At 64.2% G+C, this 57671-nt stretch carries 51 protein-coding genes, 1 tRNA gene and 1 riboswitch (1 of these 53 running past the window's edge); of the genes, 26 read left to right on the plus strand and 26 right to left on the minus strand.

Going from position 1 to position 57671, the window contains the following annotated elements; genetic code table 11:
• Positions 1–946 (plus strand): ABC transporter substrate-binding protein (locus HMPREF3157_RS10720; RefSeq protein WP_246816502.1); only part of this gene is annotated, 946 nt, incomplete at its 5' end.
• A gap of 98 nt (positions 947–1044) precedes the next feature.
• Here the strand turns inward: HMPREF3157_RS10720 and HMPREF3157_RS03485 are convergent.
• From HMPREF3157_RS03485 to HMPREF3157_RS03495, 3 genes are read right to left on the minus strand one after another with little or no spacing between them, the layout of a single operon-like run.
• Positions 1045–1692, minus strand: coding sequence for a hypothetical protein (locus HMPREF3157_RS03485; RefSeq protein WP_070435524.1), 648 nt, complete (start codon positions 1690–1692; stop codon positions 1045–1047).
• Positions 1689–1982 (minus strand): DUF6457 domain-containing protein, encoded by a 294-nt coding sequence (locus HMPREF3157_RS03490; RefSeq protein ID WP_070435525.1) that lies wholly within the window; start codon positions 1980–1982, stop codon positions 1689–1691. Before HMPREF3157_RS03490 ends, HMPREF3157_RS03485 begins: the two co-directional genes overlap by 4 nt.
• 38 nt (positions 1983–2020) lie before the next feature.
• On the minus strand, positions 2021–3343 hold the full coding sequence (locus HMPREF3157_RS03495; RefSeq protein WP_141740602.1) for a molybdopterin molybdotransferase MoeA: 1323 nt from the start codon (positions 3341–3343) through the stop codon (positions 2021–2023).
• A 146-nt stretch (positions 3344–3489) separates the two neighbouring features.
• Between HMPREF3157_RS03495 and HMPREF3157_RS03500 the strand changes: the two genes are divergently transcribed.
• The 4 genes from HMPREF3157_RS03500 to HMPREF3157_RS03515 all read left to right on the plus strand — a co-directional run bounded on the left by HMPREF3157_RS03500 (position 3490) and on the right by HMPREF3157_RS03515 (position 8095).
• Complete coding sequence (locus HMPREF3157_RS03500; RefSeq protein ID WP_016663875.1) at positions 3490–4800, plus strand: ABC transporter substrate-binding protein; 1311 nt, start codon at positions 3490–3492, stop codon at positions 4798–4800.
• Between the two features lie 79 nt (positions 4801–4879).
• Positions 4880–5866 carry a carbohydrate ABC transporter permease gene (locus HMPREF3157_RS03505; RefSeq protein WP_070435527.1) on the plus strand — a complete coding sequence of 329 codons (987 nt, stop codon included), beginning with the start codon at positions 4880–4882 and terminating at the stop codon, positions 5864–5866.
• Complete coding sequence (locus HMPREF3157_RS03510) at positions 5863–6780, plus strand: carbohydrate ABC transporter permease (protein ID WP_016663873.1); 918 nt, start codon at positions 5863–5865, stop codon at positions 6778–6780. Before HMPREF3157_RS03505 ends, HMPREF3157_RS03510 begins: the two co-directional genes overlap by 4 nt.
• 22 nt (positions 6781–6802) lie before the next feature.
• Positions 6803–8095, plus strand: a complete 1293-nt coding sequence (locus tag HMPREF3157_RS03515) for a class I SAM-dependent methyltransferase (RefSeq protein WP_070435528.1) — start codon at positions 6803–6805, stop codon at positions 8093–8095.
• Positions 8096–8105: 10 nt separating this feature from the next.
• Here the strand turns inward: HMPREF3157_RS03515 and HMPREF3157_RS03520 are convergent, their stop codons facing one another.
• Genes HMPREF3157_RS03520 through HMPREF3157_RS03530 form a run of 3 tightly spaced genes read right to left on the minus strand, consistent with a single transcriptional unit; the run spans position 8106 to position 11982 of the window.
• A complete protein-coding gene (locus tag HMPREF3157_RS03520; protein ID WP_070435529.1) occupies positions 8106–9506 on the minus strand; it encodes a mannitol dehydrogenase family protein in 1401 nt (466 codons plus the stop codon).
• Positions 9506–10948, minus strand: coding sequence for a glucuronate isomerase (gene uxaC / locus HMPREF3157_RS03525; protein ID WP_371440678.1), 1443 nt, complete (start codon positions 10946–10948; stop codon positions 9506–9508). Before uxaC ends, HMPREF3157_RS03520 begins: the two co-directional genes overlap by 1 nt.
• Positions 10945–11982: a LacI family DNA-binding transcriptional regulator gene (locus HMPREF3157_RS03530; protein WP_070435531.1), complete on the minus strand. Its 1038-nt coding sequence runs from the start codon at positions 11980–11982 to the stop codon at positions 10945–10947. Before HMPREF3157_RS03530 ends, uxaC begins: the two co-directional genes overlap by 4 nt.
• Positions 11983–12134: 152 nt before the next feature.
• On the opposite strand from HMPREF3157_RS03530, the gene HMPREF3157_RS03535 reads away from it, so the two are divergent.
• From HMPREF3157_RS03535 to HMPREF3157_RS03565, 7 genes are read left to right on the plus strand one after another with little or no spacing between them, the layout of a single operon-like run.
• Entirely contained in the window at positions 12135–14648 is a 2514-nt protein-coding gene (locus tag HMPREF3157_RS03535) for a glycoside hydrolase family 31 protein (protein WP_034371945.1), read from the plus strand.
• A gap of 33 nt (positions 14649–14681) precedes the next feature.
• The gene (locus HMPREF3157_RS03540) at positions 14682–15707 is read left to right on the plus strand and encodes a TRAP transporter substrate-binding protein (protein ID WP_052126804.1); all 1026 of its coding nucleotides are present in this window, start codon (positions 14682–14684) and stop codon (positions 15705–15707) included.
• Positions 15708–15712: 5 nt separating this feature from the next.
• Entirely contained in the window at positions 15713–16285 is a 573-nt protein-coding gene (locus HMPREF3157_RS03545; RefSeq protein WP_034371942.1) for a TRAP transporter small permease, read from the plus strand.
• Positions 16282–17583 (plus strand): TRAP transporter large permease, encoded by a 1302-nt coding sequence (locus tag HMPREF3157_RS03550; protein WP_034371939.1) that lies wholly within the window; start codon positions 16282–16284, stop codon positions 17581–17583. The genes HMPREF3157_RS03545 and HMPREF3157_RS03550 overlap by 4 nt, the downstream gene beginning before the upstream one ends.
• A gap of 42 nt (positions 17584–17625) precedes the next feature.
• A complete protein-coding gene (locus HMPREF3157_RS03555; RefSeq protein ID WP_034371936.1) occupies positions 17626–18708 on the plus strand; it encodes a TRAP transporter substrate-binding protein in 1083 nt (360 codons plus the stop codon).
• Positions 18705–19340 carry a TRAP transporter small permease gene (locus tag HMPREF3157_RS03560; protein ID WP_096883309.1) on the plus strand — a complete coding sequence of 212 codons (636 nt, stop codon included), beginning with the start codon at positions 18705–18707 and terminating at the stop codon, positions 19338–19340. The genes HMPREF3157_RS03555 and HMPREF3157_RS03560 overlap by 4 nt, the downstream gene beginning before the upstream one ends.
• Before the next feature lie 3 nt (positions 19341–19343).
• Entirely contained in the window at positions 19344–20654 is a 1311-nt protein-coding gene (locus HMPREF3157_RS03565) for a TRAP transporter large permease (RefSeq protein WP_016663862.1), read from the plus strand.
• A 16-nt stretch (positions 20655–20670) separates the two neighbouring features.
• Here HMPREF3157_RS03565 and larB read toward each other — a convergent pair whose 3' ends face one another.
• Genes larB through HMPREF3157_RS03580 form a run of 3 tightly spaced genes read right to left on the minus strand, consistent with a single transcriptional unit; the run spans position 20671 to position 23587 of the window.
• A complete protein-coding gene (gene larB, locus HMPREF3157_RS03570; protein WP_016663861.1) occupies positions 20671–21390 on the minus strand; it encodes a nickel pincer cofactor biosynthesis protein LarB in 720 nt (239 codons plus the stop codon).
• Positions 21387–22256 carry an ATP-dependent sacrificial sulfur transferase LarE gene (gene larE, locus HMPREF3157_RS03575; RefSeq protein ID WP_016663860.1) on the minus strand — a complete coding sequence of 290 codons (870 nt, stop codon included), beginning with the start codon at positions 22254–22256 and terminating at the stop codon, positions 21387–21389. The genes larB and larE overlap by 4 nt, the downstream gene beginning before the upstream one ends.
• On the minus strand, positions 22253–23587 hold the full coding sequence (locus tag HMPREF3157_RS03580; protein WP_016663859.1) for a lactate racemase domain-containing protein: 1335 nt from the start codon (positions 23585–23587) through the stop codon (positions 22253–22255). Before HMPREF3157_RS03580 ends, larE begins: the two co-directional genes overlap by 4 nt.
• 26 nt (positions 23588–23613) lie before the next feature.
• Between HMPREF3157_RS03580 and larC (HMPREF3157_RS10880) the strand changes: the two genes are divergently transcribed.
• Both larC (HMPREF3157_RS10880) and larC (HMPREF3157_RS10200) read left to right on the plus strand, forming a co-directional pair.
• A complete protein-coding gene (larC, locus tag HMPREF3157_RS10880) occupies positions 23614–24555 on the plus strand; it encodes a nickel pincer cofactor biosynthesis protein LarC (protein ID WP_016663858.1) in 942 nt (313 codons plus the stop codon).
• Entirely contained in the window at positions 24548–25006 is a 459-nt protein-coding gene (gene larC, locus HMPREF3157_RS10200) for a nickel pincer cofactor biosynthesis protein LarC2 (protein ID WP_016663857.1), read from the plus strand. The genes larC (HMPREF3157_RS10880) and larC (HMPREF3157_RS10200) overlap by 8 nt, the downstream gene beginning before the upstream one ends.
• Here larC (HMPREF3157_RS10200) and msrA read toward each other — a convergent pair.
• The 6 genes from msrA to HMPREF3157_RS03615 all read right to left on the minus strand — a co-directional run bounded on the left by msrA (position 25003) and on the right by HMPREF3157_RS03615 (position 30104).
• Positions 25003–25683, minus strand: coding sequence for a peptide-methionine (S)-S-oxide reductase MsrA (msrA, locus tag HMPREF3157_RS03590; RefSeq protein WP_016663856.1), 681 nt, complete (start codon positions 25681–25683; stop codon positions 25003–25005). The two genes, larC (HMPREF3157_RS10200) and msrA, sit on opposite strands and share 4 nt — an antisense overlap.
• Positions 25684–25739: 56 nt before the next feature.
• Positions 25740–27326, minus strand: a complete 1587-nt coding sequence (locus HMPREF3157_RS03595) for an aspartate:alanine exchanger family transporter (protein ID WP_070435532.1) — start codon at positions 27324–27326, stop codon at positions 25740–25742.
• Positions 27327–27385: 59 nt separating this feature from the next.
• Positions 27386–27595, minus strand: a complete 210-nt coding sequence (locus HMPREF3157_RS03600; protein ID WP_034371919.1) for a hypothetical protein — start codon at positions 27593–27595, stop codon at positions 27386–27388.
• A complete protein-coding gene (locus HMPREF3157_RS03605) occupies positions 27592–27786 on the minus strand; it encodes a TlpA family protein disulfide reductase (protein ID WP_034371916.1) in 195 nt (64 codons plus the stop codon). The genes HMPREF3157_RS03600 and HMPREF3157_RS03605 overlap by 4 nt, the downstream gene beginning before the upstream one ends.
• A 186-nt stretch (positions 27787–27972) precedes the next feature.
• Positions 27973–29454, minus strand: coding sequence for a multicopper oxidase family protein (locus HMPREF3157_RS03610; RefSeq protein ID WP_034371912.1), 1482 nt, complete (start codon positions 29452–29454; stop codon positions 27973–27975).
• A gap of 71 nt (positions 29455–29525) precedes the next feature.
• Positions 29526–30104 (minus strand): CueP family metal-binding protein, encoded by a 579-nt coding sequence (locus HMPREF3157_RS03615; protein ID WP_034371909.1) that lies wholly within the window; start codon positions 30102–30104, stop codon positions 29526–29528.
• A 403-nt stretch (positions 30105–30507) separates the two neighbouring features.
• On the opposite strand from HMPREF3157_RS03615, the gene HMPREF3157_RS03620 reads away from it, so the two are divergent.
• The 5 genes from HMPREF3157_RS03620 to HMPREF3157_RS03640 all read left to right on the plus strand — a co-directional run bounded on the left by HMPREF3157_RS03620 (position 30508) and on the right by HMPREF3157_RS03640 (position 37497).
• Positions 30508–31230 (plus strand): response regulator transcription factor, encoded by a 723-nt coding sequence (locus tag HMPREF3157_RS03620; RefSeq protein ID WP_016663850.1) that lies wholly within the window; start codon positions 30508–30510, stop codon positions 31228–31230.
• The gene (locus HMPREF3157_RS03625; RefSeq protein ID WP_070435533.1) at positions 31227–32354 is read left to right on the plus strand and encodes a sensor histidine kinase; all 1128 of its coding nucleotides are present in this window, start codon (positions 31227–31229) and stop codon (positions 32352–32354) included. The genes HMPREF3157_RS03620 and HMPREF3157_RS03625 overlap by 4 nt, the downstream gene beginning before the upstream one ends.
• Positions 32355–32468: 114 nt before the next feature.
• The gene (locus HMPREF3157_RS10205) at positions 32469–32678 is read left to right on the plus strand and encodes a hypothetical protein (RefSeq protein ID WP_016663848.1); all 210 of its coding nucleotides are present in this window, start codon (positions 32469–32471) and stop codon (positions 32676–32678) included.
• A gap of 50 nt (positions 32679–32728) precedes the next feature.
• Positions 32729–34963: a copper-translocating P-type ATPase gene (locus HMPREF3157_RS03635; protein ID WP_083288035.1), complete on the plus strand. Its 2235-nt coding sequence runs from the start codon at positions 32729–32731 to the stop codon at positions 34961–34963.
• Between the two features lie 773 nt (positions 34964–35736).
• Positions 35737–37497, plus strand: a complete 1761-nt coding sequence (locus HMPREF3157_RS03640) for a DUF2079 domain-containing protein (RefSeq protein WP_168161678.1) — start codon at positions 35737–35739, stop codon at positions 37495–37497.
• Positions 37498–37500: 3 nt separating this feature from the next.
• Here the strand turns inward: HMPREF3157_RS03640 and HMPREF3157_RS03645 are convergent, their stop codons facing one another.
• From HMPREF3157_RS03645 to thiM, 6 genes are all read right to left on the minus strand, one after another.
• Entirely contained in the window at positions 37501–38838 is a 1338-nt protein-coding gene (locus tag HMPREF3157_RS03645; RefSeq protein WP_070435536.1) for an alpha/beta hydrolase, read from the minus strand.
• 9 nt (positions 38839–38847) lie between these two features.
• Positions 38848–40917, minus strand: a complete 2070-nt coding sequence (locus HMPREF3157_RS03650; RefSeq protein ID WP_070435537.1) for a prolyl oligopeptidase family serine peptidase — start codon at positions 40915–40917, stop codon at positions 38848–38850.
• Positions 40918–40975: 58 nt separating this feature from the next.
• On the minus strand, positions 40976–41674 hold the full coding sequence (locus tag HMPREF3157_RS03655) for a TenA family protein (protein WP_168161679.1): 699 nt from the start codon (positions 41672–41674) through the stop codon (positions 40976–40978).
• A 2-nt stretch (positions 41675–41676) separates the two neighbouring features.
• Positions 41677–42519, minus strand: coding sequence for a bifunctional hydroxymethylpyrimidine kinase/phosphomethylpyrimidine kinase (thiD, locus tag HMPREF3157_RS03660; RefSeq protein WP_070435538.1), 843 nt, complete (start codon positions 42517–42519; stop codon positions 41677–41679).
• 49 nt (positions 42520–42568) lie between these two features.
• Positions 42569–43264, minus strand: a complete 696-nt coding sequence (gene thiE, locus HMPREF3157_RS03665) for a thiamine phosphate synthase (RefSeq protein WP_083288038.1) — start codon at positions 43262–43264, stop codon at positions 42569–42571.
• Positions 43261–44139 (minus strand): hydroxyethylthiazole kinase, encoded by an 879-nt coding sequence (gene thiM / locus HMPREF3157_RS03670; protein ID WP_168161680.1) that lies wholly within the window; start codon positions 44137–44139, stop codon positions 43261–43263. The genes thiE and thiM overlap by 4 nt, the downstream gene beginning before the upstream one ends.
• A riboswitch (TPP riboswitch) is annotated at positions 44122–44234 on the minus strand. Its footprint overlaps the gene before it by 18 nt.
• 109 nt (positions 44235–44343) lie before the next feature.
• Between thiM and HMPREF3157_RS03675 the strand changes: the two genes are divergently transcribed.
• Positions 44344–45339 carry a hypothetical protein gene (locus HMPREF3157_RS03675; RefSeq protein WP_016663839.1) on the plus strand — a complete coding sequence of 332 codons (996 nt, stop codon included), beginning with the start codon at positions 44344–44346 and terminating at the stop codon, positions 45337–45339.
• Between the two features lie 79 nt (positions 45340–45418).
• Here the strand turns inward: HMPREF3157_RS03675 and HMPREF3157_RS03680 are convergent, their stop codons facing one another.
• The 4 genes from HMPREF3157_RS03680 to HMPREF3157_RS03695 all read right to left on the minus strand — a co-directional run bounded on the left by HMPREF3157_RS03680 (position 45419) and on the right by HMPREF3157_RS03695 (position 48756).
• The gene (locus HMPREF3157_RS03680) at positions 45419–46342 is read right to left on the minus strand and encodes a Bax inhibitor-1/YccA family protein (RefSeq protein WP_016663838.1); all 924 of its coding nucleotides are present in this window, start codon (positions 46340–46342) and stop codon (positions 45419–45421) included.
• Between the two features lie 77 nt (positions 46343–46419).
• Positions 46420–47799: an MFS transporter gene (locus tag HMPREF3157_RS03685; RefSeq protein ID WP_016663837.1), complete on the minus strand. Its 1380-nt coding sequence runs from the start codon at positions 47797–47799 to the stop codon at positions 46420–46422.
• A 63-nt stretch (positions 47800–47862) separates the two neighbouring features.
• Positions 47863–48570 carry a YggS family pyridoxal phosphate-dependent enzyme gene (locus HMPREF3157_RS03690; RefSeq protein WP_016663836.1) on the minus strand — a complete coding sequence of 236 codons (708 nt, stop codon included), beginning with the start codon at positions 48568–48570 and terminating at the stop codon, positions 47863–47865.
• Positions 48571–48683: 113 nt separating this feature from the next.
• A tRNA-Leu gene (locus tag HMPREF3157_RS03695) sits at positions 48684–48756 on the minus strand.
• 43 nt (positions 48757–48799) lie between these two features.
• Here HMPREF3157_RS03695 and HMPREF3157_RS03700 point away from each other — a divergent pair.
• Positions 48800–51022: a helicase-associated domain-containing protein gene (locus HMPREF3157_RS03700; protein WP_070435539.1), complete on the plus strand. Its 2223-nt coding sequence runs from the start codon at positions 48800–48802 to the stop codon at positions 51020–51022.
• A gap of 91 nt (positions 51023–51113) precedes the next feature.
• Here HMPREF3157_RS03700 and gndA read toward each other — a convergent pair whose 3' ends face one another.
• Positions 51114–52574, minus strand: a complete 1461-nt coding sequence (gene gndA, locus HMPREF3157_RS03705) for an NADP-dependent phosphogluconate dehydrogenase (protein ID WP_070435540.1) — start codon at positions 52572–52574, stop codon at positions 51114–51116.
• Positions 52575–52738: 164 nt separating this feature from the next.
• Between gndA and HMPREF3157_RS03710 the strand changes: the two genes are divergently transcribed.
• The 5 genes from HMPREF3157_RS03710 to HMPREF3157_RS03730 form a co-directional block, all read left to right on the plus strand.
• Positions 52739–53587: a hypothetical protein gene (locus HMPREF3157_RS03710; protein ID WP_016663833.1), complete on the plus strand. Its 849-nt coding sequence runs from the start codon at positions 52739–52741 to the stop codon at positions 53585–53587.
• On the plus strand, positions 53580–55253 hold the full coding sequence (locus HMPREF3157_RS03715) for a DNA repair helicase XPB (RefSeq protein ID WP_016663832.1): 1674 nt from the start codon (positions 53580–53582) through the stop codon (positions 55251–55253). Before HMPREF3157_RS03710 ends, HMPREF3157_RS03715 begins: the two co-directional genes overlap by 8 nt.
• A 114-nt stretch (positions 55254–55367) precedes the next feature.
• On the plus strand, positions 55368–55925 hold the full coding sequence (locus HMPREF3157_RS10735; protein ID WP_016663831.1) for a LapA family protein: 558 nt from the start codon (positions 55368–55370) through the stop codon (positions 55923–55925).
• Positions 55926–55998: 73 nt separating this feature from the next.
• On the plus strand, positions 55999–56718 hold the full coding sequence (locus tag HMPREF3157_RS03725) for a response regulator transcription factor (RefSeq protein WP_016663830.1): 720 nt from the start codon (positions 55999–56001) through the stop codon (positions 56716–56718).
• Between the two features lie 2 nt (positions 56719–56720).
• A protein-coding gene (locus tag HMPREF3157_RS03730; protein ID WP_101686645.1) for a HAMP domain-containing sensor histidine kinase crosses the window boundary here: on the plus strand, positions 56721–57671 show its 5' portion. 561 nt of this gene lie beyond the right edge of the window; only the first 951 of its 1512 coding nucleotides appear in the window; it begins with the start codon at positions 56721–56723; the stop codon falls past the right edge of the window.

Genomic DNA, 57671 nt, shown 5'->3' on the forward strand with positions numbered 1-57671 from the left:
CAAGTGGTGGGGCCGCGCTCCGAAGCTTGAAACGATCATCTTCAAGGTGACGACCCAGCAGAACATGGCGCAGGCGTTCGTGAATGGCGAGCTCGACATGATCGAAATCGCTGACGGAGATACCTACGGCCAGGCAAAAGGCCGCAAGAATGCCGTGATCCAGAAGTCAAACGGTCTTTCGTGGTCGCACCTCACGCTTAACGTGGGCGGCGCCGAGGGCGCGCTCGGTGATGCGAAGGTTCGCGAGGCGATCTTCCGCGGCATCGATCGCAACGCCGTGGCGCGTGCGGTGATGGAGCCCCTCGAATCGCCCGTGATTCTCGTGGACAACTTCATTTACATGCCCGGTCAGGAGGGCTACGAGGATTCCTTCGGTGACCTCAAGTTCGACCCAGAAACAGCGCAGAAGCTTCTTGAGGAAGCTGGCTACAAGAAGAACGGCGATGTTTATGAGAAGGACGGCAAGCCCCTCGCCTTCTCGATCCTCATTCCGGCCGAGGCGAAGTCGAACGAGGATCGAGCTCGCCAGATCATGACGAACCTCAACGCGGTGGGCTTCAAGGTTGATCTGAAGACCGTTCCGAGCGACAAGTACTTCGATGACTACGTCGTTCCTGGCCGTTTTGCGGCTGTGACCTTTGGGTGGCGCGGCACGCTTTTCGCTGAGCAGTCGGGCACGAACGTGTTCCTCGAAGGATCGGGCCAGAACTTCACGGGCTTTGCTCCCGCAGAACTCACCGACCTCAACAAGAAGCTTCACTCGGAGCTCGATGAGGGGAAGCGCAAGGAGATCGCGAACGAGTTCTCGAAGGTTCAGGCAGGCGCATACACGGTGCTTCCGTTCTATGCGACGCCCACGATCATTGGCCTCACCGAGGGCTTCGTGAACGTTGGCGCTGCGCAGTTCGAGACGACGGACTGGACGGCCGTGGGCAAGAAGGCCTGATCGGTTTTCTGGCTACGGGCCGGGTTTCGCTCTCCACGAATTTTCGAGGAGGGCGAGGCCCGGCCCGTTTCGTATGCGCGCAATCGAGGGGGCCGACGCTAGAGGGCCCCGGTCAACACCCCGAGGATGAGGAACGCGGCTGGGATCGCGAGGGGGATGATCCTCAGTTTGGACTGAAGAACCGCGGTTTCCGAGCGGGCGTCGGAATCCTTGGCGTGCTTGACTTGCCACGCTTCCCACGCGTGCACGAGTACACGTGACGGCGAGCGTTCTTGGTCGTTTCGAAGGCGTTCGGCGGGGCCGACGTGCCCGCGTTCGGCGTAGCGATCGCGACCCGAGATGCGCACGTGGGCGTCGGCGGGCTTGTCACGGCCGATGCCGGGGGCGTTCCACGCGGTGACGGTGCGGGTGGTACCGCTTTCGGTGCGCGCGCGGATCGACACCATGGCGCCGAGGCCGATGTGGTCGATCGCGGCGTAGGGGGCGCTGTATTCGTGCAGGACGTTGCGCACGACCACGCCGCCTGGGTAGACGAGCGTCGCGGGTGAGAAGAGGATGAGCCACACGAGGGAGGCGGCAAGGCCGAGCCACGGGCCGAACTGGAGCACGGTGTCCCAGCGGTTCTTGAGGATCGCATCGCCGAGGAGGAAGGCGATGATCGCCCACGTGATCGCGGGGATCCACAGCGCGCTTGCAGGGCGCAGCGTGAGTGGTTTTTCGCCCGTCGTGTCGAAGCCGACTGTCACTTGTCGCCTTCGACGGGATCGCCGATGTAGGCACGCACGAAACGCTTGACCTGGTCGTGAGCATCGGCCCAACTTTCGGCTTTGCCCGAACCCACGAGGTAGCCCACAACCATGGAGGCGAAGGGACCCGCAGGGCGCACGACGGTGTGGGCGGCGACACCGGTGAGGGAGAGAATGAGGTCGCGGTCGGCCTCGGTGAAGGGAGGTTCGAATCCCGCGTCGTTCGCGGAGGCGTCGATGAAGCGCTGGAGCGCCTCGATCATGCGAGGGTCATCGGCCTTGGGGCTCATGCTGTCTCTCCTTTGCGTAGGCTTTCGCCCATTATTCCTTATCGGGCACGAAGGCTCCCGCCGAGCGAGATGACGCGTGCACGCTCTTTTTCCAGGATGAGAAGGGCGTTGGCCTCGGCAAATGGGCGCAGACGCCTGCCCTCACATTCGGTCGCGATAAGGCGCCCCTCGTCGATTGTGAGGTGGGCGGGTTTCACGGTCGCACCGTCCTTGAGGGGCTTTGCTTCGCGGCGCACGTTTCCCTCTGGGAGGGTGATGGGGCGCGAGGGCGAGCCGAGAAGCGGCGCGACGAACAGGTGGAACGCGGTGAATGCGCCAACGGGAGTTCCCGGAAGATGCACCATGGGGATCGCGGCGGAGCCTTCGTCGGCCTCGATGCTGAGGCGGCCCACACCTTGCGGCCCGCCAGGGCGCATCGCGAGATGCTCAAACCTCGAGCAGTCGAGCCCCTGCGTCTCCCCGAAGCCCTCGCCGAATGCGGCCTTGACGACGTCGCGGGCCCCGGAGCCCACGCCGCCGGTCGTCACAATGAGGTCGTGGCGTGGCGCGATCGAGCGCGCAAGTCCGATCAATTCCGCAGGGTCATCCCCCACGTGATGGATGCTCGCCTCTGCGCCGAGTCGTGCACATGCCGCCTGAAGCATCGGTCCGTTTGACTCGAGTACCGCGCCGCGGCGCGCACCGGCATCGCCTCGCAGATCCGTCACGAGTTCGTCGCCCGTCATGATGACCGCGACTCTGCGTGGCTTCGTGAGCCGCGCGTGTGTCACTCCCACCGAAAGCGCAATACCAATGAGCTCGGGAGTCACGAAGTCGCCTCTGCGGGCAAGGAGATCACCGGCGGGAATCTCTTCCCCGATCTCGCGTACGTGGCGGCCAGGAACGAGGGCTTTTGCGCGTTCAGCCTCGGGGATCATGAGCGCGATCCGCGCGGGAGCCTCGGCGGCAGTTGGATTAGCGTCAGTGAACTCGACCGGAATCACCGTGTCGAGGTCATCGGGCAGCAGGCCGCCCGTCATGATGCGCGCGGCAGTTCCCGGGCGGCGTTTTCCGACGACTGCCCTGCCAGCAGAGATGTCGCACGTGACCTCGAGTTGAGCGGAGCAAGCGTCGGCCGCTCCCTCTCCCAACCCGAGTTCGCGCGTACTCACGGCAAACCCATCCATTGCGCTCATGCGGAACTGCGGGGCGGGGATACGGGCGGTCAGGGGTTCGGCGAGCCTCCTGCCAAGCGCCCCCGCGAGCGGGGCGTCTTCGGTATGGTCGGGCGCAAGGGCGGCGAGTGCAGTCACTCGCGCGCGCCATTCGTCGAGGCTCACGTGCATATCGACATCTTTCGTGGCAGCGGGATCATTGCTCACCAACGTACACGCTCGCGAACGCGCCAGTGGTGGTTGACCGATACGTGATGCATGCCTCACGTGCCCTACAATGGGAGCACACCCGGAGTAACGTTGCCCGGGCCCGGATGCAACGCTGCTTTCGGATAAGAGTGGAAGGATCCCCAATGTTTAACCCCAGCCGTCGTTCAGTCCTCGCGGCCACCGCAGCTGGTGCTGCTGTCGCCGGTCTCGCTGCGTGTTCCAATGACAATTCGAAAGCCGGCGGCGCGAGCGGCGCCAAGGGCAATTTTGACGAGCGCGGTCCGATCACCTTCGCGACCGGTAAAGACACCTCCGGCAAGCTCAAGGAATTCCTCGAGAAGTGGAACAAGGACCACGCCGATGAAAAGGTGACGCTCGTCGAGCTTCCCGAATCGGCTGATGAGCAGCGCTCGCAGTTCATCAATAACGCACAGGCGAAGTCCGATGCCTACACCGTGCTCGGCCTCGACGTCGTGTGGACGGCCGAGTTCGCTGCCCAGCAGTGGGTGGTCGAGCTTCCCGAGGATAAGTTCAAGCTCGATAAGCTCATTCCCTCGACCGTGGATACGGCTAAGTATTTCGACAAGCTCTACGCCGTGCCCTACACGACGAACGCCGAGCTCCTCTTCTACCGCAAGGACCTCCTCCAGGCGGCTGGCTCGAACGAGCCGCCCAAGAGCTTCGAGGAGATGTACCAGATGATCGAAGCGATCCGCGGAACCGAAGAGGGCAAGGACACCCTCGGTTTCGGCTCGCAGTACTCGAAGTACGAAGGCATCACGGTGCAGCTCACGGGCCTCGCGAAGTCCGCGGGCAAAGACCTGTTCGACAAGGAAGGCAAGCCCCAGGCAAACTCCAATGAGGCGAAGGCTGGCCTCAAGGCGGTCAAGGACGGCTTCGACAAGAAGTTCATCCCCGAAGAGGCCCTCACCTACAAGGAAGAGGAAAGCCGCCAGGCCTTCCAGGACGGTCGCCTTGCCTTCCTCCAGAACTGGCCGTACGTGTGGGATCTCGCGAATGCTGAAGATGGCTCGTCGAAGATCAACGGCAAGTTCGACGTCTGCCCAGTCCCGGGGATCGGCAGCGCAGAGGGCTCAGCGGCACTCGGTGGTTTGAACTACGCGATTTCGGCGTTCGGCAAGAATATGGGCACCGCAATCGACTTCATCGCCTTCATGGTCGAGGAAGCTCAGCAGAAGGAATGGACTCTCGCGACCTCGCAGGCTCCGGCCAACGCCGCGGTGTACGAGGATGCCGACGTTCTCGAGAAATACCCGTTCTTCACGACGCTCAAGGAAGCGATTGACAAGGGCACGTCGCGCCCGCAAGCCGTCAAGTACGGCGATGTCACGCAGGCGATCCAAGAGGCCACCTACAGCGTCCTCTCGGGCGAGAAGGAGGTCGACGCTTCGCTCGACGAACTCCAGAAGACCCTCGAGGAACTTCAGGCCTAAACGCTATGAATCGGGCCCGCGGCGCTCATCACAGTGCCGCGGGCCCGATCCGCTTTCAACCCTTTGAAGGGAACGCTGCATGTCTCGCTCCGACATCTCGAAAGGCGAAGGTCGCCTCGCCTATCTACTCCTCTTGCCCACGCTTGTCCTTCTGGCGGTCGTCGTGGGCTTCCCTCTCGTGCTCTCCGTGTGGCAGTCCTTCTTCGTCGCCAACGGTGGGATTGACCCCGAGACGGGCTTCATCCAACAGGGCGATACCTTCGTGGGCTTCAAGAACTACATGGACGCCTTCACGTCAGTCGGCGCGGGCGCCGGGTTCTGGAATGCCTTTTGGAACACCACGCTCTTCACGATTATTGGCGTCAGCATCGAGACCGTTCTCGGCGTTGCCATGGCCCTCATCATGGCCCGTGCGATGCGTGCCACGGGCCTCATCCGCGCGTCGATTCTTGTCCCGTGGGCCATTCCGACGGTTGTCTCGGCCCTCATGTGGCAGCTCATTTTTGACGCGAACGGCATTGCGAACAAGCTGATCCAGCACCAGGTGCTGTGGACCACCGAGGGGTGGCAAGCGAAGGCCGCGGTGCTCATCGCTGATATTTGGAAGACCGCCCCGTACATTGGTCTGTTGACCCTCGCGGGGCTCCAGACTATCGACGAGCAGATTTACGAGGCGGCGAAGGTCGATGGCGCGAATCGCTGGCAAGCCTTCTGGCGCATTACGCTTCCCATGATCCGCCCCGTGCTCGTCGTGGCCGTTTTGTTCCGCATGCTCGACGCCATGCGCATGTTCGATCTGCCGTACGTGATGCTCGGCCGGCTTAAGTCTGGCCAGACCCTCTCGATGCTTGCGCAAGATGCCGCAACCAAGACCAACTACGGCATGGCATCCTCGTATTCGATTGTGCTGTTCTGCTACATCTGCCTCGTAGCCTTTGTCTTCATCAAGGTGCTTGGGGCCGATGTACTCGGGGACAGCGCCAAGAAGAAACCGAAGAAGAACAAGAAGCGGCCGAGCCTGGTTGCCAGTAAAAACACCACCGTGACCGAGGGGAGCATGCCGTGAGCACCGCCGCCACCCACACTGCATCCGAAAACGAGACGCCGCGCACGCCCGTCACGCCCAAGAAGCACAAGGGCAACACTGGCGCCAAGATTATCGTCGGTCTCGGTGTCGCGTTCATCCTCGTGTACTGCCTCGCGCCGTTCTACTGGATGCTCGTGAGCTCCTTGCGACTCCCGAGCATGGGCCGCTCGACCGATCTGATCCCGAATCCGATCTCGATCGAGAACTACAAGGCCGTATTCGATCCCTCCAACAACTTCGCACGAGCACTTCTCAACTCGCTTGTTGTCGCGGGCGGCACCACCCTCCTCGTGCTGTTGCTCGGGACGGCGGGCGCATACGCGCTTGCGCGCCTCGACTTCTGGGGCAAAGTCCTCGTGATGTTCGCGATCGTCGCGACGTCGATGTTCCCCGTGATCACGCTCGTTGTTCCCCTCTTGAAGCTGTTTAGTGGCGGTTACGATTGGGCGCCGATCAACTGGATCAACACCTACCAGGCGATGATCCTGCCAACGATTAGTTTCGCGCTCCCCCTTGCCGTGTGGAACCTCAACGCGTTCTTCCGTCAGCTTCCCGTGGAGCTCGAACAGGCGGCGATGGTCGATGGCACCACCCGTATCGGCGCGTTCGTGAGGGTCATCCTCCCGCTCGCGACACCGGGCATCTTCACGACGGCGATCATCACCTTCATCGCCGCGTGGAACGAGTTTCTCATCGCTCTCACGATGGTCAACGACCCCGCGATGCAGACCGCGAACGTCGCAATCTCGAAGTTCACGGGCATTTCGCAGTTCGACACTCCCTACGGCACGAAGATGGCGGCGGGCGTGATCGTGACGGTTCCTCTCATCATCATGGTGCTCGTGTTCCAGCGCCGCATCGTTGGTGGTTTGAGCGCGGGCTCGCTCAAGTAGCCCGTCGCGTAGCCTTGAGGGCATGAGTTCTTACGGTCTTTCGCAGCTCCTCACGCCCGAGGGCATGGCCCTCCTCGACTCGCTTCCCGAGTATTCCGAGGAGGGCTCTCTTGCGCTCTCGCAGCGATTGCGCGGCGAAGGCCACTCCCCCGAACTCATCGCGGCGGCCCTCACCCAGTCACGTCTTCGCGCGAAGGCCCGCGACAAGTTTGGCGATTTCGCCTCGAGCATGCTGTTCACTGCGCACGGGCTGGAGCAGGCCACGCGCCTCGAGGTGGCGGCTCATCACGCGGCGCGGTTTCGCGACGCGGGCGTGCAGAGCGTGGCGGATCTTGGCTGCGGGCTTGGTGGGGACACGATCGCAAAGGCGGCCCTCGGCCTCGAAGTTCTGGGCGTGGACTGCGATGAGGAAACGGCGGCACTCGCAACGGTGAACGTGCGACCCTTTCCGAATGCGCGCATCACGCTTGGTCGGGCCGAGGACGTCGATTTTTCACACCTCGACGGCGCGTGGTTCGACCCCGCACGCCGTCAGAGCCGCCGCGGCCGCACGACGCGCATTCACGACCCCGAGGAGGCCACGCCGCCGCTCTCCTTCGTTCGCGCGGTAGCCGATGAGGTTGGCGCGGTGGGTGCAAAACTCGCCCCCGCGATCGATCACGAGCACCTCGTGCCGGGCACGGAGACGCAGTGGGTCAGTTGGCGCGGCCAGGTTCTCGAGGCGTGCATGTACTTCGGCCCGCTCGCCAGACGCGTCGGCGAGGGTGCGCTCGCGGTACCGAGCGAGGCAACCGTCGGACCCGCCGGCGCCCTCGCCGAGGGCGCCGTGATCGCGCGCTCAGCCCTCGTGCTCGGTTCCGACGCTCGCTCAGCCCAACTCGTGCCCGATTCGAGTGACGAGACCGAGCTGCGCAACCCTCCCGTGGGCTCGATTTGCGCGTACCTGTGGGAGCCCGATGGCGCGGTGATTCGCGCGGGCCTTCTGGGGACGCTCGCGCGAAAGCTTGGCGCGCACACGATTGACGACTCGATTGCCTACCTGAGCAGCGATGATGCCTCGCAAGCGGCTCTCGATTCGTCTCTCGCGCGCGCATTCCGAGTGCGTGAGGTCATACCGTTCACGGTCAAGAAGATCGCGGCGCGGCTGCGCGAGCTCGAGGTGGGCACGCTTGAAGTGAAGAAGCGCGGCATGGATATCGATCCGGCAAGGCTCAGGAGCGAACTCAAGCTTGATCGGCGCGCACCGCGCGCGGCGACGCTTATCGCCACGCGGGCCGGTGGCAGCCGCGTCGCGATTATCGCCGAGGCCTGCTAGTGCGCAGAGCCTAGACTGCCGCGAGCACGCGCTCCACAAAGTTCGGGTACTCAAGTAGCTCCGGCTCGAGCAGTGCGATGAGGGCACGCTCGATGCCGCCCTCCCCCGCATTCGCCGCGGCCTGATCGATCGCGCTTTGCTGCGCATCGGGCGAGGCTACGCCATCACGCTGGCGGCGAATCCACCCGGCGATTGCGGGCACGGCCCCTGCGGCTTCACGCCCCGCCGCGAGCTCCTTGAGGGTGATGGGGAGGATGCGGATGCGCAGTTTCGCGAGCGAGTCATTGCCGATCTGCGACAGCAGATGCTTGATGTTGGGGTTCTCGAACCGCTCGAGGAGCGCCTCTCGGTAGGCGGGGGCCTCGACCTCGCCCGGGAGATACCGCGAGGCCTCGTCCCACAGCGTCTCAACCTCGGCGCGGACCTCGCGATCGCCGATAGCCTCGGCGACGGTCTCGTAGCCGCGATTCACGGCGGCGTTCGCGAGCAGCGTGTGCGCACCGTTGAGGAGCCACAGCTTGCGGTTTTCGTAAGGTTCAAGGTCATCCGTGAAAATCGCACCGGCCTTCTCCCAGGCGGGACGGTCGCCCACGAACTCGCCCTCGATAATCCACGAGGCAAAAGGCTCGGTGACGACCGGAGAGGCGTCCTCGAGGCCCGTGAGCTCCTGCGCCGTTGCCCGATCGGCGTCTGTCGCCTTCGGGGTGATCCGGTCGATCGAGGTGGAGGTCACCGACACGTTGTCCTTGATCCACGTCGCGGCCTCGGCGCCAAGGCACGCCGCGTATTCATTGATCACGCCGCGCGTGAGCGGGCCGTTGCCGGGGAGGTTGTCGCACGGCACGATCGTGATCGCGCCGGCTCCCGAGCGGCGGCGCGCGTCGAGGCCGAGCACGAGACGCGCGAGGGCGGTCTCGAGCTGGGGCAGGCGGGCGTCGGACTCCCCTTCGCCGGCCGTGCCCGCGGCATACTCCTCAAGCGCTTTCAGATCTGCCGCGACCGCGTCGTTGGCGCGGTCGAGCGCACCCTTCGCGTCGGTGCCGTACCCGGCCTCGGTGACGGTGAGGGTCACGAGCGAGACGTCGGGCGAGCGTAGGTCTGCGCACAAACCTTCGAGGTCGTTCGCCGCGTGCGCCTCGGAAATGACCGACATGACCTGCGCATCATCGCCTTCGGCCCCGCGCACGATGAGCGTGTACAGGCAGTCCTGGGCCGAGAGTTCCTCTGCGGCGCGGGGGCTACGGCCCGTGTAGGCGGAGAATCCCCATTCGCCGTCGTCATCCACCTCGCTCGTGTACCACGCCTGATGGGCGCGGAAGAACGCTCCGAGGCCCAAGTGGACAATACGCACGGGGCGCGGCTCGAGGCCGCCCTTGGCAGTGAGATCGGCGTCGCGGCTGAGAACAGTCATCACTTCTCTCCCTTCGAAAGCATCGATTCGAGTTTGAAGACTCGCGCGGGCTGGTCAACTGTGAGCTCGCGGATGATCCGTAGCGCGCTCGACTTGGGAAGGCGCCCCTCCATGACGTAGCGCGCGAGGAAAGCCGCGTCGCAGCGGCGCGCCATGTCGTGGCGCGTAGGAATGGAGAGGAACGCGCGCGTATCGTCGATGAAACCGGAACCCCGCGTGAATCCCGCGGTTTCGGTGATCGCGGAACGGAAGCGAATGATCGCGTCGGGCGCATCGATGAACCACCAGGGGGCGCCGATGAACACGCTCGGATAAAAGCCCGCGAGCGGGGCAACTTCGCGTGAATACATCGTTTCGTCGATACCGAAAAGCACGAGGTGGAAGCCCTCCTCAAGCCCCACCTTTTCGAGAAGCGGGCGAATGTTGCGCGTGTATTCGATCTGCTCGGGAATGTCGTGGCCGGTGTCGGGACCGAACCGCTCGAACGTCGCCGTCGAATGGTTGCGGAACACGCTTGGGTGCAGCGTCATGACGAGGCCGTCTTCGACACTCATCTGGGCGCAGCGCACGAGCATCGCGCCCGTAAAGTCGCGCTTCTCGGCCTCGCTTGCCGTCCCATCGACCGCTTTCACGAGGAGCGCTTCCAGCGCGTCGTCGTCGAGGTCGATCGTGTACGGGGTCGGCACTCCGTGGTCGGCCGAGATCGCGCCGGCCTTGATGAAGCGTTCGCGCGAGGCCTTGAGGGCGCGCAGGTAGTCCGCGAGCGAGCGCGGATCGCCGCCCACGCTGTCCGCGAGCGCCGTTGCGGCCTCGGTAAAGCCCGGCTTGTTCGGGTCGAGGAAGCGGTCGGGGCGCCATGTGGGAACGACGCGGCCGTAGAGCTCGCCGGCCTCGTGAAGGCGCGCGAGTTCTGCGTGGGCCTCGAGGTCATCGAGCGGGTCGTCGGTCGTCGCGAGGAAGGCGATCTTGAAGCGCGCGAAAAGGGCACGCGGGCGGAACTCTTCAGTCGCCAGTTTCTCGGCGATCTGGTCGTAGAGCCGATCGGCACTTTGCGCGCTAGGTTCCTCGTCGATGCCAAAGAGCGACACGAATTCGTCCGTGAGCCAGTATCCGCTCGCGGTTCCCTCGAGGACGTGCCAGTTGGTGCAGAGAATCCGCCAGGCCTCGCGCGGATCAACAGGATCGGCGGTGCCCACACCCACGGTCGCGAGGTCCACGCCGTTCGCGTGGAGCATGCGGAACACGTAGTGGTCGAAGGTGAGGAACAGGGTGGTGGGGTCCGCGAACGGCTCGTTGTCGAGCAGGAGCCGCGGGTCCACGTGCCCGTGCGGGGAAAGGATTGGAAGGTCCTTCACCTCGGCATAGATTTCGCGTGCGAGGGCGCGCGTTTCGGGGTCGGCGGGAAAGAGTCGGTCGGGGTTGAGGTCGAGCGTCACTGTCACTTTCTCCCTTTCGGTTGGGGTGCGGGGCCGACGGAGCCTCGCATGAGTAGCTGCGTGGGGTATTTTTCGGTTCCACGGTCGCGCTCGCCGCTGAGCGCGGCGTGCACGTGGCGGATGGCCGCGGCGCCCATGTCGTCGAGCGGCGCGGCGATTGTGGTGAGCGGTGGGCAGGTGAAGTCGGAGCCGAAAATGTCGTCGATGCCGGTGATCGAGAAGTCCTCGGGGATGCGAAGGCCAGCGTCTCGTGCGGCGGTGAGCAGGCCAATCGCCATGATGTCGTTATAGGCGATCACGGCGCTCGCGCCCGTATCCCGCACCGCGTCGAGAGCGCGCTGCCCCGCTTCGCGGGTGGGGCGGTTCGGGCCGATCGTGAGGGCCTCGATCTGCTCGTCACGGGCAGCGGCTTCGATGGCCGTCCACCGCTTCGCGTTCGTCCACGAGCTCTCGGGGCCTCCGAGGTAGCAAAGGCGGTCGTGACCCTCTGCGGCGAGGGTTCGCACGAGTTCTCGCAGGGCCGGCTCGTGATCCGCAAGGACCGAAAAGGCCGACGGTGACTCGCGATTGATCGTGACCACGGGATTGAGAGCCGCGATCGTTGCAATCGCGTCGTCGTCCAAACGGGAGCTGGCGAGAACGAAACCGTCAACAGAAGGCGCGAGGGAGCGGGCCCGGGAGGCTTCCTTCACGTGGTCTTCGCGGAACTCGGACGTGACGAGTACGTAGCCGTGCTTTTCTGCCTCGCGTTCGGCGCCGCGAACCATCTCGAATGACACGGGGTTCGTAATGTCGGCAACGAGCAGTGCGATGGTTCCGGTGCGGCCCGTGGGAAGGGCACGAGCGGCCGGGTTTGCGCGGTAGCCAAGCGTTGCCGCTGCCTCCTTGACGCGCTCTTCGGTGGCTTTGCTGACGCGGCCGGGTTTGTGAAGGGCACGCGAAGCGGTAGAGGCGCTCACTCCCACGTGCTTCGCGATGTCGTAGATCGTGACGCGACGCGCGGGTGTGCGGCGCGGTGGTGCGGGGTGTTCGTTCGGCATTTCTGGCTCTCGACGACGTCGTTGTCCTGTGCAGTCACGTCGAGACTACCCCCGAGGCCAGAGCGACGGCAACCGGTTGCACAACGCCGCGATATGTGCAACCCTGATCGAGTCAGGAATCAACGATGCCGCCGCGACTAGGGATCCCGAAGATGCGATACGCCACCACGCTCCTTTCCAGTACACAGGAAGGAGCCACCGTCACCCTCCATACGGATGCCGCCCCCATCCGTCTGCTTGCCGTCACACCCGAGATTCTTCGCATCCGCGCGGGCTTTACCGATGACGGCGCATTCCGCGAGGCGTCCTACAGCCTCGTCACCACGGCCTGGCGCGATGAACTCGACGACTACATGGGCGCCAAACGCACCCGGCTCGAACCCTCTCCCCTCACCCTCGAGAACGACCCCGATTCTCCCACCGTGACCGTGCGAGGGGAGCGCTTGAGGATCGAGATCGACCGGGAGCCCTTCCGCCTCCGGGTTTACGATTCCGACGGCACCCTCCTCCACGCCGATCTCATCGATCGCGGGTACCGACTGGACCGCAATCAGCGGCGCATCCACACGAGCGAAATTGCCGCGGGCGACCACTTCTACGGTTTCGGCGAAAAAACCGGCGAGTTCAACAAGGCGAAGTCGTTCATGACGATGCGCGCCCAGGACTGCCTCGGCTACGACGCTGAGAGGGCCGATTCCCTCTATAAGCACATCCCGTTCTACATCAAGGCGAACGAGGTGAGCGGGGCGGCCGTCGGATACTTCTACCACAACACGTTCGCGTGCGATTTCGACATGGGCCGCTCCCACTCGAACTACTGGCCCGCCCATTCGACCTACCGGACCGACGGCGGAGATATTGATCTTTTCCTCATTGCCGGCCCGAGCGTCCGCGAGGTCGTGACTCGCTACACGCTTTTGACGGGAACCTCGGCGATGCTTCCCGCCGCCGCCCTCGGCTACCTCGGCAGCTCGATGTACTACCCCGAGCTGCCTAAGGATGCAGACGACGCGATCCTCAACTTCTACGATCACGCGCGGCGTGAAAACATCCCGATGGACGGCTTTCAGCTCTCCTCGGGCTTTTGCCAGCAGGAAACCGACGAGGGACTCAAGCGCTGCGTACTCACGTGGAACACGGAACGCTTCAAGGACCCGGCCGCGTTTTTCGCCGAGTCGAAGCGGCGCGGCATCGTCGTCTCCCCGAACGTCAAGCCCGGCGTGCTGAACGTCCACCCGCGCATGCCCGAGCTGATCGAGGACGGTGTGTTCGTGCGCGCCTCCGAGTCGGATGAGCCGGCACCCGCGCGCTGGTGGGGCGGCCCCGGCCACCTCGTTGACTTCACGAACCCCAAGGCCCGCGAGCGCTGGGAAAAAGACCTCACCGAGAACATGCTCGACTTCGGCACGGCGTCAATTTGGAACGATAACTGCGAGTATGACTCGATCGTTGACGAGGATGCCCGCTGCGATTTTGACGGCTACGGTGCTCCCCTCGCCGAGGCACGCTCGATCATGGCAAACATCATGTGCTCGCTGACCGCCGACGCGATCGGAAAAGCCCACCCGAACGCGCGCCCCTTCATCGTGTGCCGCGCGGGCTACGCGGGAATCCAGCGATTCGCGCAAACGTGGTCGGGCGATAACCACACGTGCTGGGAAACTCTCAAGGGCAACATCGCGACAATGCTCGGCATGAGCCTGTCGGGCGTTGCTAACCAGGGCGGCGACATCGGTGGCTTCCACGGCCCCGCGCCCGAGGGGGAACTGTTCGTGCGGTGGGTTCAAAACGGCATCTTCCAGCCACGCTTCTCGATCCACTCCGTCAACAGCGACAACACGGTGACTGAACCGTGGATGTACCCGAGCCTCACGCCTCTCGTGCGAGAGGCGATCCAACTGCGCTACCGCCTGTTCCCGTACCTGTACTCGCTCATGGAGCGCGCGCACCGCACGGGACTTCCAATCGCGGAACCGCTCGTGAGCGCCTTCCAGCACGATCCCGCGGTGTGGGACGAGAGCGTGAACTACATGCTCGGCGATTCGCTGTTCATCGCGAACGTCGTCGACAAGGGCGCCGACACGAAAACCGTCACGTTCCCTGCGAACGAAACGTTCTACGACCTTGCCACCCGCGAACGCTACGAAGGTGGGGGCAGCTACGACATCCCCGTCACGCTCGCCTCGATCCCCACGTTCGTGCGCGAAGGTGGCATCGTCCCGCTCGCAAGCGAGGACCACATGAGCGTGTCGACCGAGACGGTAGACGCCCTCACTCTCGTCACCGCGCCGGGACGCGACGGCCAGTTCACGCTCTACGAAGACGACGGCGTGAGCATGGATTACACGCGCGGACGTTATTCTTCGACAACAGTGACCATGACCGCCGGTGACCGAGCCGTCTATACCTTCACCCACGAAGGAGACCTCGATACCCGCATCACGACGCTCGAACTCCAGGCCATCTCCCATGGCCAGGCGCCCTTCTGGGTGAGCATCGACGGCGAGCAGATCCCGCACGCCCTGCACCCGAGCGACTTCGACTCGCAGGCCACTGTGTGGCTCTACGATCTCGAAACGTCCACCGTCCGCATTAAAACCCCATGGGATTCGAGCGAGCACACGATCGTGGTCTCGTTCGAACAATTCGACATGATCGGCATGTAAATCCCCTCCCCTCGACCGTTGCAAGGAGGCAACATGACTCGTCGCATGACACGACGATCGGCGCTCGGCCTCGGGGCCGCCGCGCTGTCCGCTGCTGCGCTCGCCGGATGCTCATCCGGAAAGTTCACGAAGGACGGCAAGGTCAAACTGCGCTTGGCCCACACGCTGGGCGACAAACACCCCACCTCGAAGGCCCTCGAAATTTTCGTCGACGAGGTCAATAAACGCTCGAACGGAGACATCGGCATCGAGGTGTTCGGCAACGGCGTACTCGGAAGCGAGACCGAGATGATCGAGCAGCTCAGCCGCGGTGTCGTCGACATTGTGCGCTGCGCAGCGCCCTCGATCGCCCCGTACTCCTCCGGATACAACGCCTTTGGCTTGCCGTTCCTCTTCGATGACGAAGAGCACTATTACCGCGCGATGGACTCGGGCGATATGCGCACCTTCTTCGATTCGAGCACGGAGGACGGCTTTCGCACGCTCACCTACTACACCTCGGGCGCGCGGTCCTTCTACACGGTCGACAAGGCGATCGAAACGCCCGACGACCTGCGCGGCTTCAAGATCCGCGTGCAGAACTTCCGTTCCCAGACCGAACTCATCAGCAAGCTCGGCGGCACACCGCTCATCCTCCCGTTCGGCGAAATCTACACGGGCCTCCAAACGGGCCTCGTGGACGGCGCCGAATCGAATGAGACCGCCCTCACCGACTCCGCGCACGGCGAGGTCGCGAAGGTCTTTACCTACACCGAGCACACCATGATTCCCGACGTCCTCTCGTTCAGTGAGGCAACGTGGAAGCTCCTCGATGCGGACCACCAAAAGGTCCTCAGCGAAGCGGCGGTTGCCTCCACCGAGCAGCACAAGACCATTTGGAGTGAGGCGATCACCACGGCCATCACGGACGCTGAGGCCATGGGAGTCACATTCGTGAAGGACGTGGACCGCGAGCCGTTCCGCGAGCTTACCTCGGGCATCGTTCCCGAGTTTGTTGACAAGTACGACGGCGTGAGCACCGTGCTCGACGCCATTGAGCACGCACGCAAGGGGGCGTAAAGGCCATGTACGACACCATGCTCAAGCTCAAGAAGGGCATCACTCTCGCCCTGTTCGTGATCGCCGGCGTTCTACTCGCCGCCATGGCGCTCCTCGTGATCATTCAGGTGTTCACGCGCTACGTTCTTTCCGATCCGGCCGATTGGACCGAGGAACTCGTCACCGTTTCGCTCATGTGGGCCTGCTTCCTGTGCGGCGCATACGCGTTCGTCAACCGCAAGCACATGGCTCTCGTATTCTTCCGTGACCGCCTCCCCGAGGCTGGAAAGCGCATCGTCATGATCCTCGTCGACGCACTCGCGCTCGCCTTTGCGGCGATCGTGATCGTGTGGGGCGGCACGCAGCTCACGCTCGTCTCCCTCGATGCGCCATCCGCGATCCTCCAGATCCCCCGTGGCCTCTCCTATGGCGCGGCCCCCGTCGGCGGGCTCTTCATGGTGCTTGCCCAGATCATCAACCTCTGGGAGGACTTCACGGGTGAAACCCTGCCCGACACCGACCTTGGCGCCGACGACGAGACGCTCGTGGCCGAAGCCGCCGCAGATATCCCCACCGAGACTAAGGAGGCCCGCGCATGAGCACCATGGCGGTCACCCTGCTCCTGTTTGGTACCTTCTTCCTCCTGCTCGCGGTTGGCGTGCCCATCGCCATTGGCATTTCCGTTGCCGCGTTCGCGAGCATCCTCATGATTCTGCCGCCTGACCAGGCCATCTTCGTCGTCATGCAGAAGATGAACACGGGCCTCGAGTCGTTCACGCTGCTCGCAATCCCACTGTTCATTCTTGCGGGCAACATCATGAACAACGGCGGTATCGCCAAGCGCCTCATCGCGCTCGCAGAACTCGTCACGGGCCGTGTTCCCGGCTCGCTCGTGCACACGAACATCGTGGGCAACATGCTGTTCGGTGCCCTTTCCGGTTCGGCGGTCGCCGCGGCAGCCGCAATCGGCGGCACCATGAGCAAGCAGCAGCGCGAGCGCGGCTACGACCCCGCGTTCACCGCAGCAGCGAATATCGCGTCGGCACCCTCGGGCCTACTCATTCCTCCGACCACGGCGTTCATCGTGTACTCGATGATTGCGGGAGGCACCTCAATCGCGGCGCTGTTCATGGCCGGTGCGGTGCCGGGCATCCTCATGGGCCTGACCGTGATCGCGGTTGCGCTCGTGTATGCGATCCGCAAGAAGTACCCGACCTCGGGACACGTGAGCGCCGCGCAGGCCGGTAAAACCATCCTCGAGGCGATCCCGGCGCTTCTGCTCATCGTCATCGTCGTCGGTGGCATCGTCGCGGGTATCTTCACCGCGACTGAAGGTGCGGGCATCGCCGTCGCGTACTGCCTCATCCTCTCGCTCCTGTACCGCAGTCTCACGTGGAGCGACATCAAGGCGGTCATGGCCCGCACGATCGGCACGACCGGCGTGATCCTTCTGCTGATCGCCGCGAGCTCGGCGATGAGTTGGGTCATGGCCTACACGGGCATGCCGCAGGCGATCAGCGATCTTCTCCTCGGCGTTTCCGATAACCCGATCGTGATCCTCCTGCTGATCAACATCGTCCTCATCGTCGTTGGCACGTTCATGGACATCACGCCCGCGATCTTGATCTTCACGCCGATCTTCCTCCCCATCGCGGAAGGCATCGGCATGGACCCGGTCCACTTCGGCGTGGTACTCGTGTTCAACATGTGCATCGGCACGATGACCCCGCCCGTCGGCTCGGTGCTCTTCATCGGCACGAGCCTCGCGGGCACGACGATCGAGAAGGTTATCCCGAGACTCCTGCCGTACCTCGCGGCACTATTCCTCATGCTGCTCGTCGTCACGTTCGTGCCCACGCTATCCCTGTGGCTCCCGGGCGCGATGGGGCTTCTATAGCTGCTAGCTAACGAGCAGCGTGTGAAATCAAAGGAGATTTATATGGCTTCAATGCACCCTTTTACAGGGATGGATGGACGTCACCGTCGCCCCTTCCTCGCCGTTTCTCGGCGGTCTGTTCTCGGTTTTGCAGCAGCAGCCGGCGCGGCCAGCATGCTTGCGGCGTGCGGAGGAGCGGAGGGAAAGGTAAGCGCGGAACACGTGCTTTCTATTTCCCTCAATCAAACGGAAACCCACCCGAGCTACCTCGCTCTTACTAAGTTCGGGGAACTTCTCGAAAAGGGCACAAGCGGTCGATGGGGCGCGCGCGTCTACGCCAACGAAAGCCTCGGGGCGCAGCAAGAAGTGATCCAGCTCGTCGCTGATGGCGCTGTAGACATGGCTGTCATCTCTAGCCCGCAAATGGAGAACCTCTCGCTGCGCTTCCGCCCGCTTAACCTCCCGGGTATTTTCATCGACAGCGACCACCAGGCAGCCGTTCTGAAGGATAAGTCGATCGTGGGGGAGCTTTTCGAGTCGCTTGTGGAGTCAAAGAACATCCGTGTCCTTGGCGGTTTCACACAGGGATCACGCCACCTGTACACGAATACTCCCGTCGCTTCCCCCGACGACCTCAAAGGCAAGAAGATCCGCGTACAGGAGTCCGACGTTTTCATCGCGCTCATTCGCGCGATGGGAGCCTCTCCCACACCCATGGCCTACGGCGAGGTATACACCGCACTCCAGGCAGGGGTACTCGATGGTGCGGAAAACAACGAGATCAGCTACGTAACGCAGCGCCACTACGAGGTCGCGAAGTACTTCACGCTCACGAACCATCTCGTGGGTCTCGACTACGTCGTCGCCGGCGAGAACACACTGGCGAAGATGAGCGCAGATGATCGCGGTGTATTCCTCGACTGTTTCACCAAGGCGCAGGACTACTTCGTCAGGCTATGGAAAACGGAGACTGAAAAAGCGATCGAGACGATGAAGGAGGCGGGTGCCACTATTCAGGAGACTGATCCGTCCGTGTTCGGCCCCGCGATCGATTCGGTTGCGGAGCAGTTCCTCGCAACTGCCGAGGATGAGGAGCTGTACACGAAGGTGCGCGAGCACGAAGCAGCGAAAGGAATCGCACGATGAGCATGTCAGTCGTTCCTTCTCGTGACACGACATCGATGTCAACGCTGCGCCACGGCATTATCGAGGTGCTCAAGTGGATCAGCATCGCCATTTTCGCGGTGCTCGTCCTTGTGGTGTTGTGGCAGGTGATCGCGCGCCAAGTTCTCGGTCAGCCTTCGACATGGTCCACGACGGTCGCTCAGTACATGCTCGTGTGGCTCACCTTGTTCTCGATGGCGTTCGTGTTTGCGGAGCGCGGGCACGTGGCCGTCGATATCGTGTCTCGCCTCGCACCGCCTGCCGTGCAAAAGATTCTCGCGGTTCTGGTCGAGGTCGCGATCGGGCTCTTCGCGGGACTCGGCCTCGTGTGGGGCGGCATCCGCGGCGTAGGGCTGACGTGGACCCAGACGATTCCAGGATTGCCGGTCACGATCGGCCACATGTACCTCGCGCTTCCCGTGTGCGGCGTGATCGTCGTTGTCGTGGCCATCATGGACCTCATTGACGCGTCAAAGTACGGTGTGCTCGCATCGCTCGAGCCCCAGGCTTCCGACGGCATCCCCGCCCCTGCGATTCCTCGGCAGAGCGCAGATGCGGGCCCCCATTCAGCGCACCGAAGCGTCGGTGGCTCGATCGACACAACGGAGGTGTGAGCCGTGGATCCCGCAATGCTCGCCGGTTCGATTCTCGTTCTTGGCATCGCTTTTCTCATTCTCATCGGCGCTCCTATCGCCGTCGCTATCGGATTGCCGTCGGTGATTGCGCTGATCGCTGTGCTCGATGCCGACTCCGCTGTGTTCGTTGCGGCGCAGCGAATGTTTACGGGTTCGAGTTCGTTCACGTTGCTCGCAATCCCGTTCTTCGTTCTCGCCGGCAACCTTATGAATAGTGGCGGCATTGCCACGCGCCTGATCGATGCGGCAAAAGTTCTCGTGGGCCGTTTGCCGGGCTCCCTCGCACACACGAATGTGGTCGCGAATGCGCTTTTCGGTTCGGTTTCGGGGGCCGCCGTGGCGTCGGCAGCTGCCGTTGGTACGACGATGAATCCTCGTCAGCGCCGCGAAGGGTATGACCCGGCTTTCGCTGCGGCCGTCAATGTGGCCTCTGCACCGTCGGGCATGCTCATCCCGCCGTCGAACACTCTGATCGTGTACTCCCTCGTGTCCTCGACATCAGTCGCCGCGCTATTTGTTGCGGGCTACGGCCCCGGGATCGTGTGGGTGCTCGCGTGCGTCGCAGTCATTCTTCTTGCCGCGCGGCGACGCACCGAATTGCGCGGCGCCCAAGAACGCGTTCCTTTTGCGGTGGCCTGTATGACGCTTGTGAGGGCCCTGCCGGCGATTCTGATGATCGTGATTGTCGTGGGCGGTTTGCTTGCCGGCATTTTCACGGCAACAGAGTCTGCGGTGATCGCGGTCGCTTACTGTTTCGTGCTCGGCCTCATTTACCGGGAGCTACACCTCAAAGACCTGCCGGGAATCCTTGCGGCCTCGGCCCGCACGACAGCAGTGGTCATGTTGCTCGTTTCGGTTTCCTCTGCGCTCGGCTGGGCGCTCAGCTACGCGACGATCCCCGAGACGGTCGCGCACGCACTGCTATCCCTAGCCGATTCGAAGATTGTCATCTTGCTCATCATGATGACAGTTCTGCTTATCGTCGGTACTTTCATGGATCCTACTCCCGCGATCCTGATCTTCACGCCGATCTTCCTGCCTATCGCTGAAAAGCTTGGCGTGGATCCGATCCACTTCGGTCTCATGATCACGTACAACCTGTGCATCGGCACGATCACGCCGCCCGTAGGCAATGTGCTGTTCGTGGGTTCGAAAGTGGGTGGGGTGCGCGTAGAACCCGTCATCAAGGCGCTCGTGCCGTTCTTTATCGCGCTCATGATCGGGCTTTTGCTCGTCATGTTCATCCCGCAGATCACGTTGTTCCTGCCGGGCGTGTTCGGAGTTCTCACCTAGCGAGTGCGCGCACTCACTACTCGGTATCGCGGGGCGCCCACCGTGCAATTTGCGCGGCGAGGTGCCCCGCGCCGTATCCGTTGTCGATGTTGACGACCCCGATGCCGGGCGCACACGCTGAAAGCATCGTGAGGGCTGCGCTGATGCCTCCTGCGGCAACGCCGTAGCCCACGGACGTGGGCAGCGCGACGACGGGGCACGCGACCTGGCCGGCGATCACGGTGGGAAGTGCTCCGTCCATGCCCGCAACGGCGATGATGCACGCCGATTCACGCAGCTCAGGCAAGCGTTCAAGGAGCCGGTGTAGGCCCGCGATCCCAATATCGGGAATGAGCCGCGTGGGCCGGCCCAGGTAGCGTGCGGTCAGCTCCGCCTCGCGCGCGACGGGGAGGTCACTCGTGCCGGCGCATGCGATGGTCACGAGCCCGCCGGTGGGGGTCGGTTCCGACGCCGGCCACGCCCCTATCGACGCTTCTTCGTCAAAGAAGAAGCCCGGCAATTCTTCGCCGAGTTCGGCGGCTTTATCGGTGTCGAGGCGGGTGAACAGGGTGGCAAGCGTGGGCGCCGTACCCGTGTCGCGTGCACGCTGCCGGATCGCGCGGGCAATGCGCACGAGCTGATCGGTGCTTTTCGCGTCGCACAGAATCGCCTCGGGTGCGCCGCGCCGGCTAGCGCGGTCAAAATCGAGGTTAGCGATGCTGGCGAGGGAGGCGTCGGCCCCCTTGTGCGCGCTCATAGCGTTCCCTTCGCGTTCATGATGCTGAGGGTAAACGCGCCCGACTGGAGACCGTCGAGGTCGAGACTCACGTAGGCGAATCCTGCTGCTTTACCGGCGGCGACCAGGGCGGCCCGCACCTCCGGTTCCACGGCGCGGGCGAGCTCGTTTCGCGGCAATTCGAGGCGGGCGACGCGGCCGTGGTGGCGCGCGCGGCAATCGCTGAAGCCGAGGTCGAAAACGGCATCCTCGAGGTCCTCGACCTGGCGGAGTTTTGCGGGTGTGACCTCCTCGCCGTGCGGGATACGCGAGGCGAGGCACGGCGCGGCTGGTTTCTCAGCAACGGGGACGCCGAGGGCACGCGCAATTTCTCGCACGTCGCTTTTGGTGAGGCCGGCGCTCGCGAGGGGCCTGAGCACCGCATGGTTCGTTGCGGCGCTGGCGCCTGGACGGTCGGGCCGTTTAGCGTCGTCGGCGTTTTCGCCGTAGGCCACGGCGTCGAGGCGAAGCTCATCAAGGAGCTCGCTATCGATCCGCGTGAACAGTTCGTCCTTGCAGAAGAAGCACCGGTCCACGCCGTTCGCCACGTACTCGGGGCGCTCTCCCTCGTGCGTCTCTATCTCGTGAACGCGCACGCCGATCGTTTTTGCGACCTCGTGCGCGATCCGGCGCTCGCGCCGCGCAAGCGAGGGCGAGACGCCGAGGAGTGCCACGACTCGATCGGGCCCGAGGGCGCGCAGTGCGAGCGCGGCGAGGGTCGCGGAGTCGACTCCCCCGGAATAGGCGATACCGACGCGCTCATGCTGGGCGAGCTCGCCCATGGCAGCGTCGGCCCGCGCGGCGAGGTCTCCGGTCAGCTGAGGCACGCTTGTGAGCGGTGTGCTCACAGCGGCTGCCGTTCGCTCGCGAGGCGGTGCAGAACTTCACCCGCGTGGTCCACGACGAGGGTGTCGGGATCATTACGCAGCGCCTCAAGGTCGAGAGAGGCGGGATCCACGTACTCAACGTTGTATTCCGCGCACACGTCGGGAGAAATCTGCGTGGCAAACGCGCGGCGCACGCGGTTCTTCTCCTCGCCGGTCTCGGGGTCGTACGTGCCAAGGCCCGTGACGTGCGTCGAGTGGGCGAGTTCGCCCCACGGGTGGTTCTTGAAGCGGTCCCACTGCTTCGTGAAGTACTCGATGTTGTGGTAGCCGATGTCGCGAAGGCCCGGATGCATGGCGGCAACCTCGGTGATGTGCGGGGCGTAGATGATGACCTGGCCACCGTCGGCACACACCGGCTCGAGCTTGTAGAAGCCCTTCGCGCCCGTCCAGATGTCCTCGTACATCTCCGGCATGATCGCGACGATCCGCTTGTAGGGCGCCTCAACGTAGCGGATGTGCGTGTGAGCCGAAATCTGCGCGCACGCGGCCCAGGCGCTCTCGGGGCTGCCGAAGCTCATCGCGTGGAGGTCACTGCTCGCCGAGCGCACGACCATCGCGAGGCAGTATTTGGTCGTCTCGATGCGTGCACTTGCCGCGTCGATGAGCTCTCGCACGGGCGTGATGCCAAGCGCACCGATGATGCGGCTCGCCGTGATGAGCGCCCCCACCCAGTGCGAGATGTCGATGACGTCGTGCACGGAGCAGCCGGGGAAGAAGTACTTATTGCCGCCAGAGAATCCCACGACTTCGTGGGGGAACACGGGGCCGACGATAAGGTTGACGTCCGCTTCGACGACGTGGCGATTGATGTTCACGCGCATGGGAACATCCGTGAGAAGCCCGCCCGTGAGCTCGGCGATCGTGTCGGCACCGATCTCACCGAGGTCGGCGATCTCCTCGTCGTTGTCCCATTCGTGGTTGCGGATCTCGAACGCGGGGTACGCGTCTTTAAGCTTTCCAGGCTCGGCGCCGAGCATCCGCTCGATGCTCTCTTCGCTCATCGCGGCGTGCGTGCCGAGCGCAATGAGCACCGTGATGTGCGAAGCGCGGTTCGTGAGCGCGTTGTGAACGGCGGGCATCACGCGAGGAAGCGGCACGGAGCGGGTGCCGTCGGGAATGATCACGCACACGCGCTTGCCATCGAGATCGGCTGTCGCGAGTTGCTCGGCGACAAATCTCGAAATCTGCTCGTCGGTGAGCGTCTCGTCGGGGCCGCCGATGCGAGCGGCGGCGCTCACCAAAGATGCGGGAATGGGCTTCACGTGATCAACTCGTTCGCTCATATTGCCCATTATCGCGCGGATTACAATCGGTTGCCATGGGACATAGCGACGACCTCCACATTGATTCCCCCTCCGGCTCGATCGCATGGATCGACGCAACCGCAGGCATCGCGGGCGACATGCTGCTTGGAGCCCTCATCGATGCGGGAGCGGACCTCGAGCGCGTCCAATCCGTGCTCGATGCCCTCATCCCCGGCTCCGTAAAGCTCACGAAACGAACCGTTGACCGCTGCGGGCAGCGAAGCCTCAAAGTAGACGTCGAACTGCTCGTCGAAAACCCGCCGCACCGCACGTGGACCTCGATCCGCGACATGCTCGAGAGTGCACGAGGGGCAGTCCACGAACGCACGATCGACCTCGGTCTGCGCGTCTTTGGCATGCTCGCCAAAGCGGAGGGCCGCGCTCACGGCATCGATCCCGAGGATGTCCACTTCCACGAGGTCGGCGCACTCGATTCGATCGCCGACGTCATCGGCGCATGCGAGGCGTGGCGCCAACTCGGGATCGGTGAGGCAACGGGCAGCACGATCGCCGTCGGCTCGGGCCGCATCCGCGCCGCTCACGGTGATATTCCGGTGCCGGTTCCCGCAACGGCTTACCTCGCCGAGGGGTGGCCGACGGTCGCCGGCGACCTTTTGCCTCCCCGCCCGCACGGTCACGACCACGGCCATGCCCACTCGCACCCTCATGCGCACGATCACGAGCACGGTCACCAGCACGATCACGAACACCCGCTGCCCGAGCACGCCGCGGGCGGCCCACACGCGGCGGCCGCGCCCCCGTCAGGCGTCGCCCCAGGCATCGGCGAACTCGCAACCCCCACGGGCGTTGCCCTCATGCGCGGCCTCGCGACGAGCTACGGCCCCATGCCGGGCATGGTGACGCGCGCCGTCGGCATCGGCGCCGGCACAAAAGACACGCCGGGACGCCCCAACGTCGTGCGCATCTTTCTCGGGGAAAGCTATCCGCATGCGTGACGCCCACGAGACGCCCACGCGAGTCATCCAGCTCGAAGCCAACGTCGACGACGCCGATCCCCGCCTGTGGCCCGGCATCATCGACTCGATGCTCGAGGCCGGCGCGCTCGACTGCTGGCTCACGCCCATCATCATGAAGCACGGCCGCCCCGCCGTGACCGTTCACGCGCTCGCCCGCGAGGGTGAGGAGATTCGCCTCGCCGACCTCCTCCTCGACCTCACCGGCTCACTCGGCGTGCGGTACGCCCCGCTCGACCGGCGCATTCGTACGCGCAGGTTTGAGAAAGTCGAGATTGAGGGCGTGGAGGTGGCCGTCAAGGTGTCGGTGCGGTCCGACGGTTCCGTGGCCACCGTCGGACCTGAATTTCGTGATGTGCAGACCCTCGCCCGCCAACTTGGCGTCACCGAGCGTGAAGCGTTGCGGCGCGCCCGGGAGGCCATCGACTCTTAAACGGCGCCCTCGAGGGAACACGCGACGCCGTTAAAGCCGTGATTGCAGTAGCCGGCTGGGTTTTTCGCGAGGTACTGCTGGTGCTCGGGCTCGGCGTAGTAGTAGGTGCCGGCACCCGCCTCGCTCAGCGGCGCTACCACGGTGGAGATGGTGCCGCGATCGGCGGCGGTGAGTGCTTCCTGGTACGCATCGAGGGAGGAGCGAACGATGCGCTCTTGCGCCGGATCAGTCCAGAAGATTGCGCTTCGGTACTGCGTTCCGATGTCGTTGCCCTGGCGGTTTTCGGTCGTCGGGTCGTGCTGCTGCCAGAACTCGGTGAGCACACGCAGGAGCGCATGCTCATCCTCGTAGATCACCTTCACGGCTTCGGCGTGACCGGTCTTTGCCGAACACACCTCTTCGTAGGTGGGGTGGGGCGTGTATCCACCGGCATACACGGCCGCGGTCGTCCACACGCCCGGGATCTGCCACATGATGCGTTCGATACCCCAGAAGCAGCCACCGGCGAGGAGCAGTTCGCCAGATCCTTCCGGCGCCCCCTCACCAAGCATGTCGGTGCCGAGTACGAGGTGGTCACGCGAGAGCGGAAAGGGGTAGTCATCGCGACCTGCGAGCGCGTCCTCGGGTTTCACCATGATCTTTTTGTGCGCGTTCATGATCTCGAGAAATGGAATCATGGGATGAACCTACGCGCCGGGGCTGGAGGGGTCGTGTGCGAAGGCGCAAAAATACCTTAGAGGAGCACGATCACTTGAGCAAACAGAATCTTGGCGATCATCCCAGCGGCGAACATTGCCGAATAGCCAGGGTCGGTTCGCTCGTCGTTCACGAACGATTTCACGTGATTGAGCAACACCGGTTGGCCCACGTAACCTGCGACGGCACCCGCGGTTCGGGCCGCGCTGAGACCGAGTGCGGCCCCCACTCCCCACAGGGCGAGCAGTGCAATGCCGAGGGTCAGCAAGGTCGCGATCCCCACGAGGACACCCGTCACGGAGAACGCGGTTCCGGCGAAGGCATGGCCGCTTTTGAGTCCGACGGATGCCAGGAACATAAAGAGACCAAATTGCCTAATGGTGAGGTTTGCACTCGTGGGTAGAGTCCACACGATCGGGCCTGTGCGACCCATATATCCGAGAATGAGCCCTACGACGAGCGGGCCCGCCGCACTCCCAAGCGCAAGCTTTGCCCCGCCGATAGAGAGCGACACGAAGCCCACGATGATGCCGAGGGCAACTCCGAGCCCGAGGCTCAAGAAATCAACCTCGGTGATGCGAGTTTCGGAGTCACCGAAAAACTCCGTGAGTTCTTTGCGTCGATCGTGCGGCATGACGACGCGCACCCGGTCGCCGAGCTGAAGGGTCATTTCGGCGTGGGCGAGCATATCCGTATCGCCGCGGCGCACGCGAGTGATGATCGAGTCGAAACGCGTGGGCACGTGAAGATCGGCAACCGTGCGACCAGCGAGCTGCGGGTTCGAGACGATGAACCGGCGGAAGTTGACCTTCGTACGGTCGTTCGCGAGGTGGGTATCGCTTTCGCGCCCGAGGAGCGTTGCGGCCTCGTGGACTGCGGCGGGTACGCCGACCATGAGGACCCGGTCCCCCGCGTGCAAAGATTCCGAAGGGTGAGCAACGCGAATCTCGTCGCCGCGCTGCAGGTAAGAAATCCGGAGGTCGCCGCCGGCCTTGCCCGGCAGTGAGGCAATTCCGGGGATCTTGCTGATCTTCATCGTGCGCTCGACCTCGACGGTGATGTCGAGAAGGTCCGTTGCGGACACTGACGACGGATCGTTTTTCCCGCTCATTTTCGAGCGCGTGATCGGCGGAATGATGAGCATGCCGAGAACGACGGCTAGCGGATACGCGATCGCGAAGCCCACCGCGGGAGCGGTCTCCCCCGGCACGATCGCACTCGCGCTACTGAGCGCCGGCGTCGCCGCTCCGGAACCGGCGAACATACCGGCTGCCATCGGACCGCCAAAACCGAAAAGGTAACCCGCCGCAATCGACAGTGCCGCTTGGACCCCGAGGAGCAGCACCCCACCCACGAGCAGTGACCCTTGTGCCCTGAGCTGCCTGAAGAACGATGCGCCTGAGGCGATACCGATCGTGTACACGAAGAGCGCCAAGCCGAGCGACTCCACGAGTTCGAGGTCGCTACCGAGACGCGGGTCGAGGGCACCGATCGCGAGACCGACAAACAGTGCGCCGGCCGGCCCAAATTTAAGGGGGCCGAAAGGGATTGCGCCGACCAGGGTGCCGAGTGCCATCGTCACGATGAGGGTCAGCAGCGGGGAGCTCACGAGCAGGTCGATCATATTTCCCACAATAGGCACTGGTGGCCGTGTGCGCCCGCTCTTGCCCTTCTCCCCCACCCTCAAGGTGTAGACAACCACGTTATCCAGCCTGATTCGGTGGTGTCTTTGCGGTTTTCTTCACCTTCGGTTGCGCACATGCGTGCACGTGCACGGTCCGACGGTTGCCTGGGTAGCGTCGCGGAGCCGGATGCGCTCATGACGCGCCAGGGGGCCGCGGCGTCGGCGAACTGCTGGCCGATCGCCAACTGCGCCATCACATCAACGATCATGATGCTGGTGCCTCCTCGGCCAGCGGCAGCGCGACATCAAGGATGTCATCGGCGGTGACCTCCCTCAGGAACACCGCAGCCGGGCGGTGGCTTCGGTCCAGGACAATGATGGTCGGGATGACCGAGGTCGACACCCCACCCAGGGCCGCAGCAATACGAAACGGCGGATCGTAGATCGAGGGATAGGTCACCGCGATGGCGGCTCTGCGGGGGGGGGTGCTCGGTATGGATTAGATCTCCTTATTCCGGGGCGGTGGGGAAGAAGACGGTGTTCTGGTCATCCCGGAAGACCACAACACCGAGGAAAGTCATCGTGCTACCAGGCGGGTGGTCTGTAGCGACTCTGCCCACCTCGGCATTCAACCCTGCTGTGGGGGTTACTCGTAGCGAAGCGAGCTGAACATCCCGGTTTCCATGTGATAGGCGTTATGGCAGTGAAATGCCCACTCACCGGAGTTGTCAGCGATCAGGTCGGCGATCATGGTTTCACCGTGGCGAAGAAGGACGGTGTCCTTCCGTAGCCCGCCGTTGCCGGGCAGCGCCCACGTGTGGCCGTGGATGTGCATGGGATGGGGCATCATGGTCCTGTTGCGCATGACCATCCGCAGGCGCTGGCCCTCCTGCACGGTCGCGGGGGAGGATTGGCCGTCGGTGAGAATACTCCATTCATACGGCATCATCTGCCCGCCCAGGTCGATACCGACTTCTCGGTCTGGTGTGCCCTCGGGCAGGAGTGCACGGTCTGCTGGCTTCAGGGAGGACAGAAGCAGTCCGGTGGACGACAACTCGGGGAAATCGACATCCGGGCGGGGGGCCTGGCCGCCGGCGGTGCGGATGACGGCGAAGGCGCGGTCGTCCTTACCCACCGCCAAAGCCGTGAGCGGGAAGATGCCGTCGCCGAGGATGACCTCGACGTCGACACGCTCGCCCATCGACAGGTAGATCGATTCGGTCTCCCAGGGCTGGACAGGGAAGCCGTCGGTGTGGGTGACGGTCATGCGGTGACCACCGAGGGCCACCTTGAAGATGGTGTCACCGCCGGAGTTGATAAACCGCAGGCGGGCCTTGTCGCCCGGGCGAGCCTCGAAGGTCCGGTGAGCACGGGGGATACGTCCGTTGATGAGGTAGTGCGGATACATCACATCGCCGACATCCCCGCCCAGTACCCGGTCCGGGGTACCGTGCATCATCTGGCCGTGACCTCCCATTCCCATCCTCCCGTTATGGTCGCCCGAACCCATTCCGGTGAGCTTGTCGAGTTCATCGTCGGGAGTGCCCTGAATGCCATCGACCCAGTCATCGAGCACGATGGTCCACTCGACGTCCTGGTCCTCAGCGTCTTGCGGGTCACGGATGATCAGTGGGGCGTGGAGGCCGCGATCAAGCTGCAGGCCGGTGTGGGAATGGTAGAAGTAGGTGCCACCGTGAGGGACTTCAAAAACATAGGAGAAAGACTCGCCAGGTTCAATGGGGTCCTGGGTCATGCCGGGCACACCGTCGGCTGCGTTGTGGAGCGCGATGCCATGCCAGTGGATGGAGGTGCTCTCAGGCAGTTCATTGGTGATATCGACCTGGAGGACGTCGCCGGTGGTGGCCTCAATGGCCGCATCCCCAGTGTCAGAGACGTATCCCCACGTCTTGGCTTCGATGCCGCCGATATCCAGGGAGAGGGGCCGGGCGGTCAGTGTCCGGCGCACCGTCGGCTCACCGAGCGCAGTGGGGGTGGGAGTGGGGCGAAGGGAGGGACCTGGTGCCGAGGCGGCGGGTCCAGGGTCGCTGGTGCAGGCGGTCACGGTCCCGGTGCCGGCAAGGACGAGCCCGCCGAGCAGAACCTGTCGTCGGGAAAACGCGTTCGTCATAATTTAACCGTCCTTGGTACAAGATTTCAGTGACATCGGAGACAAGCGCAGGTGAGGACCCTGCTGAGCCATCACGTCAGGCGCAGGTCTGTGACACAGGTGGCACCGTCGTCGGTGGTGGAAAACTCCGCGGTGCCGGTACGCCCCTGGTAGCTGACCTCAATCAGGCCGGTGACATCATCGGGAAGCCAGAAGCCAATAAACCCGTTGTCGAAGGTGGTTGTCGTCTCGTCCACCAGCACCTCACCGGTCGCCTCATCGGTGATCGTGACCTGGATATCCTCATTGGCGAGTTCCCCCTGGCAGGTCGTGAGGCTGTGGTAGAAGCAGTCGTGGGTGGAGGTGAGATAGGGTGCGATCGAGACATACGTCTGATTGTCGGGAAGATCGACCACGACCTCCTGGTCATCGCTCGAGAGCAGCAGTTCATCGGCACGCACCGAGGCGATCAGATCCGTGGGACGCTCATTGACCTTCTGCCGGTCGAGATGATCAATGATCTCCACCGCGTCCATGTCGGCCAGGCCATGGGTAGTCAGGAATGTATCCTGGGACACCGTCTCGTTGGCGGTGGGTTCCGGGTCGGCGGCCGAACACCCCGCGAGGACGAGGGCAAGGGCGACGGTTGCGATCGCTGCTCGTTTTTTCACGTCAATCTCCTTGGATCGTGGTAAGACCGTGAGAAGACACCGCCTCAAGGCCGATGCCATACCTTCATCTTGCACGGATGCCTGACGAACTAGAAATCAAAAACCCTGTTCACAGCCTTATAACAGGGCGAAAAGGGGGTGAATTCGGTGGGCTGGGTCACCACCGAGACACCACCCCACAGCCGTGGGCGATGTCCTTCTACCCACCCCGGGTATGCGATGCAGGCAGTGAAATCCCTGGTGGCGCCTGCTGAACCGACCAGGGGAGGCGATGCCGCCGGCCCGGGGTGGGGCACAGGGGTGACGGCGGTCGAAGGGTGATGTTTGAAGATTCGATGAAGATTCCCCGCCGGGCACTGAGCGAGGGTGGCATTCCCTCCTGGCCGGAGCGATGCTGGGGTCTATGGCTGACCGCACACCGACCACCGCCACGCCCCCGAGGCGGGTGCTGGTCGTCGATGATGAACAACCCCTGGCTCAGATGGTGGCCTCCTACCTCATCCGGGCCGGTTTCGATACCCGCCAGGCGCACACCGGCACCCAGGCGGTGGACGAGGCCCGTCGCTTTTCCCCCGATGTTGTGGTGCTGGATCTGGGGCTGCCCGAACTCGACGGTCTGGAGGTGTGTCGACGGATCCGCACCTTCTCGGACTGCTACATCCTCATGCTCACCGCGCGTGGCAGCGAGGACGACAAGATCAGCGGTTTGACCCTGGGGGCGGATGACTACATCACCAAACCTTTTAGTATCCGGGAACTGGTGACCCGGGTGCATGCGGTGCTGCGCCGCCCGCGCACCAGCACCACCCCACCGCAGGTGACCACCCCCTTGATCGTTGGTGACCTCTTCCTTGACCCTGTCGCCCATCGGGTGCAGGTGGGGGAGACGACCGTGGAGCTCACCCGCACGGAGTTCGAGCTGCTGGTTGCCCTGGCCCTGCGCCCCGGCCAGGTGCTGACCCGCCGCGACCTGGTCACCGAGGTCTGGGACACCACGTGGGTCGGTGATGAACGCATCGTCGATGTCCATATCGGCAACTTGCGTCGCAAGCTCGGCACCGACACCCGGGGCCGGGGGTTTATCGACACCGTGCGTGGCGTGGGCTACCGGGTGGGGCAGCCATGAATCACGGGCCCGGCCTGACCTTCCGCTTCCTGACCGCCCAGGTGCTGATCGTGGTGATTAGCCTGCTGGTGGCCGTGACCGTGGCCACGATGGTGGGCCCGACCCTGTTCCATGATCATATGTTGATGACCGGCCCGGAGGACCCCTCGCTGGAGCTGTTCCATGCCGAGCAGGCCTACCGGGACGCCAACCTGATCACCCTGGCCGTCGCCCTGCCCACCGCCTTGATCAGCGCCCTGCTGGCCAGCCTGTGGTTATCGCGTCGCCTGCGCACCCCCCTGCAGGATCTCACCCGCGCCGCTACCAGCCTGACGGCCGGCAACTCCCGTATCCGCGTGCCCGCCGGAGAAGCAGGCCCCGAGGTCGCCACCCTGGCGCATGCCTTCAACACCATGGCCGACCGGCTGGAACACACCGAACAGGTCCGCCGCCAGATGCTCTCTGATCTGGCCCACGAAATGGGCACCCCCTTATCGGTGCTCACGGTCTACCTCGATGGTCTCCAGGACGGGGTCGTGGACTGGAATAATGCCACCCACACGATCATGGCTGACCAACTCACCCGCCTGACCCGGTTGATGGAAGACATCGACGATGTCTCCCGGGCCCAGGAACACCGGATCGATTTGGACCTGGCGGAGGAAGGGCTCGGGGATCTGCTCCATACCGCTGCTGCTGCCGCGGGGGAAGCTTATGCTGACAAAGGCGTCGATTTACAGGTCGAGACCATTACGGACACCGCCCGGGTGCTCGTGGACCGGCAACGCTTCGGCCAGGTGATGAGCAATCTCCTGTCGAACGCGCTACGGCACACCCCGGCCGGCGGGCATGTCCGGATCAGCGTCCACCAGCAGGGGGCGTCCACCGCGCTCATCCACGTCGCCGATGACGGCGAGGGCATCCCACCTGACCAGCTCGGACACATCTTCGAACGCTTCTATCGGGGGGATGCCGCCCGCAGCCGGGACGACGGCGGGGCCGGTATCGGTCTGACCATCTCCAAGGCATTGATCGAGGCCCACGGCGGCACTCTCACCGCCACCTCCCCCGGACCCGGTCGCGGAGCGGTGTTTGCCCTCCGCCTCCCGCTGTCCCCTCCCGACAGTGAGGAGGCTGCGCGGTGACCACACCCTGTCCCGCGTGAGGGCCGTTCCCTCCCCCCCTTGAAAATATACCCCGGGGGGGTATACGCTCGAGAGCAGTATCGCCGCATCCCACCGACCCGTAGGAGCGTTCCCATGATCACCTCCCCGCCCCGCTTCTTGCCGATGGCCTCCCACGGCTGCAGCTGTTGCGGACCTGCCTCACGTGCCGACACCGCCTCCATCTCTGCCGCCAGCGACTCGTCAGCAGGGGGGTCCTCCCCTAGCTACCAGGTCACCGGTGTCGTACCTCCGGAGATGGTTCGCCGGGCCATCGAGGAGGCCGGCTACACCGTCTTATCCTGATCAGTTTTACCCATCATCTCGACCCGACCGGGTTGAGCGGAAGGAACGTCATGAGCACTCCCCACCATTCCAGCGATCACCATGGTGATCACCCCGCTCCGGAAGCAGACCACACCTACCACCCGGATCATGCCAGCCACGAACACCACGCAAATGCCGACACCCACGACCAGGCGATGCCCCACGATCACCCGCACTCCGCCCTGGACGAAGACCACCACGTTCATGGTCACGGCGAACACGCCGGACACAGCACCGCAATGTTTCGGGACCGCTTCTGGTGGTCGCTGCTTCTGTCCATTCCCGTCGTTATTTTCAGCCCCATGGTCGCCCGCCTGCTCGGCTACCACCTCCCGGCATTCCCCGGATCCACCTGGATCACCCCGGTGCTGGGCACGATCATCTTCATCTACGGCGGAACGCCTTTCCTCAAGGGCGGATGGAAAGAACTGAAATCCCGCCAACCCGGGATGATGCTCCTGATCGCCATGGCCATCACCGTGGCGTTTGTCGCCTCCTGGGGCACCACTCTCGGGCTGGGCGGTTTTGACCTGGACTTCTGGTGGGAGCTGGCCCTGCTGGTGACCATCATGCTGCTGGGCCACTGGCTGGAGATGCGCGCTCTCGGGGCCGCGTCCTCCGCACTTGACGCGCTGGCTGCCCTGCTGCCGGATGAGGCCGAGAAAGTCATCGACGGGACCACCCGCACCGTGGCCATCTCCGAGCTGGTCGTCGACGACGTCGTGCTGGTGAGGGCCGGTGCCCGGGTGCCGGCCGACGGAACCATCCTCGACGGAGCCGCCGAATTCGATGAGGCGATGATCACCGGCGAATCCCGTCCCGTCTTCCGCGACACCGGTGACAAGGTGGTCGCCGGTACCGTGGCCACCGACAACACCGTCCGCATCCGGGTGGAGGCTACCGGCGGAGACACCGCCCTGGCCGGGATCCAACGCATGGTTGCCGACGCCCAGGAGTCCTCCTCCCGGGCCCAGGCCCTGGCGGATCGGGCGGCGGCGTTGTTGTTCTGGTTCGCGCTGATCTCCGCTCTGATCACCGCGGTGGTGTGGACCATCATCGGCAGCCCGGACGATGCCGTGGTGCGCACGGTCACGGTGCTGGTCATCGCCTGTCCGCACGCCCTGGGCCTGGCGATTCCGCTGGTCATTGCGATCTCCAGCGAGCGGGCCGCGAAATCCGGGGTGCTCATCAAGGACCGGATGGCGCTCGAGCGGATGCGCACCATCGACGTGGTGCTCTTCGACAAAACCGGCACCCTGACCGAGGGTGCGCACGCGGTCACCGGTGTCGCGGCAGCTGTCGGCGTCACTGAGGGAGAGCTGCTGGCCCTGGCCGCCGCCGCGGAGGCCGACAGCGAGCACCCCGTAGCCCGCGCCATCGTGGCGGCCGCGGCCGCCCATCCCGAGGCCTCCCGTCGGCACATCCGTGCAACTGGTTTCAGCGCCGCCTCCGGCCGGGGGGTCCGGGCCACTGTCGATGGCGCTGAGATCCTCGTGGGCGGGCCGAACATGCTGCGCGAGTTCAACCTCAGCACCCCGGCCGAGCTCACCGACACCACCAGCGCCTGGACCGGGCGTGGGGCCGGTGTGCTCCATATTGTCCGCGACGGTCAGATCATCGGTGCGGTGGCCGTCGAGGACAAGATCCGCCCCGAATCCCGCGCCGCCGTGAAAGCCCTGCAGGACCGCGGGGTGAAGGTCGCGATGATCACCGGCGACGCCCAGCAGGTGGCCCACGCTGTCGGTCAGGACTTAGGCATTGATGAGGTCTTCGCCGAGGTCCTGCCCCAGGACAAAGACGCCAAGGTCACGCAACTGCAGGACCGGGGTTTGAGCGTGGCCATGGTCGGTGACGGTGTCAATGACGCCCCCGCTCTGACCCGCGCGGAGGTCGGTATCGCCATCGGTGCCGGCACGGATGTGGCCATGGAATCTGCCGGGGTGGTCCTCGCTAGTGATGATCCGCGGGCAGTGCTGTCGATGATTGAGCTGTCCCGGGCCAGCTACCGCAAGATGATCCAGAACCTCATCTGGGCCTCTGGCTACAACATCCTCGCCGTGCCGCTGGCCGCCGGAGTGCTCGCCTCGATCGGGTTCGTGCTGTCCCCGGCCGTGGGCGCGATCTTGATGTCTGCCTCGACCATCGTGGTGGCCCTGAACGCCCAGCTGTTGCGCCGCATTGATCTGGATCCGGCTCACCTGGCTCCGACCGAGTCGAAGGAGGAACACACCACGCCTACTCCGGCATCCACCGCCGTCCACTGATCCACCGCTTCTCTCCACTGCCCTCATATGACCCTGAAAGGCTCCACCATGAAGCGCCCCCCTTGTTCTTTCCGCTCTCGCCGCGGCCTTCACCCTGGCGCTGGCCGCCTGCGCTGAGGTCACCGAATCAGGCAACACCGACGCCACCACCTCGGCCACCAGCACTGCGACGACTACCGCTGAGACGACCGAGACCACCACGGCGACGACTGAGGCGGACGGGGAGATCTCCGCCGATCACAACGACGCGGACCTCATGTTTGCCCAGGAGGTTATTCACGCCCAGGGACCGGAGATTGACCGGATGAACGCCATGCTCACTGACCTATGACAGGCCCCCGTCTTTTTCTGATCCCGAGGACAGGAATCTGAAAAAGAGGGATAACCGTAACGATTGCCACCTGCTGCGGGCGATGGGTCGTTGTCACCACAGCGGGTGCACCGGGGTGGATGTTTCTTCTCCCTCTGGTCGCACCACTAAGGAAAGGGGAAAGCTCCTGTGTCCAGGCCCTTGGAGGACTACGCATTATTGTCCGATACTCACACGGCCGCCCTGGTCTGCCGGCAGGGCAGCTTTGATTGGGCGTTGGGTGGTGTCCCCCACCTTAGAGCGAAAATCGTCGCTTGAACTAGAGCAAGAAGCAGGGCAAGGGGGGCGGAAAAGAAACGAGGGCGCTCCCAACGCTAGGAACCGACCACCACGAGCCGGGTCTAGCTGCATGCGCATCGTGAAAACGGTCCCGTCGAAGCGCATGCCTGGCACAATGGGGCGCGTGACAACTTCGCACCCTGAGCCTACAGACGCAAACTCGAGCGCGAACAGCACCACGACAGGCACTACACGCCGACGCGCACGCGCAGCCATCGTCAGCTCATGCACGAGCGAGAACGAGTCTTCTAGTGCAAGTGCAGGCGCACGCGAAGGCAGCATTCCCAGCGCAGCACCCGAACACGGTGGCCGCGACAGCCACCCGCGGTCTCGCACCGACGCCTTCCTCGACGCGGTCCTGGACCCCATGCACCTCGCCCCGCTCGGCCTCGCCCTCGCGGCAACCACACTCTACGGGTGGCTCTCGATGCTCCAGTGGGATTCGTACTTCTTCCCGAGCTGGGATCTGGGCATCTTCGCCGAAGCCGTCAAGGAGTATGCGCACGTCAATGCCCCGATCGTTCCGATCAAGGGCGACAACTTCAATCTCCTCGGCGATCACTTCCACCCCGTTCTCGCGCTCCTTGCACCTCTGTGGTGGTTGTGGCCGTCACCAGCCGTGCTGCTGTGGGCGCAGGCCGCGCTGTTTGGGGCGAGCGTGTACCCACTCACGCGCGTCGCAATGGCGAAACTCGGTCCGCGGCTCGGCATGCTTGCCGGCGCCGGCTACGCGTTCTCCTTCGGGCTTCAAGGTAGCCAGAACGTGCAGTTTCACGAGTATGCGTTCGCCGTTCTCTTCGTGGCATTCGGTCTCGCCGCCTTCCTTGAGAACCGATCGAAGGCAGCGCTCCTGTGGATCGGCGCGCTTGTGTTCGTCAAGGAAGATCTGGGCCTCACCGTGATGATGCTCGGCTTCGCGATGGCGTGGATGTGGCGTACTCCGGGGCTCGAAGCGGGAAGCCCCTCGCAGAGGCTCCGCGCGATGGTTGCGAGGCTAACGTCGGAAAAGAAACCCCGCTACGCGCTGCTGCTTGCCGCGTGGGGCCTCGTGTGGTTTGTCCTCGCCACCTGGGTGATTTTGCCGGCGCTGAGCCCCGCGAGCGCGTACGTGTACACAGAGAATTTTGCGCCGCTCACGCAGGCCTTCACGCCGCTCGTGAAGTGGCAAACGGTGCTCATGTTCGTGGCGTTCATGGGCATTGTGGGGGTCACGAGTCCACTTGCGCTCGGTCTTCTTCCGACGCTTGCCTGGCGGTTCCTCGGTTCCGTCGAGCACTATTGGACCTGGCAGTGGCACTACAACTCGTTCCTCATGCCGATCGCGTTCGCGGCGCTCCTTGCGACCCTCCCGCACGTGCGGGGAGCTGCGCTCACGCATCTGGCTGAGCTGCGCGAACGCCCGCTCGCGCCGCAAAAAGCACAGCTGTGGACGAAACGCCTCGGCGTTGCCCTCTCGATCCTGTCGACCGCGTATCTCGCAACCTCGCTTCCCCTCACGTGGATCGCAACCGGGGCGCTCAACCCGAATTCGGAGTTCGCCAATGCCGCTCGAGAGGGGCAGGCGCATGTGCCCAAGGGCGTGACGATCGCGAGCGACATTCGCTTGATGGCCCCGCTCGTGGCGACGAACGACGTGCAGTGGATGCACGGCGAGACGAAGCGGGCACCAGAATGCGTCGCGGGCGTGTACGGGGCGCGCGAGCAGGAGCAATTCCCGGGCGGCTGGGCCGAGTGGGCAAATGCGAAGTGGCCTGCGAATGCGAGCGCAAAACCTGAACACCTCAACGGCGCATCCGTCATCACGAGCGCGCACGAGCCGTACGAACTCGTGTTTGCGAACTCTTACGTGCAGGTCGCGTGCCAGGGCGGCCCTAGAAGCGAATGAGTCCTAGCGGCGAGTGAGCCCTCGAGGTCCGCGGGCATCGGCGGAGGCAAGCGGCCCCGCGGCGAGCGAGCGAACCGACCAGAGTTTGAGCGGCGAATACTGCTCGGCGAGAAGCGCCGTGCGGATGCCGCGGCCGTAGGCCTCGTTACGCACGCTGCGATTGAGCGAACTGATGTCGCGATCGAGGAGGGCATCAATCGCACCCGCGGCGGCCCAGCGCATCGCGACGACAGAAAGCTCGATGTGCGAGTCAATGAGGGCGTGGCCGACGTTGTGTGCGGAGATGAATCGCAGCCTCGGATTCGACGGATCGGACCCGACGTGGGCGCCGGGAATTTCGTCGGCTGCGAGGCGCGAGCGCCACAGCGGCACGATCACATCACGCGCCCCGCCCACAACGAGCGTGGGAGTCGTGATTGAGCGCCTCGCCGTTTCAAGGTCAAAGCTCTCCCCCGCGAACGGCGGGAACTGTGCGGCGCGACGCGCGTACACGGTGAGCGGGTCGAGCGGCTTGCCGTCGCTAGCCTCGGCGAATCCGAGTTCGGTCGCGGAAATGCGGCCAGCCAGATCGTTTTCATACACGTAGGGCGTGGTGTTGAACCACTCGCGGCCAGTGATGATCTGGTGGATCGATGCCCACGCGAGCTGCCCGCGCCCCTGCACGAGGAGATCGACGAGATCGCGCACCGAATTCACGCCGCCATACTCGTGGACGGCAGCGAGCACAACGCCGGTCTCATCGACGGGGACGACGCGCTGCTCGACGAGCATCCGCACGGCGCGGGCAATCGATTCGGTCGCGTCGAACGTTCCGCGCCAATACAGGTCACGCATGAGTTCGCGAAGGGCGCGCCCGTCGCGCACGCCCGTAAACGGTGAGTCGAGCACCATGGAAAACACGCGCTCCGGGTGACGCAGCGCGAACCGTTGCGCAATGTAGGCACCGTACCCGGTTCCGTACAGCACCACGCGCGGCACTTGCGCGTGGTCGAGCACGGCACGCACATCGTCGAGCACGTTCTCCACACTCATCACGCCAACGGGAAGGTCATTGCCCTGCGCATCCGCGCGGCTCATGCCCACGCCGCGGTGTTCCATCATGATCACGTCGAGGCCCTTTTTGACCATGTCGCGCCGCAGAATCTCGTAAGGGAACACGCTCGCGACGCCGGGGCCGTCGGGAAGCACCATGATCGTGGGCAGGTCGGATTGGTACCCGGCGCGCACGTATCGGAGCGGGAAGAGGCGGCCTTCGGAGTTCTCGAACTCCCGGTAGACGGTCATCACGTCATTGCGGGAGGCGAGAAGCTCGTTTGCCGCTGGGCGGTCGTAGAGGTCCATGCGCCGGTGCTATTTCTTTCCGACGGTTGCCCACAAAAAGGCGTGGACCAGTGCGTTCATGCGTGCCGCTTGCGCATTGGACGCGGCGCCACCGTGCCCGCCTTCGATGTTTTCCCAATACTTGACGGGGGCGCCAAGTTCCTCGAGCGCGGCCGTGAATTTGCGGGCGTGGCCGGGGTGAACGCGGTCGTCGCGGGTCGAGGTGAGCACGAAGGTGGGCGGGTACTCGACGTCGTCGCGCAGCAGGTGGTACGGGCTGAAGGTCTTGATGAAGTCCCAGTCGTCGGTGTCGGGGTCGCCGTATTCGGCCATCCAGCTCGCTCCCGCGAGAAGGTGCGAGTAGCGCTTCATGTCCAAGAGCGGCACCTGGATCACGACGGCGCCGAACAGCTCGGGGTACTGCGTGAGCATGTTGCCGGTGAGCAGGCCGCCGTTGGAGCCGCCGCGCACGGCGAGGTGCTTCGCATCGGTCACACCGCGATCGATGAGGTCGCGCGCCACGCTCGAGAAGTCTTCGTAGACCCTGTGGCGGTTTTCTTTGAGCCCAGCTTGGTGCCATGCAGGCCCGTATTCGCCGCCACCTCGAATGTTCGCGAGCACGTACACGCCACCTCGTTCAATCCATGCCTTGCCTGTCGCGCCGAGGTAGACCGGGGTGAGGGAGATTTCGAAACCGCCGTAGCCATACAGCAGAGTAGGGCGGGGTCCGACGGTGGCCTGGGCTTTCGCGATCTCAAAATACGGGATGCGCGTGCCGTCTGCACTGTCAACGAAGTGCTGGGTAACGGTGACGTCGCTCGCGTCGAAGCGTTCAGGCGTCGTCTTGATCGTCTCGATTTCGCCCGCACCGCTGCCCTCGCGGATCCCGTCGAGGTTTGCCAGGCAGAGGGTTGCGGGCACGTGGAAGTCGTTGCGGGTGATCCACACGTCGTTGTTCTCGTCGGAATCGACGGCGGCCACGTAGAGCGAGCCCGTGAGTTCGGGGTAGAGCTCCTCGCGCTCCCAGCTGCCATCGCCGTTTTGGTAGTGGGCGACCAAGCGATGCTTGACGTCGTCGAGAACGGTCACAACGAGATAGTCCTTGGTGATCGTGAGGCCGTCGAGCGAAGTCGTTGGGGTGGGGTCGAAAAGGACGTCAAAGTCGCGGTTTCCCGCCATAAATGCGTCGAAGTCGCACGCGAGCAGGCTGCCGGCGGCGTATGTGCGGCCTCCGGTCACCCATTCGTTGCGCGGCCTCAGAATCGCGAGGTCACGGTGAAAGCTCACGTCGATGTCGCTTGGGACGTCAACCTTGAGGAGCTGAAACTCGTCGCCTTCGCGAGCCACGGCATACGTGGTCGAGGTGTAGAAGGTGTGCATGACCGTGACCCAGTCGCGTTCGAAGCCGGGGGTCTGGTCGTGGCTTGGGTAGACGAGGATGTCGCTAGGATCGCCCTCGAAAACAAGGGTGGCGTCGGAAAGGGTCGTGCCTCGCTTCCAGATGCGCGCCTGGAGCGGGTGGCCGGAGTTGCTTCGCGTGCCTTCGCCGAAGTCGGTGCCGACCCACACGGTATCGTCGTCGATCCACGCGACGAAGCCGCGCGCTTCGGGCCGCACGAAGCCGCCCTCGCTTTCCGGCACGAAGCTGCGGGTCTCGAGGTCCCATTCGCGCGTGACGTCGGCATCGCTTCCCCCGTGCGAGAGGCTCACGAGGAAGCGGCGATAGGGCGCGCCTTCGGCGGGACGCAGTGCGTGGGCGCCGTGCCACACCCAGTCCTCGCCTTCAGCGACGTTGAGGGCGTCGACATCGATGAGGGTTTCCCACTCGGGGTTCTCGGTGCGGTAGGAGTCGAGGGGCGTGCGGCGCCACACACCGCGCTCATGCTCGGCGTCTGTCCAAAAGTTGTAGAGGAAGTCGCCCCGCTTAGTGACGCCAGGAATCCGATCACTCGCGTCGAGGATCTCGAGGATTTCCGCTTCGAGTTCAGCGGTGAGCGGGTCGGCGTCGAGGTCTTTTTCAGTGCGGGCATTGCGCTCGCGCACCCAGGCAAGCTGTTCGTCACCGGTGATGTCCTCGAGCCACAGATGCGGATCGCTCATGGTGTCTCCTCTTTCCCACTGCGGTGATGTGTTCTGGAGCAAGCCTAGCCGCGCCAGCTCAAATAAGGATGCGCGCCTCAGGTTCGTCCATGGGCTGAGTCCAAAACAGCTCCTCGAAGCGAGTGGCCTGCCGGAACGCTTCGATCGCGCGGGCGCGTTCGGCTTCTCCCGCGGCATCGCACGCTTCTTCGACGAGCTGCACGGCCTCTCGAGAAATCCGTGTAAACGTTTCGTCGGCGTACGCCTCGACCCACGTGCCGTAGGGGTGCCCCTCGAGCGCACCCTGGCTTGCGTCAAGAACGGCAACGCCCGATTCGGCATAGATCCAGTAGCACGGGAGCACGGCCGCGGCGGCAACCGCGTACGTGTCGTAGGTGGCGCTCGCGAGCAGGAAGTTGCTGTAGGCCGCGGTGTGCAGGCTCATCCCGAGTCCTTCGACTCGGTGGGCGGCGAGGATGTCGTTCGTGAAGAGCTCTTCCTGCATCGCCTTTTCTTCGGCGATGGCGCCGACGGCTGACTTCGCCCAGAAGCGAAGCTCATCTGCCCCTGGCGCCTGGCGAGCGATAGCGGTCATCGTCTTTTGGTACGCGACGAGGTACTGGGCATCCTGCTGGATGTAAAACGTAAATTTTTCCGGATCGAGCGTGCCGGCGCCGAGTTCGGCGAGGAACGGCAGGGCGTCGATGCGCGCACGGATGTCTTTGGTTTCCTCCCACATCCGGGCCGTGTGCGGGCCCGCGGGCTCAATGAGTGCCACGCTCACACCCCCTGAACGGTAATGAGATGGTTGGTGGGGCCGTGGCCGCTCTCGGGAGTTTTCGAGATCTCCCATTCCTTCGCGTGAAGAATCGCGCTTTGGAGGAACTCGCGTGCACTTGCCACGACGCCGATGTCAGTCGCGTCAGCACCGCCCGCCACACGCGCGTACTGCGCGGCGATGGCCGACGAGAGGGTGCAGCCGGTGCCGTGCGTATTGCGCGTATTGATCATCTCGCCCGTGAGAACGTCCACGACGTTGCCGAGCTGCACGAACACGTCGACGAGCGCGGATCCGCGAAGATGACCGCCCTTGACGAGAACTGACTTCGGGCCGCGATTGATGAGTTTGAGGCCCTGCTCTTTCATTTCTTCTTCGTCGGTCGCCGGGTCTTCGCCGAGCAACAGCGCGGACTCGGGGATGTTGGGCGTGAGAACGTCGGCGAGCGGGAGGAGGCGATCACGGAGGATCTCCATGGCGTCCTCCCCCATCAGCATGTCGCCCGAGGTCGCCACCATCACGGGGTCCAGCACGATCTTGCCGAAATCGCTGCGGCGCTCCTCGATGACATCCGCGATGACCTCGGCAACCTCGGCGTTAGGAATCATGCCGATCTTCGTGGCATCGACGTAAACGTCGTCAAGCAAAGTCGTGAGCTGCTCGCGCACGAAGGAGGCGGGCGGCGTAAACACGGCGTCCACGCCCTGCGTGTTCTGGGCGGTGAGAGACGTGAGAACGGCGCAGCCGTATGTGCCGAGCGCCGTGAACGTTTTAAGGTCCGCCTGGATGCCGGCGCCGCCGCTCGGGTCACTTCCGGCGATCGTCAGTGCAATGGGTGGGCGCATGGGGTTGTCCTCCTTGAAAACAGCTCGCGTATGAATCGGGCTGAAGAATTTAGAGCGGCTGGTTCATCACGAACTCGCGGCGCAAAAACGTCGCGGAGGTCGCGGGGTCCTCGGATCCGGCGATCGCCGAAACCACGCAGATACCGTCACAGCCCGTGGCTGCGACCTCGCTCGCGTTGCGAATCGAAATACCTCCGATCGCCACCGCCACGATACCGGCCTCGTGTGCACGCGCGGTGAGAGAAGTGAGCTGCTCAAGCCCCACGGCGGGGTCGGTATCGGTCTTCGTCGCGGTGTTCCAGATCGGGCCGATGCCTACGACGTCGGCGCACCCCTCGACAATCACCGCCTCCAGTTGCTCGGCGTTCGAGACGCTCACGCCGATGATCGCCTCGGCGCCGATCAGTTCACGCACCTGGGCGGCGGGCATGTCGCCCTGGCCAACGTGAACGTCGAGACCAAGCTCTCGAGCGGCCTCCACTCGGTCATTGACGATGACCGTAATCTCCCGACCGTGCTGCTCCCCCACCTCACGGGCCACGTCGCGCACCTGGCGCGCGAGCTCGACAAAGGCGTCGTCATCGAGGTCCTTGTCGCGCACCTGGATTACGTGGGCGCCGCCCTCGATCGCTTCGGCAACCTGGGCGGGTACCTTATTGGCGCCGCCCGCCATCGCCGAATCGGTCACGAAGTAGAGCGCCCAATCGGCTTTCGCCGCGCGCTCGCGCGAAGCGGAGGTGTTCACGCCGACGCCTCGCTTACGGTGACGCGCGAGGCGACATCGGCGCCGCTCAGCTCATCGAGCGCATCGATCCACGCAACCGCGAACGAACCGGGATGCTCGGCGCGCTCACCAGCGAGCTGGCCAGCGGCACCGAAGTGCGCGTGGGCCGTGAGCACCGCGAGGGCCTTCGCATCGATGGGGGCGCAGGTGGCGTCGGAAAAACGAGATTCGAGCACGGGCGCGATGCTCACAAAACCGGCCATCGTGGCGCCGAGCGCGCAGCCCGTACCGATCACGCGCGGCATGAGGTCGTGGCCGGACTCGAGCCAGAGCGCGCGGATGTCGCCTTCGCGGTCCCACACGATGAGGTCGCGCTTGCCGGAGACGGCAACGACCGCGCCCGTGCGCTCGGCGAGGGATGCGGCGGCAGGCAGGGCGTCGTCCACCGAATCGGTTGCATCCACGCCACGACCACCCCCGCCGAGGCCCGCGAGCGCGGAAATCTCCGACGCATTGCCGCGGATCGCCGTGGGCGCGAGTTCAAGCAGGCGGTGCGCGAGCGACGTGCGGACCTCGAGCGCACCGATCGCCACGGGATCGAGGACCCACGGCACGCCCGCCTTCACAGCCGCCTCTGCCGCGAGCGGCATCGACTCAACCTGGTGCGGCGCGACCGTGCCGGTGTTAATCAGCACGCCGCTCGCAATCTGGGCGAACGTGGCAGCCTCACCCGGGTGATCGACCATCGCGGGAGCCTGGCCCGTGGCGAGCAACACGTTCGCGGTGACGTTTTGAACGACCGTGTTCGTCAAGCAATGCACGAGCGGTGCGGCCTCGCGCATGGCGTTTACGGTTTTGTCGATGCCGGCGGCGTATGACTGTGTCACGAGTGACATCCCTTCGCAGGTAGGTTTCCAGAGCAGGTTCGACGGGTTTGATCTCAGCCCCTCAGGACCCGCAATCGGGCCCCGGGACACCCCGAGTCACGTCGTACAACCCTATCGCTACCTGGGTCGACACCTTCTGAAAGCCGCCGCAGCCAAGGAGTGTGAGAATAAGAGCGGCGACATGAGACGTTGGCGAAAGGGAAAGGGACGCGCGTGAGCACACCCGATCAGAGCGACCCGGGCCAAGAGAGCCCGCACGAGCCTCGCCTACCCGACTTCTCGACGGGCTCGGCTGGCACGGGCGGCGGAAGGTCCGACGGCTCCGGGGCAAGCGGTGCTTCCGGGTGGGCAGACGATCCTAGCGGGGCCCTCAACGCCCAGGTAGGCGACAGCAGTGAGGAAAGCAGCTCACGCAAAGTGGTCATCGGCATCGTCATTGGCGGTATCGCGCTCATTGCCGCCCTGGGCCTTTTCGTCTCGCAAGTCGCAATGCGAAGCATCGAGAAAGAACCCATCGCCAAAGAAGGCTCGACCGTCGGCGTCAACACTCAGGGCGACCCCAACAACAAGGAAGAGCAGCCCACGCCAGCCGCCCCGAACGAGCCGCCACCCGAAATCTTCACACAGGCCCCCACAACACAGTGCCTCATGTCCTCGAAGCCGACGGTATCGCGCACCCAGAGCGGGAACACAATCAAGGGCGGCGGCCTCGAATACACGGTTCCCAAGAACTGGGACTCGGAGTGGTACCAGAACGAAAACGTGCCGTACCTCTACGACACGGGCGCCTATTCGAAGCAAGTCGAGTCGTTTTGGTACAGCGTCGTCACCGTGGGCCGCATCGAGTGGCAAGACGATGTCGAGGGCCCCTACCCCGGCACCGAGCAGATGGCCATCGCCATGTTCCAGTGCTACGCCACGCACTTCAACGTTGTCGAGCAATTCGGCGACAACCCGAAGATCACGAACTACACGAGCAAATCGACGACCGTCGACGGAAAGCCCGCGTGGATCGTCCAGGCAACCTACGGTTTCGACCCGAAGTCGAAGGGGATACGGCTGCGCACCACAAACGCCTCGATCGTCACCGCGATCGTCGTCGAGACTCCCAAGGGGCCAAGCGCACTCGTCTCCGACGTTGCCGCCGACCACCCCGAACACGTGAAGGGCCTCGAAGAGGCTATCGCCACCCTCAAGGTCACCGAGTAAGCGTCGGACCCGCAACTCCCCGAAAATGACGCCGGCCCGAGCCCCTCACGGGGCCCGGGCCGTTTCTTGCTGTGCGTGGTTAGTTGTCGCGCAAGATCGCGAGGATGCGGAGGATCTCCGTGTACATCCACACCACGGTCACGGCGAGGCCAAGGGCCGCCGTCCAGGCATAGGCCTTGGGGGCGCCGCTATCGACACCGTTGCGGATCACCTCGAGATCCATCACGAGGCTGTAGCTCGCGAGCGCCACGGCCACCAAGCCGATCACGACGCCGAGCATGCCCGTGCGGAGGTTAGTCACGCCGAGGAGGACGAGCACGAGGTTCACGAGCGTGAACACGAAGTAGGCACCGAAGGCGATGAGGAACATCTTCGTGAGCTTCGGGCTCGTACGCAGCTTCCCCATGCGGAAAAGAACGGTGATCGAGCCGGCGACGGCGAGAGTGCCAATCACGGCCTGGAGCACGATGCCCGGGTAGACCGTCTCGAAGAACAGGCTGATGCCACCGAGGAGCAGGCCCTCAAACACGGCGTAGGCGAGGGTGACCCACATGCTCGGCGTCTTCTTGAACGCGTTCACGAGAACGGTCACGAAGCTTCCGATAGCGCCAACGATCGCGGCGATCGACGCGAAAGCGAAGCCGATCTGGCGGCCTTCCTCCGTTCCCATCACGAGCGCCGTGACAGTCGGGAGCATCATGATCACGAACGCGACGGCGATGATCACGCCGAAGGTCGCCGTGATCGCATTCATGGTGTTGCGCCACGTCATGCGGCCCGTGTCAAAGCCGGTTGCGGCCGGGCGGTTGTACATGGCTTCAAGATCGGCCGGGCTGTAGCCGCCCTGCTGGGATTGGGGAGCCTGGTAGCCCGGCGCCTGCTGCTGAGGCTGGCCCCACTGCTGCTGGGTGCCCGGGGCCTGGTTGTACTCCGGTGCGGGAGCATAGCCGCCGGAATTACGGAAAGCGGGGCTGTTGTTCAAGATTGCGTTGTTTCGCGCCACAGGGTGTCCTTTTCTCGAGGGCATCGCTACGTGCCCACAGTCTAGTTACGGTTAATCCAACGACTTTCAGGGACGCGCTATTCCGCGCGGTGATGCGATTCGAGATAGGCATCGTCGGCCTCGAGCGCGACGCTCTCACCCGCCGCACCTGCCGCAATCGCCACCATCTCTCCCGTTTGCGTCCGCAGAATGCTCACGCCGAACGTCGTATCTTCGCTCTCGTCATTGAGGGCGTTGATGTCATGCACGCCATCGCGATCGATCCACAGACCCGCGAACGTCACAACCATGCCGAACAGGGCGAGGCCGCCCGCGAGGTAGAGCACCGCGGAAAACCCGAAGCCGGCGCTCAGAATGAATCCACCGAACATGACGCCGAGGGAGTTCGCGACATTGAATGCGCCGTGGTGTGAGGCGGCCGCGAGGGTGACGGACTTGCCGGCGTTCGTCATGAGCCACGCCTGCATGAGCGGGCTCGTGATCGAGCTCGTCGCACTCACGAGGAACACACCCACGCCGAAGCCCACTGGGTTTTCTCGCAGCGCAATGAGCAGTATGAACATCAGAATAAAGATCGGGAACACGATGAACAGACTCGCGCGGTAGGACCAGTCCGTGAGGTGCCCCGCGATCCAATTGCCGAGCGTCATACCCGCACCCGCGAGCGCGAGGATCACGGGGATGAGCAGCTTGTCGATACCGGCAACGCTCACCGTGACATCGGCGATGTATCCGTACATCGCGAAGAAGCTCGTGAAGCCCACGCATTCGATCACGAGGACCATCCACATGCGTGGCTGCTTAAACGCCCCGAGTTCGTCTTTGACGCTGCGCCCCTTTGGAGCTTCCTGCGGCGGGATCGCGAGGAACAGCAAGAGGATCGACAAGGCAAACACGCCCGCCACGATCCAGTACGCGGTTCGCCACCCGAGCTGCTGGCCGAAGGCCGTGAGCAGCGGGACGCCAAGCAGGTTGGCGACCGTGAGCCCCATCAGGGCAAGCGCAATGCCCTTGCCCTGGTTACCCGGTCCCATGACGTCGGCGGCGAGAAGCGCCGCTACGCCAAAGAAGGCGCCGTGCGGAAGGCCCGCAAGGAACCGCGCTGGAATAAGCAGGCCGAAGACGGGCATCGACGCCGACAGCACCGACCCCACAAGCAGCCCGAGCGCGAGCAGCATGATGAGTTTTGGCCGGGCGATCTTCACGCCGAGAAGCGACACCGTGGGGGCACCCACGACAACGCCGAAGGCGTACGCGCTCACCGCCCAGCCGGCCTGTGCGATGGCGTGCTCGGGATTCACGGCCATTTGCTCGGGAAGCAGCGAGTGAGCGATGTCAGGCAGGATGCCCATCGACACGAACTCGCTCGAGCCGATACCGAACCCGCCGATCGCGATCGCGAACAGGGCGAATGCACGCTGAAATGGCGTCAGGGTGTCGTAGGAAGTGGGGCGCACGAGAGTCCTTCGCGGGAGATGACGGGTGGGCCGATCCGCTGCGCGCCCTCGGGCCCGGATGCACTAGTGAGAATAGTCCCTCGGGCCGAACACTGCCGAGCCGACGCGAACAATAGTGGCGCCTTCCTCGATCGCGATCTCAAGATCGTTACTCATGCCCATCGACAGCTCCTTGACAGCCTCGATGCCGAGACCGTCGCGAAGCTCCCTCAACTGGCGAAGCGAGCGACGAATCTCCACCTCGTCGTCCGTGTTCGTGCCGATTGTCATGAGGCCCTCGAGCGCGAGCGAGTCACTTTCGGCGCAGCGCTCGGCGACCTCCCTGAGAACACCGAGGTCCGGCTCGTAGCCACCCTTCGACTCCTCGCCCGAGGTGTTCACCTGGATGAGGACTCGCTGCACTTTCCCGTCGTTCGCCGCGCGCTTCTCAATGCTCGTCAGTGCACTTTCGCGATCGATCGAGTGGACGAGATCCGCAAAGCGCGAAATGTCGCGTGCCTTATTAGACTGGATCGTGCCGATGTAGTGGCGCATGACTCCGGCCTCGTGCAGATCCTCGAGCTCGGCATGCTTGGCGAACTCCTGCTGGCGGTTCTCGCCCACGTCCACCTTGACGCCTCGCTTCTCGAAGAGCTCCACGGCCTCGCGAATCTCTTGAGCGGTGCGCGTCTTGGTCGCGAGCAGAATTAGGAGATCATCCATCGACCGCCCGCCGCGTGCAAGCGCCGCTTCAATCCGTGGTAGAAGTTCGTCGATCTTTTCGCTCATCATGTCTTTTCGCGTCCCTTTCGCCGTCGCTCCATGCACGGGCCATCGACTCTGGTGGCCCCATACAACCGTCATATCACGGCGGCGTGCGCGAAAGACGGGACCTCGATACGTCGCACCCCCAGTGGGACTCGAACCCACACTGAAAAGATTTTAAGTCTTCTGCCTCTGCCGTTGGGCTATGGGGGCATTGCCCGAAGGGCCCCTCCATCCTAGGGGATAGGCTGAAGGCATGGCCCGCACTCTTGCCGACGCCTTGAGAGAGTTCGATGACGCACGACTCATCGAGCTGTTAAACGCGCGCCGCGATCTCACCTCTCCCATCCCGCTTGGCATCGCCCCGCTCGCCGCGCGCGCCACACAGCCCGGCAGCGTCCACAGGGCACTCGGCAGTCTCGTTCTGCCCGAGCTACAACTCGCCGAGGTCTTTGCCGCCTACGCGGGGCCCGTGAGCCCGGAACAGCTCGCACGAGCCGTGAGCACCTCGACCGAGCAGATCGCGCCGCACGTGTACCGGCTCGCGACGCTCGGCCTCGTGTTTACGGATGAGAGCGGGCGCTCGCTTGTTCCCGTGCGCGCCCTCGCCGAGGCCCTCCCCCACTCCGCTGGCCTCGCCCCTCGCCTCTCGAGCGACCCGTCGCCAGATGAAGCCCGCACGATCGTCGAGGATCTTCCTGATTCACTTCGCGAAGTCGCCCACTCGCTCGCCTTCGCCCCGGCGCGTCTCACGGGCTCGCCGACCTCATCACTCGCGAAGCAGCTCTCGTCGGCACGTCTCATCACGAACGTCAATGGAGCCGACGGCCCTCGCCTGCTCATCCCACGCACCGTCCATCTCGCCCTTCGCGACGGCATCGTCCACCGCACTTTCGCCCACGCCCCCACCCCGGGCCCCGAAGCCGCACCCGAGCGCTTCGAGGGCGCCCGCGACGCCCAGGCCATCGAGGCGGCACTCGAGGCGAGCCGCATCGCGCACACGATCAGCACGTGGCACGCGGATCCACCGTCGGTCCTCAAACGCGGCGGTATCCCTCTGCGCGACGCGCGCCGCCTCGCCGCCGCCGCAGGCACGAGCCACGAGACGTGGACGAGCGTCATCCACGCCGCATGGGTCGGCGGGCTCATCGGCAACGACGGCGAAACGTGGCAGGTCACGCGCGAGTACGGGGAGTTTTCCGACGCTTCCCCCGCACGCCGCTGGGCCGACCTCTGCTCGGCGTACGTGCGCTCCAACTACCTCGGCGCGCTCGCCGGGACGCGCTTCGGAGAAGTCGGCCTCGACGGCTTCGCCCAAGGGGAACCTCGCACCGGCGAAACTCCGCGCGCTGCGCTCTCGGCAAGCGTCGGAAGAAAAGGCGTGAAAGTGCGCCGGCGCCACATGCTGCGCCACCTCGCGGACTACCCCGAGCGGGAAGCGAGCGCGGCGAGTCTCGCGGAATCGCTTGCGTGGGCGTTCCCCACGGTGCAGCGCGCAGCCCTGATCGAGGAGGCGTATGCCTTCACGCGAGAGGCGGAGGCATTCGGTCTCGTCGTCGACGGTGTGCCGAGTGCCCTCGCGCCCGCGGCCCTCGAATCGCTCTCGCTCGAGGAAGTGGCGGCACTCGACGTTCTCGAAGCTGCGCTCGACGAGAAGCTTCCCGAACCCGTCGACCATATCTTGCTTGACGCGGATCTCACCGTGACTGTGCCCGGCCTGCCCTCTGCGCGGGTCGCGGCGGTACTCGAATGGACCGAGGTCACGTCGCGCGGCGCCGGGGTTGTGGCGCGCGTGACCAGCGAGTCGATCGCGCGAGCACTGAGCGCTGGCGGCTCCGCCGATGCCCTCATGGAAGAGCTCGCGGCGCTTTCGCTCACGGGGGTTCCGGACGTGCTCGCCTACCTCGTGCGGGATGAGGCACGCAAGCGTGGCCAGGTCACCGTCGGCCCCGCGACCTCGTTCATTACGGGCGAGGAGGAACACCTGGACCGGCTCATGGACTCGAGCGAAGCGCTCCGGCTTGGCCTCAAGCGGCTCGCCCCGACCGTCGTGATCTCGAGTGGGGATCCCGGTTTCGTGATGGGGTCGGCGCGAGCCGCTGGCCTCGCACCTCTTGCCGCAGGCGGTCGTGGCCCGGCTGTGGATGAGCGCACACTCGGTTCGGTGCGCGGTGGGCCCGTGGGGCTTGAGCTGGAGGCCGACGGTCGCGAGCAGGTCCTCGATGTCGACCCTTCCGAGGCTGTCGCGCGCATTCGCGCTGCCGATTCGGGGCGCCTGGAGGAGGTGAGCGTTCCTCAGCGTTTACTCGCGGCGATTGCCGAGGAGCGCGAGGTGCAGATCGGCATTGTTGACGGCCGCGGCGGCACGCGCGTGCTGCGGGTTGAGCCGCTCGCGCTCGAGGGCGGGAGGCTGCGTGCGCGAGATGTGGAATCGGGCGAGGAGTTCACGGTGCTAATTCACCGGGTGCTCCTGCCCTAACCCTTCCCTACTTCGTGAATTGCATAGGGGTTGTGGGGGTTATTCGCCGCAACGAAACCCCCGCAACCCCTATGCAATTCAGGGGAAAGAGTCAGTCCTGGCGGGTCTCCGTGCGGTCGCCCGTCCACTCCACGTGGTACGTGCCCTCGGCATCCACGCGCCGGTAGGTGTGCGCGCCGAAGTAGTCGCGCTGCGCCTGCACGAGGGCCGCGGGGAGACGCTCGGCCCGCACCGCGTCGTAGTACGCAAGGGTCGAGGAAAACACGGGCGCCGGAATTCCGACGGCTGCCGCAAACGCGACGATGCGACGCCACGCGGGGATGCACTTCGTAATCTCGGCAGTGAAGTACTCATCGGCAAGGAGCAACGGAAGCTCGGGGTTGCGCTCGTAAGCCTCAGTGATGCGGTTGAGGAAGCCCGCGCGGATGATGCAGCCGCCGCGCCAGATGCGCGCCATGTCACCGAGCTTGATGTCCCATTCGTATTCCTTGGCGCCGGCCTTGATCTCGTCGAAGCCCTGGGAGTAGCTCACGAGTTTCGCGGCATACAGCGCCTGCTGAAGGTCGCTGATGAACTGCTCGGCGTCGTCGATCTTGATCGTCTGCGTCTCGCCCTTGAGGACGGCGCGTCCGGCCTCTCGCTGCTCCGTGCCGCCCGAGGTCGAGCGTGCGAAGGTCGCTTCGGCGATACCGGTGACGGGGATGCCGAGGTCGAGGGCCGTCTTCGACGTCCATGCGCCGGTGCCCTTCTGGCCGGCCTGGTCGAGGATGATGTCGACGAACGGCTTGCCAGTCACGTTGTCGGTGTGGGTGAGGACGGCCGCAGTGATCTCGATGAGGAACGAGTTGAGGTTGCCCTCGTTCCACTTCTCGAAAACCTTGCCGATCGCGGGGGCATTCATGCCGAGCGCCTTGCTCATGAGATCGTAAGCTTCGGCGATGACCTGCATGTCGGCGTATTCGATGCCGTTGTGGACCATCTTCACGAAGTGGCCGGCGCCGTTCTCACCAACGTGGGTGCAGCACGGGACGCCGTCCACATGGGCGGAGATCTTTTCGAACATGGGGCCGAGACGGTCGTAGCTTGCCTTCGACCCGCCGGGCATAATCGAGGGGCCGTTGAGGGCGCCTTCTTCGCCGCCGGATACGCCCGCCCCCACGAAATGGAGGCCGCGTGCCCGAAGCTCCTGCTCGCGGCGGAGGGTATCGCTGAACAGCGCGTTGCCGCAGTCCACGATGATGTCGCCCTCGTCCATGCGACTCGCGAGTTCTTCGATCACGGCATCGGTAGCTTTGCCAGCCTTGACCATGATGATCGCGACGCGGGGCCTCTGAAGCGAGGCGACGAATTCGTCCATGGTTTCCGCGGGCACGAACTCGCCGTCCTGACCGTGCTCAGCAATCACACGCTCGGTCTTTTCCACGGAACGGTTGTGAATCGCCACTTTGAATCCGTTGCGGGCAAGGTTACGGGCGAGGTTCGAGCCCATGACCGCCATGCCGGTCACGCCGATGTCGGCGACAGAATGGGGGGCGGGATCAAAGTTGGCCATGCTCGTGCGGCTCCTTCGGTGTTATGGGACTGTGGCGCAAGGTGGCGCTCGTTCACGAACAGTCTAAAAGCCTGTGCTGTGTACAGCCCCGATACGCAATAATGGGGGCCGACGGTCCCGGTCTTAGCATCGGGGTGCCATAAGCCGACCAGAGGAACAAGAGCATGACGGATCCGTACACCCCATCTCCTGGGACGTTCAGTAACCCATCAACGAACCAGCAGCAGTACCAACAACCCCAGTACTCACCTCAGGGGCAGCAGCCGAATGTGGGATACGCCCCGGGCGGCGCGTACGATGGCCCCGCCCCCGGCACCGACGTCGGCAACGACATCTCGAAGTCGTTCTCGTGGGCGTGGCAGGCCTTCACAAAGAACTGGGTCGCACTTGTCGTTCCCGGTGTGATTTGGGGAGCCATCTACCTCTTCATCCTTGCGGTGTTTTTCGTTGGCTACTTCGCTTCGATCGCGGCCATGGCCAACGCTTTCGAATCGAGCGAAAGTAACGGTACGGACGCCCTGGCTATCATCATTTTCATCCTCGTCATGTACGCCATCATGATCCTCATCCAGCTTCCGCTCGCCGCGTGGATGAGCGGCGCTGCGAGGTCGGCTGGCCTCGTGGCGCGAGGGCAAACCCCCACCATCGGCAATGGGCTCTTCCACTGGAAGACCTTCTTCACCTACATTCTTTACGTCATCCTCTCGTTCATCTCGATCATCATTCCCCTCATAGGCCCGCTGGCCTGCATGTTCTTCTTCTCGCTCGCGCCGCATCTCTCAGCGGGGCGCGACGCGGGACCGATCAGCGCCTTCAAAGACGCAGCGAACAAGGCCCTCGCGAAGCCCGCGCACGTGATCCTCACCTGGCTCGTGACCTCTGCTCTCGCTTTCGTCGTCACCATCACGGGAATTGGCATGCTTCTTATTCCCGCGGTGCTACCCTTCATGTCGCTCTTCTCCATGTCGATGATCAACCGCATCGAGGGCAAGCGCCCGGCCCCCGTTGTCTAGGGCGGGGAGTGCGGGCACAGGCGCTCTCATCGTCCAATCCGATAAATCGATCCTTCTCGAGGTTGCCCACCCGGCGGCAGAAGAAGCACGCGCGTCGATCGCGCCATTCGCTGAGCTCGAGAAATCGCCCGAGCACGTCCACACGTATCGGCTCACGAACCTGGGGTTGTGGAATGCGAAGGCTGCGGGTTTCGATGCGGAATGGGTCGTCGATGCCCTCCTCACGCATTCGCGTTTTGCCGTTCCCAACGCGCTGCTCGTGGACGTCGCCGACACGATGGAGCGCTACGGCGTTCTGAGCCTCCACAACTCTCCCGCGCACGGCCTCGTGCTCCTCGCGAAGGATCAGACGATCCTGACGGAAGTTCTGCGCTCAAAGCGCATCGCGCCGCTCGTGGGGGAACGCATCGATGACACGACGGTGACTGCTCACCCCAGTGAGCGCGGCGCGCTCAAGCAGCAGCTCCTCAAACTGGGGTGGCCCGTCGAGGATCTCGCGGGTTTCGTGGACGGCGAGAGCCACCCGATTGCACTCACGGATTCCCCGAGCACATGGCAGCTTCGCCCATATCAGCGCGAGGCGGTTGAGCACTTCACGAAGGGTGGCAGCGGCGTTGTCGTGCTCCCGTGCGGATCGGGCAAGACGACCGTAGGAGCGGGCGCGATGGCGGCGCTCGAGCGCACGTGCCTCGTGCTCGTGACGAACACGGTTTCCGCCCGGCAATGGCGCCGCGAGCTTCTCGAGCGCACGTCACTCACGGAGGGCGAAATCGGCGAGTACAGCGGCGCCAAGAAGGAGATCCGCCCGGTCACGATTGCGACGTACCAGGTGCTCACGTCAAAGCGCCGCGGTATTCATCCCCATCTCGAACTCGTGAGCGCCCGCGATTGGGGCCTCATCATTTACGACGAGGTTCATCTACTTCCGGCCCCCGTGTTTCGTATGACCGCCGACCTCCAGGCCCGGCGACGGCTCGGCCTCACGGCGACGCTCGTACGCGAGGATGGCCGCGAGGGCGAGGTGTTCTCGCTCATCGGCCCCAAGCGTTACGACGCGCCGTGGAAGCTCATCGAGGCGCAGGGCTGGATCGCCCCGGCGGAGATGACGGAGGTGCGCGTCACGATGTCGAGCTTCGAGCGCAAGGTGTACGTCTCGGCGGAGCCGAGGGATCGGCAGAGACTCGCGGCAACGAGCCCCGAGAAAGTCCCCGTCGTCGAGCAGCTCGTTGCGCGACACCGAGGTGAGGGCACGCTCGTGATCGGTCAGTATCTCGACCAGCTCGACGAGCTTGCCGAACGCCTGGCAGCTCCAGTCGTCACGGGCGACACTCCTCTCAAGGAGCGCGAATCGCTTTTTACGCAGTTCCGCGAAGGCGAGATCGACCTTCTCGTCGTCTCGAAGGTCGCGAACTTCTCGCTCGATCTTCCAGAGGCGAGCGTGCTCATCCAGGTGAGCGGCGCTTTCGGCTCGCGTCAAGAGGAGGCGCAGCGGCTCGGCCGGATCGTGCGGCCGAAGCGGGATGGGCGCGCGGCGCATTTTTATACGGTCGTGACGCGCGACACGCAGGACCAGGATTTTGCGCAGAACCGGCAAAGGTTCCTCGCGGAGCAGGGCTACGGCTACACGATCCTTGACGCGCGAGAGCTCAGAGGCGGGAGCGTCTAGCCGCCGCCCGGTTTTCGGCTTGAGGAGGATCCGACGCTTGCACGCCCACGATCCGGCGCTCTTCCGTCAGTTGCCTGTCACCGAATATTTGCTCGAAGCGGGTAGGCTTCACGTATGAACTCCAAGGAATACGACGGTTTCTCCGACTCTTTTCGCGATAGCACGACCGAGGGCGTCACGCGCGTGAACCCCGCGGGTGCGGGCGTGAATAACGCGGGCGCTGCGCCCTCGTCGCAGGCAACACCCAAGACTTCCAGCCTCGATGGAGCCGGGCAGGCGTCGGAACCTCGCACTACCCCGAGCACCCGCAGCGCAAAGGTTGAACCGGCCGCTCGCCCCACCCGGCAGGCGCATCAGCAGCCGATGTCAACCGCTACCCAAGAACAGCAGGCCGAGGCGCACGGGACTCAGCCCGCCCCGAAGTCGCGCATGGCTGTCGTGTGGGCCGCGCTCATCGTCGGCGCGATTTTGCTGATCCTCCTCCTGGTCTTCGTGATTCAGAACAACGTCTCCACCGAGTTCGAGTACTTCACGTGGCACTTCAACCTTCCGCTCGGCGTGGCGATGCTGCTCGCGGCCATCGCGGGGGCGCTCATCATGGCGCTCGCGGGGTCGGTGCGGATGATTCAGATGCGCTGGGAGCTTCACAAGCTCCGCCGCAACCAGAAGTAGCGGTTCGCCACACCCGCCCGAAGTCACAGGGAATATTCAGCAAAAATTCACCTTCGGGTTACACCATTGACCCATGAACACGGAGCAGGAGCAGGACTACGAGGCACGCCTTCTCGTAGTCGACGATGAACCGAACATTCGCGATCTTCTTGCCACGAGCCTTCGCTTCGCGGGCTTCGAGGTATTTGCGGCCTCCAACGGTGCCGAAGCCATCAAGCTGGCGACCGAGAACGAACCCGATCTGATCGTTCTGGACGTCATGCTTCCGGACATCGACGGTTTCACGGTGACGCGCCGCCTGCGCGACAAGGGCCATCACTACCCGATCCTCTTCCTCACTGCGCGTGACGAAACGAAGGATAAGGTCGCTGGCCTCACGGTTGGCGGCGATGACTACGTGACGAAGCCATTCAGCCTCGAGGAGGTTGTGGCTCGCATTCGCGCGGTGTTGCGCCGCACCCACGTTGGCGTGGCCGAGCCGAGCGAAAGCGCGCTCGTCGTGGGCGACCTTCGCCTTGACGAGGACTCCCACGAGGTTACGCGTGCCGATTCGCCGATCGACCTCTCCCCGACCGAATTCAAGCTGCTGCGCTACCTCATGCTCAATGCGGGCCGCGTCGTGTCGAAAACGCAGATCCTCGATCACGTGTGGGATTACGACTGGTCTGGCGAGGTGGGCATCGTCGAGAGCTACATTTCGTATCTGCGTCGCAAGATCGACGTCGTTGGTGAGCCCATGATCCACACGAAGAGGGGCATCGGCTACGTGCTGCGTCCTGCCGATCCGCGCTGACCTTGGCTCAAACCCCGAAGGCCCGCGCCTCCCGGGCCCAACGCCCAGTCTCTCTGTGGACTCGAATTGTCGCGCTCATCGCGCTCGTTCTCGTTTCGGGAACGATCGTGACGGGCGCGCTTTCGCTGTTTCTGCTCAAGCGCACGCTTATCGAAGGGGTGGATGCTGACCTCGCGGCGGCGGTGAGCCCTAGCGTCATCGCGAATCCTCGGCGCAACATTTCGCTCATCACGATGGGCTCGCCGAATGCGCAGTACACGCCCGTGGACTACGTGGTCGAGTGGCAGGATCAGTCCGGTGAGGTTCTGCAGCGAGTGGTGCAGGATTCCGACGGCGACCTGTCTCTCGAGTTTCCTTCGCTCACTCGCGAGGAAGTCATTTCCTTGCAGGGCAAGCCCTTCACCCTCGTCGCGGGCGACCGCGATTCGTGGCGAGTGCGCGCGATCGCGTCGAATGATCCGGATGGCCCCTCGGTTTTCGTGGCGCTTCCGCTTCGCAGCGTCGACAAGACGATGAACGAGATGGCGCTCATCATCGTGCTCGTGGGCACGATGGTCGTGCTCGTTGGAGTGGGGCTCGGCGGGTACGTGCTCCACTATGCGCTCGAGCCGTTGCGCGATGTCGAGAAGGCCGCGAAGAATGTCGCGGCGGGCACGCTCGGCACCCGCATTCCCGTGAGTTACTCCTCGCAAGAGGTGCATTCACTGAGCGTCGCCCTCAACGAGATGCTGATCCGCCTAGAGAAGGGTTTTCAAGCGCAGGCTGAATCGCAAGCTGAGGCGCTCGCGAGCCAGTCGCGCATGCGCCGTTTCGTCGCGGATGCCTCACACGAACTTCGCACGCCACTCGCCGCGATTCGCGGCAACGGCGAGCTGTATCGCATGGGGGCGATGCCGAACGAAGAGGATGTCGCACAAGCGATGCGGCGCATCGAGGACGAAGCCAAACGCATG

Source organism: Dermabacter sp. HMSC06F07, from assembly GCF_001807345.1.
Lineage (GTDB): Bacteria > Actinomycetota > Actinomycetes > Actinomycetales > Dermabacteraceae > Dermabacter > Dermabacter hominis.

Excerpts from the sequence above, each read along its gene's own strand:
- HMPREF3157_RS03490 (WP_070435525.1), bottom strand. The coding sequence starts at position 1,982 with ATGAGCCCCAAGGCCGATGACCCTCGCATGATCGAGGCGCTCCAGCGC.
- HMPREF3157_RS03500 (WP_016663875.1), top strand. The coding sequence starts at position 3,490 with ATGTTTAACCCCAGCCGTCGTTCAGTCCTCGCGGCCACCGCAGCTGGT.
- HMPREF3157_RS03505 (WP_070435527.1), top strand. The coding sequence starts at position 4,880 with ATGTCTCGCTCCGACATCTCGAAAGGCGAAGGTCGCCTCGCCTATCTA.
- HMPREF3157_RS03515 (WP_070435528.1), top strand. The coding sequence starts at position 6,803 with ATGAGTTCTTACGGTCTTTCGCAGCTCCTCACGCCCGAGGGCATGGCC.
- HMPREF3157_RS03520 (WP_070435529.1), bottom strand. The coding sequence starts at position 9,506 with ATGACTGTTCTCAGCCGCGACGCCGATCTCACTGCCAAGGGCGGCCTC.
- HMPREF3157_RS03530 (WP_070435531.1), bottom strand. The coding sequence starts at position 11,982 with ATGCCGAACGAACACCCCGCACCACCGCGCCGCACACCCGCGCGTCGC.
- HMPREF3157_RS03535 (WP_034371945.1), top strand. The coding sequence starts at position 12,135 with ATGCGATACGCCACCACGCTCCTTTCCAGTACACAGGAAGGAGCCACC.
- HMPREF3157_RS03540 (WP_052126804.1), top strand. The coding sequence starts at position 14,682 with ATGACTCGTCGCATGACACGACGATCGGCGCTCGGCCTCGGGGCCGCC.
- HMPREF3157_RS03545 (WP_034371942.1), top strand. The coding sequence starts at position 15,713 with ATGTACGACACCATGCTCAAGCTCAAGAAGGGCATCACTCTCGCCCTG.
- HMPREF3157_RS03550 (WP_034371939.1), top strand. The coding sequence starts at position 16,282 with ATGAGCACCATGGCGGTCACCCTGCTCCTGTTTGGTACCTTCTTCCTC.
- HMPREF3157_RS03555 (WP_034371936.1), top strand. The coding sequence starts at position 17,626 with ATGGCTTCAATGCACCCTTTTACAGGGATGGATGGACGTCACCGTCGC.
- HMPREF3157_RS03560 (WP_096883309.1), top strand. The coding sequence starts at position 18,705 with ATGAGCATGTCAGTCGTTCCTTCTCGTGACACGACATCGATGTCAACG.
- larB (WP_016663861.1), bottom strand. The coding sequence starts at position 21,390 with ATGAGCGCGCACAAGGGGGCCGACGCCTCCCTCGCCAGCATCGCTAAC.
- HMPREF3157_RS03580 (WP_016663859.1), bottom strand. The coding sequence starts at position 23,587 with ATGGGCAATATGAGCGAACGAGTTGATCACGTGAAGCCCATTCCCGCA.
- larC (WP_016663858.1), top strand. The coding sequence starts at position 23,614 with ATGGGACATAGCGACGACCTCCACATTGATTCCCCCTCCGGCTCGATC.
- larC (WP_016663857.1), top strand. The coding sequence starts at position 24,548 with ATGCGTGACGCCCACGAGACGCCCACGCGAGTCATCCAGCTCGAAGCC.
- msrA (WP_016663856.1), bottom strand. The coding sequence starts at position 25,683 with ATGATTCCATTTCTCGAGATCATGAACGCGCACAAAAAGATCATGGTG.
- HMPREF3157_RS03595 (WP_070435532.1), bottom strand. The coding sequence starts at position 27,326 with ATGATCGACCTGCTCGTGAGCTCCCCGCTGCTGACCCTCATCGTGACG.
- HMPREF3157_RS03600 (WP_034371919.1), bottom strand. The coding sequence starts at position 27,595 with ATGATCGTTGATGTGATGGCGCAGTTGGCGATCGGCCAGCAGTTCGCC.
- HMPREF3157_RS03610 (WP_034371912.1), bottom strand. The coding sequence starts at position 29,454 with ATGACGAACGCGTTTTCCCGACGACAGGTTCTGCTCGGCGGGCTCGTC.
- HMPREF3157_RS03620 (WP_016663850.1), top strand. The coding sequence starts at position 30,508 with ATGGCTGACCGCACACCGACCACCGCCACGCCCCCGAGGCGGGTGCTG.
- HMPREF3157_RS03625 (WP_070435533.1), top strand. The coding sequence starts at position 31,227 with ATGAATCACGGGCCCGGCCTGACCTTCCGCTTCCTGACCGCCCAGGTG.
- HMPREF3157_RS10205 (WP_016663848.1), top strand. The coding sequence starts at position 32,469 with ATGATCACCTCCCCGCCCCGCTTCTTGCCGATGGCCTCCCACGGCTGC.
- HMPREF3157_RS03635 (WP_083288035.1), top strand. The coding sequence starts at position 32,729 with ATGAGCACTCCCCACCATTCCAGCGATCACCATGGTGATCACCCCGCT.
- HMPREF3157_RS03645 (WP_070435536.1), bottom strand. The coding sequence starts at position 38,838 with ATGGACCTCTACGACCGCCCAGCGGCAAACGAGCTTCTCGCCTCCCGC.
- HMPREF3157_RS03650 (WP_070435537.1), bottom strand. The coding sequence starts at position 40,917 with ATGAGCGATCCGCATCTGTGGCTCGAGGACATCACCGGTGACGAACAG.
- thiD (WP_070435538.1), bottom strand. The coding sequence starts at position 42,519 with ATGCGCCCACCCATTGCACTGACGATCGCCGGAAGTGACCCGAGCGGC.
- thiM (WP_168161680.1), bottom strand. The coding sequence starts at position 44,139 with ATGTCACTCGTGACACAGTCATACGCCGCCGGCATCGACAAAACCGTA.
- HMPREF3157_RS03690 (WP_016663836.1), bottom strand. The coding sequence starts at position 48,570 with ATGATGAGCGAAAAGATCGACGAACTTCTACCACGGATTGAAGCGGCG.
- HMPREF3157_RS03700 (WP_070435539.1), top strand. The coding sequence starts at position 48,800 with ATGGCCCGCACTCTTGCCGACGCCTTGAGAGAGTTCGATGACGCACGA.
- gndA (WP_070435540.1), bottom strand. The coding sequence starts at position 52,574 with ATGGCCAACTTTGATCCCGCCCCCCATTCTGTCGCCGACATCGGCGTG.
- HMPREF3157_RS03710 (WP_016663833.1), top strand. The coding sequence starts at position 52,739 with ATGACGGATCCGTACACCCCATCTCCTGGGACGTTCAGTAACCCATCA.
- HMPREF3157_RS10735 (WP_016663831.1), top strand. The coding sequence starts at position 55,368 with ATGAACTCCAAGGAATACGACGGTTTCTCCGACTCTTTTCGCGATAGC.
- HMPREF3157_RS03725 (WP_016663830.1), top strand. The coding sequence starts at position 55,999 with ATGAACACGGAGCAGGAGCAGGACTACGAGGCACGCCTTCTCGTAGTC.